Raw genomic sequence first — 57,671 nt, 5'->3', positions numbered from 1 at the left:
GATGCCGCCCAGATCGTGCTCAACACCATCCGCCGTCCGGTCATCATGATCAGCCCGGAGGGGTTCATCACCTTCGCCAACGCCGATGCGGAGGACTTCTTCCGCTCGAGCGCGACGATGCTCGCCCGCAACACGCTGTCAAAGCTCATCCCCTTCGGCAGCCCATTGCTGACACTGGTCGACCAGGTGCGCGAGCGCCGGGCCCCCGTCAACGAGTACCGGGTCGACGTGTCGTCTCCGCGTCTCGGCATCGAGAAGGTGGTCGATCTCTATGTCGCCCCGGTGCCGGAGTTTCCAGGTTCCGTCGTGGTGATGTTCCAGGAACGGTCGATGGCCGACAAGATCGACCGGCAGATGACACATCGCGGCGCGGCGCGCTCGGTGACCGGCCTGGCGGCAATGCTGGCTCACGAGATCAAGAACCCGCTCTCGGGCATCAGGGGCGCTGCCCAGCTGCTTGAACTGTCCGCTTCCGACGAGGATCGCGCGCTGACGCGGCTGATCACCGACGAGACCGACCGCATCGTGTCGCTGGTCGATCGCATGGAGGTGTTTTCCGACGAGCGGCCGATTGACCGCTACCCCGTTAACATCCATGTCGTACTCGACCATGTGAAGGCGATCGCGAAGAACGGTTTCGCAAAAAAAATCAAGATATTGGAGGATTATGATCCTTCATTGCCTCCGGTTTTCGCCAACCGCGACCAGCTCATCCAGGTGTTCCTCAACCTGGTCAAGAACGCCGCCGAGGCGATCGGCGGCGATCCCCAAGGTGAAATCGTCCTGTCGACGGCCTTCCGGCCGGGCATTCGCGTTTCGGTTCCAGGCACTCAGGATCGCGTGTCGCTGCCGCTCGAGTTCTGCGTGCGCGACAACGGTTCCGGCGTCTCGGAGGATATCCTGCCGATCCTGTTCGATCCCTTCATCACCACCAAGCCGAACGGCTCGGGACTGGGCCTCGCGCTGGTGGCCAAGATCGTCGGTGAGCATGGCGGCATCATCGAATGCGAATCGACGCCGCGCGCGACAATGTTCCGCATCCTGATGCCGGCCTGGAAGGAAACGGCGCTCGGTGCCGATGAAGACGCTGAAGGAGACCGCAAATGACCGTTCGCGGCAATATTCTCGTCGCCGACGACGATGCGGCGATCCGTACGGTCCTCAACCAGGCCCTTTCGCGTGTCGGCCACGAGGTGCGCGTGACCTCCAATGCCTCGACGCTGTGGCGCTGGGTGGCGGCGGGCGAGGGAGATCTCGTCATCACCGACGTGGTGATGCCGGACGAGAACGCATTCGACATGCTGCCGCGCATCAAGAAAGCACGGCCGGAGCTGCCCGTCATCGTCATGAGCGCCCAGAATACGTTCATGACGGCGATCCGTGCCTCCGAGACCGGCGCCTACGAATATCTGCCGAAGCCGTTCGACCTCACCGAGCTCCTCAACATCGTCAACCGGGCGCTGTCGGAGCCTCGGCGCCCCAAGATCGACGCGCGGCCGGAAGAGCAGCCCGAGACCATGCCGCTGGTCGGCCGCTCGGCCGCCATGCAGGACATCTATCGCATGCTGGCGCGCATGATGCAGACCGACCTGACGGTGATGATTTCGGGCGAATCGGGCACCGGCAAGGAGCTGGTGGCGCGTGCGCTGCACGAATATGGACGCCGCCGTGGCGGCCCTTTCGTTGCCATCAACATGGCGGCTATCCCGCGCGACCTGATCGAATCGGAACTGTTCGGCCATGAGAAGGGCGCCTTCACCGGTGCGCAGAACCGCTCAACCGGCCGCTTCGAACAGGCCGAAGGTGGTACGCTGTTCCTTGACGAGATCGGCGACATGCCGATGGAAGCGCAGACGCGCCTGCTGCGCGTCCTCCAGCAAGGCGAATACACGACGGTCGGCGGCCGCACGCCGATCAAGACCGACGTGCGCATCGTCGCCGCCACCAACAAGGATTTGCGCACGCTGATCAACCAGGGGCTCTTCCGCGAGGATCTTTTCTATCGCCTCAATGTCGTGCCCCTCAGGCTGCCGGCACTGCGCGAGCGCTCCGAGGACGTGCCGGACCTCGTCCGGCACTTCTTCAAGCTCGGCGAGATGGAGGGTCTCCAGACCAAGCGTATCTCGTCGGGCGGCATCGAATTGATGAAGCGCTATCCCTGGCCGGGCAATGTGCGCGAACTGGAAAACCTGGTCCGCAGGCTCGCCGCGCTCTATTCGCAGGACGAGATTTCCGCCGAGATCATCGAGGCGGAACTCAAGACCGGCGAGCGTCCCGTGGTGCCGGGCGGCGGCAACCTCATTCCCGACGACCTGTCCATCGGCCAGGCGGTCGAGCATTTCCTGCAGCGCTATTTCACCTCGTTTGCCGGCGAATTGCCGCCTGCCGGCCTCTACCAGCGCATTCTCTCGGAGGTCGAGTATCCGCTGGTGCTGGCCTCGATGACCGCGACGCGCGGCAACCAGATCAAAGCCGCGGAACTGCTGGGGCTCAACCGCAACACGCTGCGCAAGAAGATTCGCGAACTGGGCGTCAACGTCTACAAATCGTCACGCCAGGCCTGAGCCGGGATAGAGCCGAAGCGCTTTTCCGGGGGACTGTCAGCGAAAGATTTCCGTCCAGGCCACACTTGTTGCATAATCGCCACAATGCGTTGCATAGATCCGACGCAATCACTGGCTCTAGACGGCGACATGGCTTCGCAGGCTCCGACACCGAACGAACCGCTTTTCAACGACCCCGGCACGCGTGACGGGCGCCGGCTGCTGGCGCTGCCCGGCGTGGTGGCGGTCGTCGGTGCGCTGGTGATGGCGGCCATTTCGTTCGCTATTCTGGTCGGCGCGACGCCCATTGCGCCCGACGCCAGGACAACCTGGGCGCTGATCGCGCTCAACGCCGTCTTCGTCCTGTTGCTGAGCGCACTGATCGGCCGGGAGGTGCATCGCATCGTCATGGCGCGCCGGCATGGTAAGGCAGCCTCGCGGCTGCATGTGCGCATCGTGGCCATGTTCGCGCTCGTCGCCGCCATCCCCGCCATCATGGTGGCGATCATTGCGTCCATCACGCTCGATATCGGTCTCGACCGCTGGTTTGAGATTCGCACCAAGACGATCGTCAATTCGTCGCTTTCCATCGCCGATGCCTATGTGCAGGAAAACGCGCGCAACCTGCAGGGCACGACGCTGTCGATGGCCTATGACCTCGACGCGTCGCGCACGCTTTACGGCCTCGACCGAATTGGCTTCCTCGATCTGATGAGCAAGGAGGCGGTGGGCCGCTCGCTGGCGCATGCCGCGCTGATCAAGCCCGACGGCTCCTTCGTGATGAGCGCCAAGACCGATGCCGACTTCGCCATGCCGGAACCGCCGGAGGGAGCGGTCGCCAGCGCCACCGACGGCAAGCCGGTTCTGATCGAGCCGCGCACGCGCAACATCATGGGCGCCATCGTCAAGCTGCGTGAGATCGAGGGGCTCTACCTCTACACGATCCGGCTGGTCGATCCCGAGGTGATAAAGGCGCGCCAGATCGTCAGATCGAACACCGACGAATATCGCAATCTCGAAGACAACAGGCGCACTTCGCAGGTGGCTTTCGCGTTGCCTTATCTGTCGTTGACTTTGATTATCATCCTGTCGGCAATCTGGACCGGCATTGCCGTGGCCGACCGGCTGGTGCGGCCGATTCGTCAGCTCATCGGCGCTGCCGACGAGGTCGCGACCGGCAATCTCGACGTCGCCGTGCCGGTGCGCCCGTCCGACGGCGACGTTGCCTCGCTCGGCAACACTTTCAACAAGATGCTGCAGGAATTGAAATCGCAGCGCAACGAGATCCTGTCGGCCAAGGATCTGATCGACGAGCGACGGCGCTTTTCGGAAGCGGTGCTGGCCGGTGTCACCGCCGGCGTCATCGGCGTCGATCCTTATGGCATCGTCACCATCGTGAACCGCTCGGCCGAGTCCATGCTGGCCATTTCGGCCAGTGCGGCGCTCGGGCAGAACCTTTCCGCCATTCTCCCGCATGTCGGCCGCGTCTTCGAGATCGGCCGCCAATCGGGCAAGCCCGTCTATCGCGAGCAGGTGACGTTTTTCCGCGCCGGCACGGAGCGGACTTTCAACGTGCAGATCACCATCGAGGCCGGCGATAACGGCACGGAGGAGAAATCCTACGTCGTGACGGTCGATGACATCACCGATCTGGTCCAGGCGCAGCGCTCCTCTGCCTGGGCCGACGTGGCGCGCCGCATAGCCCATGAGATCAAGAACCCGCTGACGCCGATCCAGCTTTCAGCCGAGCGCATCAAGCGCCGCTACGGCAAGGTCATCACCGAGGACCGCGAGGTGTTCGACCAGTGCACTGACACGATCATCCGGCAGGTCGAGGATATCGGTCGCATGGTCGACGAATTCTCCGCTTTCGCGCGCATGCCGAAGCCCGAGATGAAGTCCATAGACCTGCGCGAATCCCTGCGCGAGGCCTCCTTCCTGGTCGAGGTGAGCCGTTCCGACATCACGTTCGAGCGCATATTCGGCAACGAACCGCTCAAGGGTACTTTCGACAGCCGCCTGTTGGCGCAGGCTTTCGGCAACGTGATCAAGAACGCTGCCGAAGCGATCGACGGGCTGGAACAGAAGGACGGTTCGCACGGCATAATCCGGATTCAAGCCGGACGTCAGAATGGCGCGATTCGCATCGATGTCATCGACAATGGCAAAGGCCTGCCGCGGGAGAATCGTCAGCGGCTGCTGGAGCCCTACATGACCACGCGTGAGAAGGGCACGGGCCTTGGTCTCGCCATCGTCAAGAAGATCGTGGAGGACCATGGCGGTAGGCTGGAGCTCCACGATGCGCCTGCGGATTTCCACGGCGGGCGCGGCGCGATGATCAGCATCATCCTGCCACCTGCGGCCGTGGCGCCAGCGCGCGGCGAAAGCAGGACGGAACACGAAAGAGAAACTGAAAAGGTCGGTAATGGCGTCTGATATTCTGATCGTCGATGACGAGGAAGACATCCGTGAGCTCGTCGCAGGCATACTGAGCGACGAAGGTCACGAAACCCGCACGGCATCCGATGCCGACACCGCGCTGGCGGCCATCGCCGACCGAGCCCCGCGGCTGATTTTCCTCGACATCTGGTTGCAGGGTTCGCGCCTGGACGGCCTGGCTTTGCTGGACGAGATCAAGACCATGCACCCCAACCTGCCGGTGGTGATGATTTCGGGCCATGGCAACATCGAAACCGCGGTCTCCGCCATCAGACGCGGCGCTTATGACTTCATCGAGAAGCCCTTCAAGGCGGACAGGCTGATTCTGATTGCCGAGCGTGCGCTGGAAACCTCCAAGCTGAGGCGCGAGGTTTCCGATCTCAAGCTGCGCAGCGGCGAGACCTTCGACCTGATCGGCATGTCGTCGGCGATGAGCCAGTTGCGCCAGACCATCGAGCGCGTCGCGCCGACCAACAGCCGCGTCATGATCATTGGCCCCTCGGGATCTGGCAAGGAGCTGGCCGCGCGCGCCATCCACACGCTGTCGGCGCGCAAGAGCGCGCCTTTCGTGACGCTGAGCGCCGCCAACATCACGCCCGAACGCATGGAGATCGAACTGTTCGGCACCGAATCGAACGGCGTCGAGCGCAAGGTCGGCGCCCTGGAGGAAGCCCATCGCGGCATCCTCTACATCGATGAGGTGGCCGACATGCCGCGCGAGACGCAGAACAAGATCCTGCGTGTGCTGGTCGAACAGCAGTTCGAGCGCGTCGGCGGCACCAAACGGGTCAAGGTCGATGTCCGCATCATCTCCTCGACGTCGCAGAACCTGGAGGCGATGATCGCCGATGGCCGTTTCCGCGAGGATCTTTACCATCGCCTTGCGGTGGTACCGGTGACGGTGCCGGGACTTGCCGAGCGGCGCGAGGACATTCCTTATCTCGTTGACAATTTCATGAAGCAGATCGCCCGTCAGGCCGGAATCAAGCCGCGCCGCATCGGCGATGACGCCATGGCGGTGCTGCAGGCGCACAATTGGCCAGGCAATGTTCGCCAATTGCGCAACAATGTCGAACGGCTGATGATTCTGGCGCGCGGCGACAATGTCGATGCGCCGATCACCGCCGACCTGTTGCCGTCCGAAATCGGCGATGTCATGCCCCGCACGCCGAACCAGTCGGACCAGCACATCATGGCGCTGCCGCTGCGCGAGGCGCGCGAACAATTCGAGAAGGACTATCTGATCGCCCAGATCAACCGGTTCGGCGGCAACATCTCGAAAACGGCCGAGTTCATCGGCATGGAGCGTTCCGCGCTGCACCGCAAGCTGAAGTCGCTCGGCGTCTGACCTGATATCTTGAGCGGTTCGACGTTTGATGCATTGCCGGCCCGGTTCGATACCTTGCTCAAGCAGTTCCGGCCGGAAAATCGTTACACGCTTTCTGGAGTTGCTTCAGTGGCCCACGCGATTATCCATCACTGTTGAGGCGGAATCGCCTAAACAAGCCGAAGCAGATCCCCCGAGGTGACAAATGCCGCGTATTGCCTATGTGAACGGGCGCTACACCGCTCATGCCGATGCCGCTGTGCATATCGAAGACCGTGGCTACCAGTTCGCCGACGGCGTTTACGAGGTCTGCGAAGTGGCGCGCGGCTTCATCGTGGACATGCCGCGTCACCTCGCCCGGCTGAACCGTTCGCTGAGCGAGCTGTCGATCGGCTGGCCGGTCACCCCAGGCGTCCTGCCGCTCATCATGCGCGAAGTGGTCAATCGCAACCATGTCGTCAACGGCCTGGTTTACGTCCAGGTCACACGCGGCGTCGCCAGCCGCGACTTCGCCTTCCCCTCGGCTGATACCAGGCCGTCGCTGGTGATCACCGCCAGGAAGCTGGATCCCGCTGCTGGAGCCAAGCGGGCCGAGACCGGTATCGCCGTCATCACCGTGCCCGAGAATCGCTGGGATCGCGTCGACATCAAGAGCACCGGCCTGCTAGCCAATGTGTTAGCCAAGCAGAAGGCCAAGGAAGCTGGCGCGCAGGAAGCCTGGTTCGTGGATACGGACGGCAACGTCAAGGAAGGCGGGTCGTCGAATGCCTGGATCGTCACCAGGGACGGCGTTCTGGTCACCAGGCCCGCCGAGCACGGTATTCTGCGCGGCATAACCCGCACCACCATGTTTGAAGTGGCGGCCAAGCTCGGACTCAAGATCGAGGAACGCGGTTTTTCCGTCGCCGAGGCCAAGGCGGCGAGGGAGGCTTTCATCAGTTCCGCGACCACGATCGCCATGCCGGTCGTGGCCATAGACGGCGACCCGATCGCCAACGGCCACCCCGGCTCGATAACACTTTCGTTGCGGCAAGCCTTTTTTGACATTGCGGAAAAAAGTCCAGCCTGATAACCGCACAGGTGGAATGAACATCAATATATCTCGTTCTGCTTGTCGTTACTGACGACAAGACGGTGTTTGCGCGCTTGACATGTGCTGGTTAATTTGGCGCATTGGCCTGCAAACCGAAGGGGATCGGCGAAAGACAAGAACAATGGCGGAACGATCGCAAAACCTTCAGGACCTGTTCCTGAACTCTGTTCGCAAGAGCAAGAACCCGCTCACCATCTTTCTCATCAACGGCGTGAAGCTGACCGGCGTCGTCACTTCATTCGACAATTTCTGCGTCCTGCTGCGCCGCGACGGCCACTCCCAGCTCGTCTACAAGCACGCCATTTCCACGATCATGCCGAGCCAGCCGGTTCAGATGTTCGATGGCGAGGAAAGCCAGGGCGCCTGATTGGCACGTGAGAAGGACCCGGACCGCAGCGTTCGCGGAAAATCAGCACATCAGCCGGGGACGGAGGCCGAGGGTCCGACCCGGGCAGTTGTCATCGTGCCGGTGCTTACCCGCCAGCCGCGCGGCGAGGACGACACCAACCGTCCGCGGCTGACGCGCTCAGCCGAGGCCCGTCATGATGAGGCGGTCGGCCTTGCCCGCGCCATCGATCTTGATCTGATCCACACGGCCGTGGTTACCATCAACGATCCACGTCCGGCGACCTTGCTCGGCAGCGGCAAGGTCGAGGAGTTGGCGGAGATCGTCAAGGAAGGGCACGCGGAGGTGGTCATCGTCGATCATCCGCTGACGCCGGTGCAGCAACGCAACCTCGAGAAGGAATTCAACGCCAAGGTGCTGGACCGCACCGGGCTGATCCTCGAGATCTTCGGCGAGCGCGCCCGCACCAAGGAAGGCACGCTGCAGGTCGAGCTTGCCCATCTCAGCTACCAGAAGGGCCGGCTGGTGCGCAGCTGGACCCACCTCGAGCGCCAGCGCGGCGGTGCCGGCTTCCTCGGCGGCCCCGGCGAAACCCAGATCGAATCGGACCGGCGCGTCCTGCAGGACAAGATCGTCAAGCTGAAGCACGAGCTGGAGACGGTGCGCCGCACCCGCGACCTGCATCGTGCCAAGCGCAAGAAGGTGCCGTTTCCGGTGGTGGCCATCGTCGGCTACACCAATGCCGGAAAATCGACGCTATTCAACAAGCTGACCGGGGCAGGGGTGCTGGCGCAGGACATGCTGTTCGCCACGCTCGATCCGACGCTGCGCCGCGTGCGGCTGCCGCACGGCACGCCGATCATCCTCTCGGACACGGTCGGCTTCATCTCGGACCTGCCGACGCATCTCATCGCGGCTTTCCGCGCCACGCTTGAAGAGGTGGTCGAGGCGGATCTCATCATCCATTTGCGCGACATCTCCGATCCTGACACATCCGCCCAGGCCGAGGACGTCGAGCGCATCCTGGCCGATCTCGGCGTCGACGCCGGCGATACCAAGCGGGTCATCGAGGTCTGGAACAAGGTCGACCTGCTCGATGAAGGCAATCGCGCACGGCTGCTTGCCGAGAGTACGGATGCCAAGGCGCCTCCCGTCGCCATATCGGCTGTCACGGGCGAAGGCATCGACGCGCTGAACGCGATCATCGAGACACGCATGTCCGGCGAGCTTGAAGATCTGACGGTGACGATCGGGCCGGCGCAGTTCGGCCTTGTCGACTGGCTTTACCGCAATGGCGATGTCGTTTCGCGAACCGACAATGACGACGGCAGCGCCACCATCTCCCTCAAGGCCACGCAAAGTGCCCGCGAAGAGATCGAAAGCAGATTGCGTCGCAAGAATAACGGTTAACGCCAGTTATTTCGCGCTCTTCGCTTCCTGCCAGAGCGCTTCCATTTCGTCCAGATCAGCCTTTTCCAGCGAACTGCCGGATTTCTCCAGGGCCTGCTCGACATAGTGGAAGCGCGAACGGAATTTCTCGTTGGTGCCGCTTAGCGCTGCTTCCGAATCGAGCTTCAGGTGACGGCCGAGATTCACGACGGCAAACAGCATATCGCCGAATTCATCCTTGATCTCCGCGGTTTGGCCTTTGGCCAGCGCCTCGCGCAATTCGCGGATCTCTTCCTCGATCTTGTCGAGGATGGGGGCTGCCTCGCTCCAGTCGAAACCGACGCGGGCGGCCTTCTCCTGAAGCTTCAATGCCCGCGTCAGTGCGGGCAGGGCGACCGGCACGCTGTCCAGAAACCCCTTGCCGTTGTCTTCCGGGTCGAGTCCGCGCGCGAGACGGGCGCTACGCTTCTCGGCCTTCTCTTGTGCCTTGATCTTCTCCCACATGCCCTTGGCCATGCCGGCACTGCGGGCCTGTTCGTCGCCGAAGACGTGTGGATGGCGGCGGATCATCTTCGTGGTGATGGCCTGGACCACGTCGCCGAAAGCGAACTCGCCGGCTTCCTCAGCCATCCGCGCGTGGTACACGACCTGCAAAAGGAGATCGCCGAGTTCGTCGCGCAGATCGTCGAGATCGCCGCGCGCGATGGCGTCGGCCACCTCATAGGCCTCCTCGATCGTGTAAGGCGCGATGGTCGAGAAATCCTGTTCGATATCCCAGGGACAGCCGGTCTTTGGCGCACGCAGCGCCGCCATGATTTCGATCAGGCGCGAAATGTCTTTCGATGGCTTCATGCGGCGGATGCTATCGCGCGGTCCGCCGCGCGGCCAATGCTGTCGGCGAGCGAAGCGGGCTTGTCCACAGTTGCGCCGAACAAGTCCGGTCAGTCGAGCACGGAAACGATCGCCTTGGCGAGCTTGTCCATGCCGTCTTCCGGCAGGCCGGCGACATTGATGCGGCTGTCGCCGACCATGTAGACGCCATATTCCGCGCGCAGCCGTTCGACCTGCGCTTCCGTGAGCCCAAGCCGGGAAAACATGCCGCGATGGCTGGCGACGAAATCGAAGCGGTCGGAATTGGACTGCCGGCGCAGCGCCTCGGCGAATTGCACCCGAAGCCTGAGCATGCGCAGGCGCATCTCCTCGAGCTCGGCTTCCCAGTCCGCGCGCAAGACCGCGTCCTCGAGCACGATGCGCACTGCCGCTGCGCCGTGGTCCGGCGGCATCGAATACATGGCACGAGCCGCCGACAGCATCTGGCCCAGCGCCACGTCGGCCTGCGCGCTGTCCCTGGCCAGGATCATCGCCGCGCCGACACGGTCGCGGTAGACGGCGAAGTTCTTCGAGCAGCTGGACGCGACGACCATTTCCGGAACTTTTTCGGCCAGCAGCCGCAGTCCGCCGGCATCGGCCTCGAGGCCATCGCCAAAGCCCTGATAGGCAATGTCGACAAACGGCAGCAGGCCGCGCTCGACGACGAGATCGGTGACAGCGGCCCACTGCGCGATGTCCAGATTGGCGCCGGTCGGGTTGTGGCAGCAGCCATGCAGCAGCACCACGTCGCCGCCCTTCGCCGTGCGCAGTGCTGCCAGCATGTCGTCGAAGCGAACGGCGCCCGATGTCGCGTCGAAATAGGGATATTCACGGATTTGCAGCCCGGCGGCGCGCATCACTGGCATGTGGTTCGGCCAGGTGGGATCGGACAACCAGACCGTCGCATCGGCGCGGGTTCGCTTCAAAAGCTCGGCCACCAGCCGCAACGCGCCGGAGCCGCCCGGCGCCTGCGCGGCACGGATCCGCGTCATGTCTGCGTCCGCACCGAAGGCGAGCCTGGCCATCACGGTATTGAACCCGGTGTCGCCGGCGAGGCCGAGATAAGTCTTGGTGTCCTGACCCTGCAGCAGCCGCTTCTCCGCCTCGCGCACGGCCCGCATGACCGGCGTCTTGCCGTCGCGATCCTTGTAGACGCCGACACCGAGGTCGACCTTGTCGGGTCGAGGATCGGCACGATAGAGGCCGATTAGGGCAAGGATCTTGTCGGCGGCAGCCGGCTGAAGGTTTTCAAACATCTGCATGGTTCCGTTGGCGCGGCGGAGTGATACGCAAATCGAACCCCTTGCACCAGCGGTTTTAACTCGCGCCAGCCTGAATCGCATGGCCTGGCATCGCTGCGAGCTACCTCCGCGGCTGCATATCTGCGGCGTTTCGCGAAAAAATCTGCAGGGCCGGGATTAAAACCCCCACATGTTCCGTAAACAGGGCATGAAACGGTCGATGCCACGCTTCGATATCGTCGGACAACTCGGTTCGCTCAGGCGTTACGCGCGCTCGCTGACGCGCGACGGTGCCGATGCCGAGGATCTCGTGCACGACGCTCTTGTGCGCGCCTATGAGCGGCGCGGCACCTTCCGCTCGGGCGGAAATTTGCGCGCCTGGCTGCTGTCCATCGTCCACAACACGTTCGTCGACCGCATGCGCTCGCGACGCTCGGAGGCAGCGCGCCTCGAACAGGCTGGATACCTTGCGGACGGCAGCGCGCCGGCGCCGCAGGAGCATTCGGTGCGCCTGGGCCAGGTGCGCGATGCTTTTTTCAGCCTGCCCGAAGAACAGCGCTCGGCCCTGCATCTCGTCGCCATAGAGGGCCTTTCCTACAGCCAGGCGGCCGATGCCAGCGGCGTGCCACTTGGAACGCTGATGTCGCGCATTGGCAGGGCGCGCGCCGCGCTTCGCGAGATGGAGGAGGGGGCTCCGACGAAGGCGAAAAATCACCTCAGGATTGTTGGAGGCCCGTCATGACAGGAACTATCGACCCCGTGACGGACGCTGATCTCGACGCCTATGTCGACGATCAGCTCGACGTCTCGCGCCGTATCGAAGTCGAGGCCTTCCTCTCCGCCCGGCCGGAAGCGGCCGCGCGTGTGATGTCGGATCTCAGGATGCGGGACGAACTGCGCGTAGCGCTGGCCGGATCAGGCGGCATGGCGAGGCCGACGACGACCGATGCCGCGCGGCGCCTGGAGAGGGGACTTGCCCGGGGGCGCATCTTCGGCGTGTTGCAGCGTGCCGCGGCGGTGGCCGCTTTCGTCGCCGCCGGCTGGCTGGCCAACGGCATTGTCGGGCCGATGTCTGTGACCAGGGTCGTCGCCTCGCCGCAGCCGCCCGCCTATGTCGACGAGGCGGTGCGCGCGCACAGGACGACCCTTGTGCGCGAAAGCATGTCTTCGCAGGCCGAGGCGCCAAATTACAATGCCGGCGAAATCCGCGCGGCGACGGCCATCGTCATGCCGTCCTTGCCCAATGACTGGAAGGTCCGCGACGTGCAGGTCTATCCATCGCGCTTCGGCCCCAGCGTCGAGATGGCGGTCGAGACCAAGGAGATGGGCCTGGTGTCGCTGTTCGCGATACGGCCGGGAACCTTCGACGTGGTCAAGCCGACCGTCGCGCCCTCGGGCGACATTTCCTCGGCCTATTTCCAGATCGGCGAGGTCGCTTATGCGGTGGTCGCGCAAAGCCAGGTCCGCGACCTCGACCGCGCCGCCGAGACGCTTGCGAGAACGCTTTACTGATCCGTTCACAAAGGAGAATGCAAATGAACACGCCCAACCTGGGATACCGCGTCGGCACCGGCGCCCAAAGCGGCGCCCTCTACGACGAGGGCCTGCGCCAGCACATGCTGCGCGTCTACAACTATATGGGCCTCGGCCTCGTGGTCACCGGCCTCATCGCGTTCATGGTGTCGTCGACGCCCGCGCTCTACGTGCCAATCTTTTCCAGCCCGCTGAAATGGGTGGTGATGCTGGCGCCGCTCGCCTTCGTCCTGCTGTTCTCGTTCAAGATGCAGACGATGTCGGCGGCAAACGCGCAGGCGATGTTCTGGGCCTTCTGTGCGGTCATGGGTCTGTCGCTGGCCTCGGTCTTCCTGGTTTTCACCGGAACCAGCATCGCACGCACCTTCTTCATCGCCGCCACCATGTTCGGCGCCACCAGCCTCTACGGCTACACGACCCGGCGTGACCTGACCCAGTTCTCGTCCTTTCTGATCATGGGCCTGATCGGCGTGGTGATTGCCAGCATCGTCAACATCTTTCTCGGCTCGACCGCTTTGCAGTTCGCCATCTCGGTGATCGGCATCGCCGTGTTCATCGGCCTGACTGCCTGGGACACGCAGTCGATCAAGGAACAGTATGCGGAGAACTTCGACGCGGAGTCGCGGCAGAAGCTGGCCGTTTTCGGCGCCTTCTCGCTCTACCTCAACTTCGTCAACATCTTCCAGCTGTTGCTGAACTTCACCGGCGAGCGGGAATAGTCCGAACTGTAGCAGGCAACACCTTGCATCTTGCCGTGGCCGGAGGGAAATCTCCGGCCACTCTTCATTTGAGACGGCGCCTTGCCCGCTTGTGCCATCGCACGTTCATCGTGACTGTGTGAAACGCAATGCAAACCGCCGCCTTGAGTTCACGCCTGGCCATTTGCTAGCCTGCCGGCCAAGCAAAGACAAACCGCGAGAACATATGGCACAGGACAGCCAGACACTTCATGGCGACGACATCTCGGCCGTTATAGTCGGGCAGGGGGCCGAACTGGTCTCGCTGCGGGATGCGGATGGGCTGGAGCTTGTGTGGCAGGCCGGACCGGCCTGGCGCCGTCATTCCCCGGTGTTGTTTCCGATCGTCGGCCGGCTGAAGGGCGACCAACTGCGCCATCGCGGCCAGACCTATCCGATGACGCAGCACGGCTTCGCCCGCGATAAGTCGTTTGCCTGGGCGGAGAGGGGTTCTCGGTCCTGCATGCTGGTGCTCACCGACGACGCGGAGACCCGAACGCACTACCCCTTCGCCTTCCGTCTGGCGGTAACCTACACTCTCGACGGCCGGCAGCTTGGCGTCACGTTCGAGATCACCAACACCGGCGACGAGCCGCTACCGGCGTCGATCGGGGCGCACCCGGCATTCAACTGGCCGCTGCTGCCGGACCTGCCCAAGGAGGCCTACCGCCTGACCTTTGCAAAGCCCGAGCATGCGCCGATCCGCCGTCTCAAGGACGGGTTACTGCTGGCGGCAAGGCAGCCGACGCCCATCGAGGGCAACATTCTCGCTTTGTCGGATCGGCTGTTTGACGAGGATGCCTTGATCCTGGACCAGCCTTCCAGCACCGCTGTGCGTTACGGTGCCGATCGTGGTCCGGCGATCGAGATGCATTGGAACGGATTCCGGGAATTGGGCGTCTGGTCAAAGCCGGGCGGCGCGCCATTCCTCTGCATCGAACCCTGGCACGGCCTCGCCAGCCCGGTGGATTTCGATGGCGAATTCGCCGACAAGCCAGGAGTGATGCTGATCGAGCCGGCCGGAAGGTGCGTGCTCGGCTATCGGATCGAACTTCAACCGCAGACGCATTAGCTGAAAGGCTGGCGTCGCGTTCATGGATGGTGGAGTTGTTCGTAAACATCCAACTCGCTTGATTTGGAGGAATGCAGCATGGACCGATTCACCGGCGGTTGCCTGTGCGGCAACGTCCGAATTGTGGCGACTGGACGCCCATACCGGGTGGGCCTTTGTCACTGTCTCGACTGCCGCAAGCATCATGGGGCGCTTTTTCACGCTTCCGCGATTTTCCCTCAGGATGCGGTGACGATCGATGGCGAAACCCGTGACTACGCCGGGCGGTTCTTCTGTCCCCGTTGCGGCTCGACCATTTTTGGTCGCACCGCCGACGAAATCGAAGTGAACCTGGGATCCCTGGATGCCCCGGACCAACTGACGCCAACGTACGAAAGCTGGATCGTCCGTCGCGAAACCTGGTTGCCGCCGTTTCCGCTCACGAGACGATATGAGCGCGATCGTGACGCCACGGGTCGGTTCGAAGAGTAGGCGGCACGAACGGCGGGAAGGCGCCATGACCAAGGGACCGGCGGCGCTTCAATCCGGAAGGCCGGCCTTGCGGAAGCCATCGACGAAATGGTCGAGCATCGCCGGATCGCGGAAGGGCTCCGTCCAGACCCAATGGCTGGTGGTGAAATGCGGATTGCCGACGAGGAACAGTTCGACTTCCGCGCGCGCCTCGTCGAGCCGGCCGAGCTGCGCGAGGCTGGCCGCCAGGAAGCGGCGTGAGCTGGTGCGGTAAGTCTCGTCCCGGCGCAGTGTCTTGACGGCGGCTTCGTAGTCGCGCGCCGCATATTGCGCCGCGCCGAGCGTCAGATAGTACCAGCTTGCCGGAAACGGGTTGAGCCGGAACGCCTTGCGGATCTGTTCGAGTCCTTCCTCGACCCGCCCGGCCAGCACGGAGATGTCAGACAAAGTCGCCCAGGCATCGGCCTCGTTGGGGTCGAGCTCGAACGTTCTGGCGAACTCGGCATCCGCCTCGGCGAAGTTGCGTTCATAGGCAAGCAGGTTGCCGAGCACCCATCGGCAGCCGGCGTCGTTGGGATCGATCGCCACCGCCTTGCGCGCCAGCTCCAGGGCAATGTGGCGGTTGGGTTCCACCGGTTCGCCCCAATGCACCCATCCCATCCAGTGGTTCATGGCAAGCCAGCGATAGGCTTCGGCATAGTCGGGATCGAGCGCGACCGCGCGCGTCAGCATCAGATGCGCCTCCCGCGCCGTCTGCGGCGAATCGTCGATTAGCTTGCGCGCCCGCACGCACAGATCGTAGGCCTCGAGATTCTTGGGTCGATTGCGCGGCGGCGGCGCGCGCAGCCGGCCAAGCAGCGCCTCCACGATCTTGGCCGTCACCTCGTCCTGAACGGCAAAGATATCGTCCAGCCGGCGATCGAAGCGTTCCGCCCACAGGTGGTCGCCGCTCGCCGCGTCGACCAGCTGGGCGTTGATGCGCACGCGCCCCGCGGCACGTCTTGCGCTGCCCTCCAGGAGGTAACGCACGCCAAGCTCCCGGGCGATCTCGCGCACGTCCATGGCCTTTCCCTTGTAGGCGAACGTCGAGTTGCCCGCGATGACGAACAGACCCGAGGCTCTGGACAGGTCGGTGATCAGGTCTTCGGTCAATCCGTCGGCGAAGGGCTCCTGTTCGGGGTCGTTGCTGAGATTGACGAAGGGCAGCACGGCTATCGACGGCTTGTCGGGCAGCGGCAAAGCTTTTCGCTTCGCGCCATCAAGGGGTTCGACCATCCCCGTGAAGCGGTAGCCGACGCGCGGAACAGTGGTGATCCATTCACCGCCGTCGGCGGACGGACCAAGCAGCTTGCGCAACTGCGCGATCTGGACGGTGAGATTGCCTTCCTCGACGGCAGTACCCGGCCACGCCGCGTCCATCAGCTTGGCCTTATCGAGAATTTCGCCAGGCCGTCCGACGAGCGCCGCCAGCAGCTTCAGCCCGCGGTAGCCGACGGCAACAGGATCATCGTTCCGAAGCAGCGTTCCCGCATCCGGATCAAGCACGAACGGACCGAAGGCAAAGCGCGATCCCTGCATAAGGCGCATCTATAGCCCGTTTGGAACTTTTGAGAACTATTTGGGAGGGCTTAATTACGGCGCTGTTCGCATCCGGCACAATTCAACCTCTTTCAGGTCGAGGTCCCAAGTCGAGGACCCACCCTCAAACCATAGGAGGTTGCCATGAACGATACCCTTGCATCAACGCGGTGTCAGACGGTGCGGCCGAGAATGCCCGTAGTGCTGGCGGAAGCGTCGCGTCGGCACTTGGCGACCCTGCGAAGCATTGTCGCGGCCTGGCACGATCGGACCTGGCGCGAGCGGATACGCTTTCGCTGGGAGCTTGAGCGAATGTCGAAGGACAATCCCCATCTGATCGACGACATCGGATTGACGAGACAACAGGTCGAGGCGGAGCTGGCAAAGCCTTTTTGGCAACGGTAGGCCGAATGCTGCAACCAGAGCGAGCGGAGCTCATTGAAAGTTCTGGGGTAGGGAGGTTGCCTCGAGAAGCCGGGGGCAAACCAGCAGCGCGTCGCCAGATCCAAAGCACGAACTCGCCGAGGTCATCGACCAGGTGTATCCTTACGGCTGCATCATGGCCGGCGAAATGATCTGGTTGAGCGCAAGGACAGGAGTTCCAGACCGCGGCCTCGGCCCAGCTGGCGCCCCTCGTCAACAAAATGGTTGTGGCCCAATGTTTTCTGCGCCGCTACCTATGACTTTATCGCATTGCGAGGCTATTCGGACTTATTGCTATATGCTTGGCGTCTAAATATTCATATCCTAATAAGGCTTCGCGTTGCTCACCCACATTCTTGATTTGTTCCGGGCCACCAAACACAGGCACCGGGAAATGCTCGCTCCCTTCCCGATAAACCCACAGCCGTCCGGCAACCCGGACAAGGCCGGTGAAATCGTGGCGTTCTTTACGATCAACTCCTTCTATGAGACAGAAGCCGCTCGCATGACCGCGTCAGCGTGGCGTCTTGGCCTTTCTGTCCAAGCCCGGCCATTCGCCGACGCTGGATCCTGGGTGCGCAACGCGAGCCTGAAGCCGACATTCCTTGTCAATATGCGTAGGAGGCTTCAGGGACCGCTGCTGTATGTGGACGTCGACACGGTCTTCCATCATGATCCCTGGCCGGAGCTCGCCGGTTTTGATTGCGACATCGCGGTCTATCGCGAAAGTGGCCGGCTGATGGCTGGAACCATCCTCATCAACGATACGCCGGCTGCTCGCGAGATCCTCGCCTTGTGGAAGAAGCGCAGCGATGAAAACCCGGAAGTCTGGGATCAGGTCGTGCTGCAGGAAATCCTCGACGAAGATCAGGCCTCGGCAAGCCCGCGCTATCGCGAAGGCCAGCTCCCGGCGCCGTTCTGCTGGGTGTTCGACCGCCTTGAGAATGGGAAGCCCGATAAGGTGTATATCGAGCAGCTCCAGGCGAGCCGGGAAATCTATGAGCGGCACGCTCGCGGCAAAGCACGCAGAGGTCTCAACCGTCGGCAGGACCGAGTCCGGACCATTGAGCGCATTCTTGACGAACACAGAGAGCGGCTACGCAGGTAGCCGACGACAGCCATTGCTGCAGCTTCGATGCCCTCGCGGGCGGCGACGAAGCGGCTGCCATGTGGCCCGTGATCTGCAAAGCGTTCATTCCAATTCACCAGTTTAGCAGAACGGGCACCAAAAACCGTGTCAGGAGAGTTGAGGTGGGGAGATTGGCTGCGCACAAGCAGGAGCGACATTCCTACCTTGCCGAAAGTCGCATAAGATAGATTATGGAACTAAGCTTCCAGCTCGGGTCTCAGGATCGGCCGTCGGTTGCCGGTCGAATGCGATCTTACGTCCGCCGGTTCCGGTGTGGAGACAGGGTTCACAGACTGAACCCCGTTCAACAGAGCAGCCCGCCTTGGACGGGCTGCGTTGGCATCTTAGGCAGGTCTAGGCAGGTCTACTCGGCGGCGCCGATCGCCTTGAGCCCGGCGGCGGCGCATTTGGCGTCGATATCGCCCGAAGGAGCACCGCCGACGCCAATGCCGGCCACCAAGGCATCGCCGAACTTGACCGGCAAGCCGCCAGCCTGGATCACCATGCGACGATCCATGTCACGCATGCCGTCATTTGCCGGCTTGGAGGCTATGAATTCGGCGAGCCCCGCAGTGTCGCGACCCAAGGCTGCCGCGGTGAAGGCCTTGCCTTCGGCGCTGGATGCGGTGTGTGCGCCGGAATTATCGGCCTTGAGCAGCACTTGCGTCGCGCCGCTCCGCGCCACGATGGCGACGCTGACATTGCTGCCTTCGGCAGCGCAGGCCTCCAGCGCGGCTTGTGCTGCCTTGGTTGCCCGCTCAAGCGGCAAGTAAGGGACGGTTGGCAATTCCTGCGCTGTGGCAGCGATAGGAGCAAGAAGCGTCACTGTAAGTACGAGTTCGCGAATCATCGGGCCTCTCCTTTCCAACTAACGGGCAAAGGTTAGCGCCTCTTGCTCTCAATGTATATTTTAGGAAGCCATCACATAGACTGCCTGTCAGGCCTGCAATGCAGATCGACGAGCATCCACCGGCCTGACAATGCAATCCTCTTTTGGCATTTTGCAATCTTGAAGCGACAGCGAACTGGCGACGGCCGTGTGGCGATCCCAGGTGCAAGATCTCGACATCGGACCTGTATCGGCGGCTCGCTGCCAGGCGATCAGTGCCATCAGCTATGAAGAGAATATTCTATCCGTCTGATCTATAAGGAATTTCAAGCGCCATGCCATCAAATGCCGGCTCGACATTTGCCGGAGTCTCAGCCATCACGGTAGCGTAGTCCAGCGGCCCATGCATATGGGTCAGCACAGCCTGTTTCGGGGCCAGCCGCTCGATCCACTCAAGCGCCTCGCCAAGCGACAGATGGCTCGGGTGCGTCCTGTACTGCAGCGCGTCGATGATCAGGACATCGAGATTACGCAGCCGTTCGGCAGTGGCAGCCGGAAAATCGCTGATGTCGGGGCAATAGGCTAGTCCGCCGATACGGAAGCCGAGCGATATGATGTCGCCATGGACCTGCGGCAGCGGCTCGAGGGTGAGGGCACCGCCCTCGCCTTCGATCACGACGGGCTTTGCGTGATCGATGATATGGGCGTCGACGATCGGCGGATAGGAACTGCCTTGCGGCGTCTCGAAACAGTAGCCGAAGGCCTGGCGCAGCCGCAGCATCGTTGGCTGATCGGCATGGATATCGATCCGCTGCCGCTGGTCGAGCACGAAGCCGCGCAGGTCGTCGATGCCGTGGATGTGGTCGGCATGTGGATGGGTGTAGACGACGGCATCGATGCGTTTGACCGAGGCCATCAGCATCTGCTGGCGGAAATCCGGTCCTGTGTCGATGACGACGGTGGTGCGGGCGCCGCTCTCGGCAATCCGCTCGACAAGGGCTGCCGTGCGCATGCGCCGATTTTTCGGATTTTGCGGATCGCAATTGCCCCAGTCGCCGGTGATGCGCGGCGTGCCCGGTGACGAGCCGCAGCCGAGAATGGTGAGGCGCAGCCGGTCTGTCATCGTTCAGGCGCTTTGCTCTGCGGGGGCGGCATCTTGCCGAACAGCCGGAAGAAATTATCGGTCGTCAAAGCTGCGATTTCACCTTCGCTGACGCCGATCGTCTCGGCCAGAACCCTGGCCGTGTGCGCGACATAAGCGGGTTCGTTGCGCTTGCCGCGAAATGGGATCGGCGCGAGATATGGCGCATCGGTCTCCACCAGCAGCCGGTCGTGCGGCAGGTCGGCGGCTATGGCGCGTATTTCGGCCGAATTCTTGAAGGTCAGGATGCCGGAAAACGAAACATAGCCGCCCAGCGAGACGCCGACCTCGGCCAGCCTGCGTCCCGACGAAAAACAGTGCAGGACGAACGGGAAGGCGCCCTTCCCCGTTTCTTCCTCAAGGATATGAGCCATGTCGTCGTCGGCGTCGCGCGAATGGATGACCAGCGGCAGGCCCGTCTCGCGAGCAGCGGCGATGTGGTTGCGCAAACCCTGCGCCTGCGCATCGCGGGGCGCTTTGTCATAGAAATAGTCGAGCCCGGCTTCGCCGATCGCCACCACCTTGGGATGGGCGGACAGGCGCACGAGATCCGCCGTCGTCACGTCAAGCTCTTCGGCCGCATTGTGCGGATGGGTTCCGACGGAGCAGTATACTTCGTCGAAAGCGTCTGCGATTTCAAGTATTTGCTGAAATCGCTTCACGCGCGTCGAAATCGTCACCATGCGGCCGATCCCGGCGGCCAGGGCGCGAGCGACGATGGACGCCCGCTCCTCTGAGAAGTCCGGAAAATCCAGATGGCAGTGGCTGTCGACGAGCATCAGCCGTTCGCTTCCGGCTGATCGACATAACGCGGAAATACGCCTTCTGGCACAGGCAACGCTCTGCCCGGCACAAGCGCATGGTCGGCGTGGAGATGCACGAAATCGCGCTCGTCTGCCGGCACCGCCAGCAGGTCAAGCAGCTTCGCGGCCGATCCTGGAGTGAAGGGCTGGCACAGAATCGCCACGCGCCGGACCACTTCGGCCGTAGTCCACAATACCGTTTGCATGCGCTCGGGGTTGGTCTTCTTCAGCGCCCAGGGTTCCTGTCCGGCGAAATACCGGTCGGCTTCGGCCACCACGCCGAAGATCGATGCCAGCGCCAGATGGATGCCTTGCTCGGCCATTGCCTTGCGCGCGGCGGCAAGAGCGGCCGCCGCCTGATCGAGGATTGCCTTGTCCGCATCCGTCAGCTCGCCGCGCGTCGGCACCACGCCGCCGCAGTTCTTGGCGATCATCGACAGCGAGCGCTGCGCCAGATTGCCGATGCCGTTGGCAAGGTCGGCATTGGTGCGGTTGACGATCGCTTCGTGGCTGTAGCTGCCGTCCTGGCCGAACGGCACCTCGCGCAGGAAGAAATAGCGCACCTGGTCGAGCCCGTAATGCTCTATCATGGTGAAGGGGTCGATGACGTTGCCGACCGATTTCGACATCTTCTCGCCGCGGTTGAACAGAAAGCCGTGGCCAAAGACGCGCTTCGGCAGCGGAATGCCTGCCGACATCAGGAAGGCCGGCCAGTAGACGGCGTGGAAACGCACGATGTCCTTGCCGATGATGTGCGCATCGGCCGGCCAGAATTTCCAATCATCTGCTTTTTCATCGGGATAGCCGACGCCGGTAATGTAGTTTGTCAGCGCGTCGACCCAGACATACATCACGTGCTTTTCGTCGCCGGGCACCGGCACGCCCCAGTCGAACGTCGTGCGCGAGATCGACAGGTCTTTCAGTCCCGATCTGACGAAGCTCATCACTTCGTTGCGCCGCTCGGCCGGGCCGATGAAATCCGGCTGGCCCTCATAGAGCGCCAGCAGTTTGTCCTGATAGGCCGAAAGCCGGAAGAAATAGCTTTCCTCCTCGACCCATTCGACCGGCGTTCCTTGCGGGCCATAGCGGATATTGTCGGGACGAACCTCGGTTTCCTCCTCGCCGTAATAAGCTTCGTCACGCACCGAGTACCAGCCGGCATAGCCGCCCCTGTAGATGTCTCCATTGGCAGCCATCGCCTTCCAGATCGCCTGAGAGGCCGCGTAGTGCCGCTCTTCGGTGGTGCGGATGAAATCGTCGTTGGAGGCGTTGAGCGCGGTCGCCATGCGCTTGAACTCAGCCGAATTGCGGTCGGCCAGTTCGCGCGCAGAAATGTCTTCCTTCTTCGCCGTCTGCAGCATCTTGATGCCGTGTTCGTCGGTGCCGGTGAGAAAGAAGACCTGCTTGCCGTCGAGCCGCTGAAAGCGGGCCAGCGCATCGGTGGCGATCAATTCGTAGGCATGGCCGATATGCGGCTTGCCATTGGGGTAAGAGATCGCGGTCGTGATGTAGAATGTATCGCGTGACATGAATGAACCGTCATGAATGTCTGAATGGAAGGCGTGGCGGTGGATATCGCATCGGGGTGGCGATTGCCATCCCGAGGGAACCATCACATTCGCATTGCAGACTTCAGGCGGTCGATCATGGTCAAGGCGTGCTGCTTCTTGTCGAGATTGTAGGTATCAGTCTCAGATATAGCGTCCAGCGCCTCATGCCAAGTGTCCGACAGCGTTTTGGCTCGTGCGAGATCGCCGGCCAGCGCCGCCCGGCTCGCCGCATCGGACAACAGATCGAGCGCGCGGCGGTTGAAGATATCGAACTGGATCGCCTGGTCGCGCCCGGCCACGACTTCGGCAAGGCGATAGGCGCCGGCGATGTCGCTCTTGCCGGCGCTCACCAGGGCGTCCAGCGTTTCGGCGATCTCCAGTCCGCCATACTGCGTCAGAAGGATCGCATTGCGGGCGCTGCCGCCTGCCCGCGTGGCCAGCGCTGCCCGCGCGGCCGGATCGCCCGGCGGCGGCGGCTCGGCGGTTTCCAGCACCGCCATCAGTTCGTCGATATCGAGCGGCGACAGCCGCACCAATTGGCAGCGCGAGCGGATCGTCGGCAACAGGCTGCCCGGTGCATGGACGATGAGGATGAACAGCGTTCGCGCCGGCGGCTCCTCAAGATTCTTCAGCAAGGCATTGGCTGCATTGGTGTTCATGTCGTCGGCCGGGTCCACGATCACCACCCGGTAGCTGCCGTCATGCGAAGTCATCGACAGGAAGCGATTGACCTTGCGGATCTCGTCGACGGTGACGACCGTCTTGAAGTTCTTGGTCTTGTCGTTCAGCGGCCGCGTCAGGTGCAGCACGCCGGGATGCGCGCCGGTGGCGATCTGGCGAAACAGCGAGGACGCCGGATCGGGAACGGCGAGCGTCTCCGGCGCCTGCTCGAAGGCCGGATGCTTCAGGAGGTGATGCGCCAGATGGAAGGCGAGCGTCGCCTTGCCGATGCCGAGCGCTCCGGCGAAGATCAGCGCGTGCGGCAGCTTTCCAGCGCGATAGGCGGCGGCGAGCATGGCGGCGGCCTGCCCGTGCCCGACCAGGCGTGGCGTTTCGGACGGTTCGGGGACGCCGTCCAGCGTGTCATGCTGTTCCGGCGCGATGCGTTCGAAGATCATGCGGGTGCGGTCTGTCTGTTGCGCATGGGCGCCCTCGCCTCCAGTGCCGCGAACACCGTGGCGGTGACGACATTTTCTACCGCATCGGGAGCGGCGGATGCGTCGATCACGACGCAGCGCTCCGGCTCGGCCGCCGCGATCGCCAGGAATGCCTCGCGGCGCGCCTCGTGAATGGCAAGTGTTTCCTTTTCGAAGCGGTCGGGGCCGGCGCCGGCGCCGCGACGTACTGTTGCGCGTCTCAGGCCTTCGGTGGGATCGATGTCGAAGATCAGCGTCATGTCGGGCATCATGCCATTGATGGCCACCTGCTCCAGCGTCTCCATGAACACCGGGTCGAGGCCGCCGGTGACGCCCTGGTAGACGCGCGAGGAATCCAGGAAGCGGTCGCATAGGACAATGGAGCCGCGCTCGACCGCCGGGCGGATGACCTGCTCGACATGGTCGGAGCGCGCCGCGGCGAAAAGCAGCGCTTCCATCTTCGGCCCGAACGGCTCGGCGGCGCCCGAAAGCAGCACATGCCGGACCGCTTCCGCGCCCGGCGAGCCGCCGGGCTCGCGGGTGACGAGGACGTCGTATTTCTTGGCGCGCATCTTTCCCGCCAGCCGCTCGATCTGCGTCGACTTGCCTGCTCCTTCGCCGCCTTCGAAGGTGATGAAAAATCCGCGTGCCAATCGAAAGGCCTTTATCCCTTATTTGAATGGATTCTAGCGCTCTAGATAGTCCGCGTTCGGGGAAACGTCCATGCCGCCGGAGTTATCGCAGTCGCTCAAAAGTGAGCTCGGCTTTGAGAGAACGACATGCATAAACAAAGACGCTAAAGCGCATCGCGTGAATCCGGTTCAGCGCGACGCGCTTTAGCGGAGCCAGCCGACGGCCAGTTCCTTGACGGCGTCGAGGGCGCGTTGCGGCAGCGTGCCGATGCCGATCGATTCGGCGGCGAACAGCGGCGTCTCCTGGCTCAGCGTATCGCCGATCCAGACCCGCAGCACGCCTACCGGCTGCCCCTCCTCCACAGGTGCGGCAACCGGTCCGTCATAGACGATGCTCGCCGTCAGTTTGTCGCGGTTGGCTACCGGCAGGAAGATGGCGATCGGCCCTTTCGCCTTCAGCGTCACGCCGGCTTTAATGCCGCCGAAAACCTGAGCTTGGCCCACCACCTCGTCCTTGGCGAAGATTTGCGTCTTCTCGAAGGAACGGGCACCCCATTCGAGCAGCTTGCGCGCCTCCTCGGCGCGTTCCTTGTCGCTGGCGAGCCCGCTCATCGCCGCGATCACCCGCGCGCCATTGTGGCTGACCGAGCCGACTATGCCGAAACCGGACACCTCACTGCTGCCGACCGCCAGGCCGTCGGCGCCGATGTCCATCGCCAGCAGCGGGTTGCGATTCCTCTGTGAAATCTTGTTCCAGGTAAAGTCCTTCAGGCCGTAGTAGCGATAAAGATCCGGATAGTCGCGCCACAGATGCAAAGCCAGCATTGCCAGTTCGCGCACGCTCGTCTGCTGGCCCTCCGCCGGCAACCCGGTCGAATTGACGAAAGTCGATTTGGCCAGGCCGATCTGGCGGGCGCGTTCGGTCATCTGCGCGGCAAAATTGTCCTCGGACCCGGCGATGCCTTCGGCCAGCACGATACAGCCGTCATTGGCCGCCTGCACCGTCACGCCCTGGATCAGGTCCTCGACCCGGACCGCCGATTTGAGCTTGGCAAACATCGTCGACGTTCCCGAAGGGGCGCCGCCCTTGCGCCAGGCGTTTTCACTCACCACGAACGTGTCGTCGAGGGTCAGGCGTCCAGACTTGACGGCGTTGAACACCACTTCCATCGTCATCAGCTTGGCCATCGAGGCCGGCTGTATCGGCTTGTCGGCGTCCTTGGAAAACAACACCGTTCCAGTCTCGGCGTCGATCATGAAGGCCTGGGCTGCCTTGGTCTCGAAAAGCTGCGCGCTGGCGGGTGCGATACAAAACAGCAGCAGGGCCAATCCCAGAAATCCGGCCAAAGGCGGAAAGACGCGCAACTGCATGAAATCTCGACCCGTTTGCCGGTTCTGGCGCGGCTAGGCTATCAGGGTTTTTTCCGCAGGATCAACCGTGCCGGAAAATAGATCAGTTGCGCACGGCCAGAGCGTCCGGCGCACCGTGCGACCAGGCCGCCTGCAGCAGATCGTCGACGCCGCCATGGCCGTCCGGATAGAGGTTCACCGCATACCAGTCCTTGCCGTCGAATTCGGACCGCTGGATCTCGATCCTGCCGAAGGGCTCGAGCGCCGCGGCCACGCGTTTTGCCTCCGTGGCGTCATCAAAGGTGCCGGCCGCGACATAGGCCGGCGATGGCGCCTGGGGATTGGCGCTCTTCCATGAGCGCAGGATGTCGGCGGGCGACATGCCGTCGTCGTCAAGTGCGGCAAAGACATCGCCGCTCCGCACGCGCTCGTCGGCATAGGAGAGCGAGGCCACCGAAAACGGCGATTGCGGCGGCAGGCCGATATCCGGACGCTCCGGCACGATCGGACCGAAGTCGGGCAGCGCCAGGTCACCCAACGCCGGCGATTGTGCCGGCACCTGCCCTTGCTGAACCATATCGGAATTCGTCAGCTGACCCGGAAATGGCACGGCGGCAGCACCCACCGGCAGGCTGGGCGACGGTCCGTTCATGGCCACCATGACGCCGGTCGGCAGGCCGTCCGATGGATCCGGTATCCTGTTGCCTGGATGGTAGGAGGCCATCAGATACTGGTCGTCATTGCCGTCGAGCGGTGCGCGGCCAACATATTCCACCTTCACCTCGGCCGTGCCGACATTGGCATAGTCGAGCATCTGGGCGGCGCGTTCCGAGACATCGATGATGCGGCCCTGGTGGTAGGGACCGCGATCATTGACGCGCACAATGACCGAACTGCCGGTCTTGAGATTGGTGACGCGGGCGTAGCTCGGCAGGGGCATGGTCGGGTGCGCCGCCGTCAGATGGCTCATGTCGTAGACTTCGCCGTTGGCGGTCAGCCGTCCATGAAAGGCATCGCCGTACCACGACGCCAGGCCGACCTTGGCATAGTGCTTGTCTTCCTTCGGATAGTACCACTTGCCGCGAACCTGGTAGGGTTTACCAAGCTGGTCGCGGCCGCCGCCACGCCGCATGAAGGCGACGCGAGGGCTGGCCTTCACGCCATATTCGGTTTCGGCGAAATATTCCTTGGAACGGGTCTTCTTGTGGACCATCCCTTTTGGTTCAGGCTGCGACGCGCAGGCGGCAAGCAAGGCTGCCGACATGGTGAATAGCGCGAAAGCGCAAGCACGGCGTAGACGCGGGCGCGCCGTAGTTTGCATTTCCTGATGTCCCCTACAGTCTCGACCAAAAACGCCGCGGCTTGAACGTCGCAGGAGCCAAAGCTTACCTGACTAAGACCAACGACGCCTCGAACCCCTGTCCTTTGTGCGCAGGAATTGTTTATCACGCTATTAATCGATTGTGGCCGGAACCGGGCAAGATTGTGACGCCACCCTGCCCGGCGTCGGCTGCCGGGAAACATGCGGTCCGCGCATGCCGGTTGACAGATCTTTGCCGGGCACACTAGAGCATCAGCAAGATGGCTCTCTTCATTCGCCGCCAGGCTCGAATATCTGATCGAGTGACGCTGGGCGAAGAGATGTCGCTGGAGGGATGGCCGAGCGGTTTAAGGCACCGGTCTTGAAAACCGGCGTGGGCGCAAGTTCACCGTGGGTTCGAATCCCACTCCCTCCGCCAAACACCGCCGTGTACGGCCCGGAGACATAGGTAACAGAATGTACCTAAGACATGGGTGACAACCTCGTGCCGAACGGGTTGTCGATGGTCTGCAAGGTCCTCTGTTCCAAGTCGATATACCCCAGATCATAGTGCATGAAGGAGACGAGCCAAATGCCGTCGTCGACTTCGCTGATGCCGAGCCTTTGGCCGGCGAGCACGGTGGAGATGTTTATCTTCTTCCTGTGCATGCAGATGCGGCCGCAGGCGGTGACGAGGATGTCCTTGTCATGGAAGGGATATTCCAGCTCGGGTAGACCTTGATAGGCTCTTGAAGAGCCTCTGTAGAGCTCGGCTGGCACCTTCATGCCGATGGCCTCGTGGGGCCTCTCGTCATTGAATTCGCTCATGAAAGCATCGAACCTGGCCTGCTGCTGGAGGGTGTTCATGCCCGGCGGCCGGGTCGTTTCGGCCTTGAGCGTGCGGTGCATGCGCTCATGGCGAGCGTTCTCGTGCGGGTTGCCAGGCCGGATGCGCTCGATGGCGATGCCGAGCCTCAGCCAGAACACCGACAGCCTGGAGAGATTGTAGAGGCTGTTGGGTTTGCGAAAGGAAGGCCATTGTCGCTCTGATCGCTTCCGGCAGGCCGCGTTCCTTGAACAGCCGAGCACAAGCCGAAGCAACTTGTCATTTGGGCCGACTGCTTCTGGTACATTTGCTCTAATCTGAACAATGTACTACAAACCCCATCGGGCGTAGGGGGAACTATGGATAGCTTTTTTTGGTGGACGGGCGCGTTCGTGTGGGCGTCGACGTTAGTCGCTGCAATAGTGAGCGTAACGATAGGATACGTAGTACTTTTTGGAGGAGACGATCTAGAAGAGAGGCCACAGAAGCGGCCCGACAAGCGTGTCCCTCTCGACACGCTGGATATGTAGCGCGACGCATGCCGAGTTTCATCGTCGATTTGATGCGTGACAGCAAAAAGCGGTGGAACGGGCCGAGGTTCGGGCCAAGAACGATGTCGAGGCCGCAAAGAACCGTGGGCCAATAACGATACGGTATGCGGATAGACCCCAGACCGGCGAATGGATCAGGGTAACGCACCCTTACGGCATTACGACTTGGTTTGAGGCGGATCGTTAGCGTTGCGCAGGCCGAGTTAAGCCTGGAACATCTTTCGCCAGTGATCCAGCATCTTTAAAGCAAGCACATTTTCCGAGTGACGGATTTCTGCGGGCCGCTTGCTGCGGCAACGGCGACATCGGCGGCAAAATCGAATGCAGCGGAAATGGCCTGTTTCCCATCTTCCCGCTTTTTCAGCTCGCTCAGCAGGCCGGTCATCACCAACTGAATGGCCATCGATTTCGCTTCCATACTGACCATCTGATCATGGTGCGCGGTGAGCGCAGCCCCGACCCGGTCGTTGTCTGGCGCCTTGCCGCCGCCCTTCATTTCGCTTCCACGGACTTCATGAGGTCCAGATACTCTTCCGCCACTGTCGACCAAGTTCTAGCCGCTTGATCCTCAAACAGCGGGCGCTGCGCATCGAGAAGGGCCTGCCTGTTATCAAGGCCCCATAGGATCTTGCGCAACATGTCTTTCCGATTTCGTGGATCAAAAGTCATAAGGTCGAGCAGGTCTTCGTCTCGAATAACTTCGGTCACCGCCGGGATGCGGCTCATCACAGAAGGCGTGCCCACCGAGTACGCCTCGGAAAACGTAAATGGGAAGCCGCCTTCGAACATGGTTGGCGTCACCGCAAGTGCAGCGAGCCGGTATAACGCTGCCAGGACCTTGTTTGGTACCGAGTAAAGCGAGATTACATCTCTTTGCAAGCCGCGATCATTTATGAAATCCTTGATCCGGTCAGTGTCTTCAATCCCGGCAGTAAGGATGAGTTTGACTGGCCGGTAATGCTCTCTTAGTATCTTCTCGTACGCAACGATCAATCCCTCAATGTTCTTATGAGGTCTGACCTGCGATGAATAGAACAGAAAAGGCACATCATCGAACCGGAAGCCATCCAGATATCGAGGGAGCACATGCCTTTTGCTAAACAAGTACCGATGTAGTACGTCGAGAGCTCCCGCTCTATTCCCGTGGGCTCCCTCGACCTCTCCCATATCGACGATGCCGTGGCGGATGACAGAAACCCTGTCGGGCGGGATACCCTGCCTTTCCACCATGTGATGTTGCTTCACGTGGTCGCTATAGCTGATCAGGTGATCGGCTGCCGCCAGGCTCGCCGTGATGCGCTCCAGGGAACCTTCAAAGTCCTCCCCAGTATATTGGGCAGGGTGCTCATAGAAGACGATATCGGGTGCCGCCATAACCACCTTTCCGTCCAGTGCAGCGACCTCTGGCCAAAACATCGATGGAACATACCAAACGTCCACATCTTTGCGACGGTTGAGCTTCCGTATCAGCCGCGATAGCTCGCTCTCACGAACGCGGTCGACGATGCCCATGGCAACTCTCGCCCTTTTCCTCGTTGCCACGTACTTCCGCTTGATGCGCAATGCGAAAGGTTGCCTCATGGCGCGCCTAATGCCTCGCCTTGCCAGAAAAACAGCCGTCAAGGACAGCGCGACAAACAAGACCGGAACGGCGAGTGCTAAGGCCAAGATGGCGAGAAGAAAGGCGCCGCCAACAAACACGATTGTCGACGATGTCGAGAGCCATGAAACGACGAGGTACAGGATCTTTTTAAGAACGCGCTTGACGCGAAACTGCCGAGCGCGTGGCTTTTTAGCCGGCTTACGAAAGTATTCCGACAGTCTCCAGATGCGAACGATGTACGGCACGCTATTTGTTGTGACGATATTAACACTGCTACGGGCGATCCCGGCATCATCTAAGAGAGCATTAATGTCGCCTCTCAGCCAAGATGGTCCGGCGATGGTAACGGAGATGCCTTTTGACCGAACTGCACCCTTAGCTATAAATCCAATTAGGCGCGAAATGCCTTCATGGGGGGCAAGCTGCTTAGGCGTGAAACCGAGGAAAATGCCAAGTCTCTTCACGCAACAATCCTGTTCAGCATGCCCCAATACTCCGTGGCGTAGTGTTGCCAAGAATGCTTTGAAAGCGTCTCCCTGGTTGGTAGCTTGAGCCGGACTTCGTTGGCTCTGGTTTCCATATCCTTCAAAGCGCCTGCCATTCCTTCGACAGATACGGCGCTGAAAAACTCCATTGGAATAGCAAACCTTTCCCCAATGTATCGCATCTGAGGATAGCCACTTACCAGCGAGGGGCAGCCGCACCAGGCAGCTTCAGCAACGGCAAATGTTCCATTATCGATCAGCGTTGGATGCCATAGAAATGCCGCGCCTGCCAGGGATTCAGCGTAACGCTCGTCTGAAATCTCGCCCTCAAACCGCACCCGATTTCTAAGAACTCTCGACCCTGCAATCTTTGCCCTGGCTTCTAATACGTGATCGTTGCTTGAAAAATATGATTTGTCACCAAATTTTGGGTCAAGCCATCGGCTGTTTGGGCCTAAGATCTTGACGTCCAGGGAGCCCTCCTTCTCCTCATAGTAGCGGATCAGCGCATCAAACGCCCTGGGGTGATTTTTATGTGGAGCAGGATTGGTCGGCCAGACGATGTACGAACGCTTCTGCTCTTGGACAGTCTCCGTTACGGGCAACCATGTTGGGTCAAAATCCATTGGTGCCAAGTGCACCTTCGAAGCAGGAATGCCTGCATAACTGATAGCGTCGAGTCTAGTTTGGGGCGTTGTAGTGATCACGGCGCTGGCTAGCCGAGCCGCCAGCATGAACGAGTGGTCGATGTCGCCCCAACCTGACTTGGGGAAGATGCCTGGGATGTACCGCTGGATATAGTCGGTCGCGAACACGATGTGCGGTTTTACAGGAGCCAGCGGCATTGCAAGACGGTCAGAAACAATTAGCCAGCAATCAGAATCGCTGCAGTTGTCAATTCCGTCGTCTGGAATTTGATACTGATCGAAGTCCAATTCAGCACTTTCGCCTTGGTTGCGCTTGATGGCAGCCACTTCTTTTCGAGATATCGTTCGCCAAGAGAATTCTCGAACCTCGATGTCATCGTTCACGAGGTCCGCAAAGACGGTCTCCAGATCGTATTCGCCCGCCAGCACAGCCACTCTGACACGGCAAGGGGTGCCGTCTTGCTGGCTGCCTTTGCTGATCATGCGCGCAATGGTTTTGGTGACGCGCAGAGAGCCACCCCGATACGGTATCGGTAGGATGATCGTTATGTGCTTGAGCAATGTCTGCCGTCTCGCCCTGAAAGATGTGGCTCTATAGCGCGGGGAAGATTGCACACACAACCTGTATTGCTGTTTGCAATGACACAACGCGCCACACTGGCGGTTGCCAAGCCTGAACTCGCCCTTGAAGTCGGCGCACCATAGATCGTTGGGCCGCATCGCCTGTGACGTGCGGCGACCTGGAGCCCTGCGAGCCGACGTGCCAAACATAACGCTTTATGAACGCATCCGCCGTCAGGAAGTCCTTAGGGTTGTACCACGGGAATGGCGCCCTGGAATACCATTCCATTCAAGCCGACCGACAGCGAAATTGCCACGAGACGAGCGAATCGAATAAGGCATCGGGCGTTTCATCGGTTCAAGCCTGAGCGCCCATGATTCCGTTCTGCATCGGCCGCAATCCCGTCCGTTGCGGATCGCTCACCGCAACGCTATAGAGCCGGTGTCGGAAAAGGCAGACTTGGTTTGGTAAGCCCAAGTCCTTTCGGTAACGAAAGCTCTGGTCTTTGGCCTCCTGCAGGAGATCCCCACGACGAACATCGGACGCTTCTCTCGCGTCCAATCGTTCGTCCGTGGTTCTCAAATCCGAGGAACGCTCCGGTCGAACATCGACAAAGGAGCAGTTCATGCACAACCGCCATCTGGATTCCCATGACGTAATAATTGCTGGTGCAGGCCCTGTCGGCCTGTTCCTCGCTTGTGAGTTGCGCCTCGCCGACCTCTCGGTGCTGGTGCTGGAGCAAGCCGAAGATCCGCACTCCCCGTTGAAGCAGCTTCCGTTCGGGCTGCGCGGCCTCTCGGTGCCCACCATCGAAGCCCTCTACCGTCGCGGTCTGCTGGACGACATCGTCGCTCCACAAAGTGCGAGGGATGGGACGGGCAACGGTGGCGCTGCGACTGGCGCGCACTGGCTGGATCAACCGCGCCGTCCGGGCGGCCATTTCGCAGGTATCCAGTTCTTCCACGATGCCATCGACGCCGCGAAATGGCCCTACCGCCTGCCAGGTTCGGCCACCGCCGCAATCGCGGTCGAAATGGCGCATCTCGAATCAGTCTTGGCCGCGCGCGCAATCGCAATGGGAGTCGAGATCAGGCGCGGCTTCGGTGTCGAGGATTTCGATCAGACGGATGAAGGCGTGACCGTTCGCGCCGGCGGTGAGATTTTTCGGGGATTTTGGCTTGTCGGCTGTGACGGCGGGCGCAGCACGGTGCGCAAGGCCGGCGACTTCGCGTTCGTCGGTACCGATCCGGAATTCACAGGCTATTCCGTTCAGATCGAAATGGCCGAGCCGGACAGGCTCACGCCGGGCCGCCACTACACGCCGACCGGCATGTACACTTATCAAAGACCCGGTACCGTCGCGATGGTCGAGTTCGATGGCGGGGCTTTCCACCGAATCCGGCCAATCACCTGCGACCATGTGCAGGCGGTTTTGCGCCGAGTATCCGGCGCGGACATCACGCTGACGGCCCTCAAACTCGCCGCCACCTGGACGGATCGCGCCTATCAGGCAACGACCTACCGCAAGGGACGAGTGCTGCTTGCCGGCGACGCCGCGCATATCCATTCCCCCTTGGGCGGCCAGGGTCTCAACCTCGGGCTCGGCGACGCGATGAACCTTGGCTGGAAGCTGGCCGCCACCATCCGCGGCGACGCGCCGGACGGTCTGCTCGACAGTTATTTCAGCGAACGCCATCCGGTCGGGGCGCAAATCCTCGACTGGTCGCGCGCCCAGGTCGCGCTCATGCGGCCAAGCCCGGCAACGCGCGCGCTCGAAACCATCATCCGCGACCTGATCGACACGCGCGACGGCGCGACATACTTCGCCGAACGGATATGGGGTATTTCTCTTCGCTACGATCCTGGCGGCGGCCACGGGCTGGTCGGGCGCAGTGTTCCCGATTTCGAGCTGATCGGAGGAAGAAAAATCGGCGAGTTCCTCCGCACGGGCAAGGGCCTGTTCCTTGACTTTGACGCTTGCCCATCGCTTGAAGCGCTTGCAGGCCGCTGGGGCGACCGGATCACCTACGTCGCCGGAAAGGCCAGGGATCAGCTTGGCTTGAGCGCCGTGCTCGTGCGCCCCGACGGCTTCGTGGCCTGGGCTGGCGAGGATGACCCCAACCCGGAGGAAGCCGCTCAAGCCGCATCACGATGGTTCGGCGAACCCCGGAAAGGCATGTAGACCTGCTCCCGAGGCTTTTCGTGCCGAATCGGCTAAGCCTTGGGCCTATGAACGAAACCTCACTCTACGCGCCGGTGAAGCGGTTTCTCGAAAGCCTGGATTTTGCCGTGAAGGGCGAGATCGGCGGCTGCGACATTGTCGCGCTGCGTGAGGGGGAGCCGCCCGTCGTCGTCATTTGCGAGTTGAAGCTGGCGTTCAATCTCGAACTGGTGCTGCAAGGCGTCGACCGCGCGACCGCCTGCGACGAGGTGTGGCTGGCCGCGCGCATGTCGGCCAGGGGCAAGGGACGCGAGAGCGACGCCCGGTTCCGCAATCTTTGCCGCCGGCTTGGCTTCGGCCTGCTCGGCGTAACGGCGAGCGACCGGGTCGAGGTGCTTCTGAGCCCGGTCACCGTCACGCCGCGCAAGAACCCACGGCGCCGCTCGCGGCTGGTCGACGAACATCGTCGGCGCCGCGGCGATCCTGTCGCGGGCGGGGGATCGCGCAATCCCATCATGACAGCATACCGCCAAAGCGCCCTCGCCTGCGCCGCGGCATTGGCCGACGGGCCCAAGCGCCCGCGCGATCTCAAGGCGCTGACGCCGCTTGCGCCGAAAATCCTGCTGCATAATGTCTATGGCTGGTTCGCGCGCGTCGACCGCGGCGTCTACGATCTGACCGACGCCGGCCGTGCCTCGCTGATGCGTTGGCCGCAGCCATCGCACGATGAATCCCGACACGGGATTTTGAACGCGCCGAGTGCCTGAGCGCGGGACAACGCCCGGCCCTTTGGTTGATTTTTCAGACAAAATATGCTGCTTGTCCCGCCCATGAAGACACTCTGCACGACGGTCATGGCGTTCTTGACCCTGGCTTTTCCGGCCAACGCCATGGACAGCGCCTTGCGCGCAGGCCTCCTGAAACTCGACCCGCAAACCCGCCTCGAACAGCGCTGTGATGCTGAAGTCCTCGACCGGATCACCCATGACGACCGCAAGTACAAGGCGGATCGGGTGGTCGCTTACGCCTTTGCCACGCCGGTCATGAGCGACGACGCCATTAAGAGCCCAGGAGCCGCCTTCCGCAGCAAGGGGCAATGGTACCGGCTGAAATTCAAGTGCGAGACGGCGCCGGACCATATGGAGGTTTTACAGCTCCGCTACCGCATCGGCGACGAGATTCCAGAGACCGACTGGGCAAAATACAATCTCTACGATTAGGTTTTTCACTGCCGTTTCGACTCGCTCGGCCGTGATTGTCGAATCCCCTCAATGGCGCCGCTGCAACGAAAGCGGTTTTGCGGCGTTGCCCGAAGCGATGTCTTGACGGCAAGGAACCATGCCTTTAGGGCGGGCTGGGCGATCGACAACGAACACTCGGCGAACAGGCAAGGGCTTCCAGGTCGATGGAAATATTTACTGCCGCAGGCTTATCGGCCCTTTTTCAGGTAATCGCGATCGATCTTGCGCTGGCTGGGGACAACGCCATCGTCATCGGCCTTGCGGCGGCCGGCTTGCCGGCCAGTCAGCGCAAACGGGCCATTCTGGTCGGCATCATCGCGGCCACCGTCCTTCGCATTTTCTTCGCCCTGATCACGCAATGGCTGCTGACAATTGGCCCCATGCTCCTCATCGCCGGCGGCCTGCTGCTGCTTTGGGTATGCTGGAAGATGTGGCGGGAGCTGGGTGTCAGCCACGAGCAGGAGCGCGACGCGACCGAAGCGCTGTCGAATGGCGATTTCGACAAGGATGGGACCATCGCCGGCAAGTCGCCGCGCAAGACCTTCTCGCAGGCCGCGTGGCAGATCGTCATTGCCGACGTCTCGATGTCGCTCGACAATGTCCTGGCCGTCGCGGGTGCGGCCATGAACCATCCGACGGTGCTGATCATCGGCCTCGCTCTGTCGATTGCGCTGATGGGCTTCGCCGCGTCCTTCGTCGCGCGCCTGCTGCACAAATACCGCTGGATCGCCTATATCGGCCTGCTGATCATCCTTTACGTCGCCGTGAAGATGCTTCTCGACGGCGCCGTGCAGCAGTTTCCCGACCAATTCGCTTTCCTGGCGCCGTGGTTCGGGTCGAGCGGCCACTGAGCTGGAGCCCTTGCGCCCGCCGATGTTGGTCAGTTTGAAATTGCAGCATAGTGGTTCATTCTAATTGGAATTGAACCGGTGCCCATCGGCGCGAAGAAGCATGTCCACCTATATCGCTGGTAAGGATCAAACTTCATATGGGGAATGATCGTTCGATAAAACGTCATTAGACGCTCGCAGATGTGGTATCGATCATCGGGCGCAGCCTGGACACGTTCTCTCGGGATAAACCACTCTGCTTCTTGTGGCTCATTCAAGTAGGTAGGGTGCAGCCTGACAAAATAGCCGTCTTTGGTCATCCTGACATCGTTGGAATCGATGGGGCGGCAATCCTTGTTTCCGCAGCAGTCATAGTGAAGAACGGGATCGGTCTTGCCCGTATACCAACCGTGTGCGTCCGCATCGCCGGGCAGCACAAGCCACGCCAATGCAATGTGTCCTAGCAACTGTCTCATGGGACTAGCCCCTCACCATTCTGCCTATAGCATATTAGTGAGTCCTAATCATAGCGCTGAAAGTCGCGTTGACTGGCTGCCATTACCCGACAATTCGCTTTAAGAGCCGCGAACCAACGGCTTTCGGCTTCTTCGCTTCGATCCGCACAACGAGATCGCCGATGTCGGAGAGCTTGCCTGTTTGCCTGATGGGGCAAGCCGTGCTATTGCGCCGCCCGACTTGAGCTCCTGCCAGAGCCGTGCAAACCGTTATATGTCGAGACTTCGAGCCGGATCAGCGTTTCCGGTTCATGTCCATTGGAACCTTGCCCATGTCCGCCCCGCGCGTCAGCTTCGTCAGTCTCGGATGCCCCAAAGCCCTGGTGGATTCCGAACGCATCATCACGCGCCTGCGCGCCGAGGGTTATGAGATCGCCCGCAAGCATGACGGTGCCGATCTCGTCGTGGTCAACACCTGCGGCTTCCTCGATTCCGCCCGTGATGAATCGCTCAACGCCATTGGTTCGGCGCTTTCGGAGAACGGCAGGGTCATCGTCACCGGCTGCCTGGGCGCCGAGCCCGATGTCATTCGCGAGAAGCATCCCAACGTTCTCGCCATCACCGGTCCGCAGGCCTATGAGAGCGTCATGGCGGCCGTGCACGAGGCTGCGCCGCCGAGCCATGATCCCTATATCGATCTGCTGCCGCCTCAAGGCGTCAAGCTCACGCCGCGCCACTATGCCTATCTCAAGATTTCGGAAGGCTGCAACAATCGCTGCACCTTCTGCATCATCCCGGCGCTGCGCGGCGACCTTGTCTCGCGGCCGGCGGCCGATGTGCTGCGTGAAGCCGAGAAACTGGCCAAGGCCGGCGTTAAGGAACTCCTCGTCATCTCGCAGGACACCAGTGCCTACGGCATCGACATCAAATACCAGGCCAGCATGTTCGGTGATCGTGAAGTGCGGGCGAAGTTCCTCGACCTGTCCGAGGAATTGGGCAAGCTCGGCATCTGGGTGCGCATGCACTATGTCTACCCCTACCCGCACGTGGCCGACGTCATCCCGCTGATGGCCGAGGGAAAAATCCTTCCCTACCTCGACATCCCCTTCCAGCATGCGTCGCCGCAGGTGTTGAAGAACATGCGCCGGCCGGCACATGGCGAAAAGACGCTTGAGCGCATTCGCGGCTGGCGCGATGTGTGTCCCGACCTCGCCATCCGCTCGACCTTCATCGTCGGCTTTCCCGGCGAGACCGACGAGGATTTCGAGATGCTGCTCGACTGGCTGGATGAAGCGAAGATCGATCGCGCCGGATGCTTCAAATATGAACCTGTACGGGGCGCGCGCTCCAACGAACTCGGCCTTGAGCAGGTGCCGCAGGAAATCAAGGAGGCGCGCTGGCACCGCTTCATGCAGCGCCAGCAGAAGATCTCGGCGACGCAATTGGCCAAGAAGGTCGGCAAGCGCCTGCCGGTGCTGATCGACGAAGCACATGGCACGTCGGCCAAGGGCCGCACCAAATACGATGCGCCGGAGATCGATGGTTCCGTCCACATCCAGTCGCGACGCCCGCTGCGCGCCGGCGACATCGTCACCGTCAAGGTCGATCGCGCCGACGCCTATGATCTCTACGGTTCGGCCGTCTGAGGGCTGCGATTTACCACATTTCGCGATAGTTCCGGCCATTTACCCTGTGCGGCCGCCGTCTGCCTTATGGTTTCCGGACCGTAAACGCAGGGACTCAGGATGGACCCCAGACCTGTCCGCCAGGATTATATCGCGACGCTCGACCTGTTGAGGCTGGCGGCGGCGCTGGCCGTTGTGCTGTTTCACTATTTCTTCCGCGGCGCGGCTGCCGACGGCTTTCTCACGACGGGCTATCCTCATGCCGCTCCACTCGCTCTGTACGGCTATCTCGGCGTCAATCTTTTCTTTCTGATCAGCGGTTTCGTCATCGCATGGTCGGCGGAAGGCGGCGGCTGGGAAGAATTCGCCGTCGCGCGTTTCGCGCGTCTATATCCGGGCTTTCTGCTCTGCATGACGATAAGCTTCGCGGTTATCGCCTTTTCCGGCACGCCGCTGCTCCCAGCCTCCTTCAGCCAGTATCTCGCCAATCTCACAATGTTCGCGCCGGCCGTCGGCCAACCTTTCATGGACGGCGTCTACTGGTCGGTCGTGCTTGAAGTGGTTTTCTACGGCTGGGTGACGCTGGCCCTGATTGCCGGCGTTTTCCAGCGATGGAAATTGGGGCTGATCCTCGGCTGGCTGGCGATCTCGGCGGTCAATGAACTCTTGCTCGGCAGCGGCGCGGCGCGGCTTCTGTTTCTCACCGAGTTCGGGCCGTTCTTCGCCGCCGGCATGCTGGTCCATCATCTCCACGCGCATGGTCGCTCAGTGCCGGCCTTGCTGCTGCTGGCCGCCGCCTTCGTGCTCTCCAGCTATACGCTGTCTGTCACGCAACAGTGGATGATCGGGCACTACGGCATTGCGGTCTCGTCCGCCCATCTCGTGGCCGCCAACGTGGTGATGCACGCGGCGCTGATCGGCGCTGTCCTGCTGCGCCACCGGATCAGGCCGTCGGCGTTCACGCTGGCTCTCGGCGGGCTGACTTACCCGCTTTATCTCATTCACCAGAATGCCGGCTACCTCTTCATCAACGCCTTGACGCCGCTGGCCGGCAAATGGGTTGCAGCGTGGACCTGCGTGGCGCTCATGGTTTTGGTGTCGTGGGCGATCTGGCGCTATTTCGAGCGGCCGGTGCAGCGTTGGCTCAGGATCCGGCTCAGTCTCGTGGTGGACGCCGGCCTGGTGCGGTTTCGCCATGTCTCGGTGGCCGCGCAAGCCGCCGAATGAGAAAGGGCGCCGCGCGGCGCCCTTCCCTGACGAACGTACGTAGAGCTTATTGCGGCAGCTTGTCGTCGACGCCCTTGACGTAGAAATTCATGCCGAGCAGCGTGCCGTCATCGGCGACCTCGCCGTCCTTCAGCCATGGCGAGCCGTCCTGCTTGGCGATCGGTCCGGTGAAGGGATTCCAGCCGCCGGCAATTTTCTTTTCGGTCGCCTCGGCCATTGCCTTCACGTCGTCGGGCATATTGGTGTAAGGCGCGAGCTTCACCGCGCCGTCCTTGATGCCGAGCCAGACATTGTCGGGCTTCCAGGTGCCGTCGATCGCTGCCTGAACCCGGCTGATGTAATAAGGTCCCCATTCGTCGGTCAGCGAGGTCAACTGCGCGTTCGGCGCGAACTTGATCATGTCGGAGGACTGGCCGAAGCCGTGCAGCTTGCGCTCCTCGGCCACCTGCAGGGCCGCGGTCGAATCCGTGTGCTGGACGATGATATCGGCTCCCTGGTCGAACAGGGCCTTGGCCGCATCGGCTTCCTTGCCCGGATCGAACCAGGAATTCACCCAGACGATCTTGGCCTTGAAATTCGGATTGATCGACTGCGCGCCGAGCATGAAGGAGTTGATGCCCATCACCACTTCCGGGATCGGGAAGGAGACGATGTAGCCGGCGACGCCGGACTTCGATTCCTTGGCCGCGATCTGACCGAGCACATAGCGGCCTTCATAGAAGCGCGCATTGTAGATGCCGAGATTGTCCGCCGTCTTGTAGCCGGTGGCGTGCTCGAACATCACCTTGGGGAACTTCTTGGCGACCTTCACTTCGGCGTCCATGAAGCCGAAGGACGTGCCGAAGATGATCTTGCAGCCTTCGCGCGCCAGCCGCTCGAAAGCACGGTCGGCATCGGGGCCTTCGGAGACGTTTTCAAGATAGGCGGTCTCGACCTTGTCGCCGAGCGCCTTTTCGACTTCGAGGCGGCCCTGGTCGTGCTGGTAGGAATAGCCGAAGTCGCCGATAGGGCCGGTATAGACCCAGCATGCCTTCAGCTTGTCGGCGGCCTCCGCGGACGCGACCAGCGAAAATGCCGCTGTCGTCGTCATCAGGGCAATAAGCAGTTTTTTCATCGTGTTACCTCTCTGAGTTAAGCCTTGGAGCTTCCCGTCTTGTTATTGTTGTCAACGATCCGGAACGAATGGCTGCCCCAAGGAAGCCGGTGTGTTCATCATCGTCAGACGCTTGTTGCGCGAGATTAGAACGAGAACCACGACCGTCGCCAGATAGGGCAACGAAGAAAGCAGTTGCGAAGGCACCGGAATGCCAAAAGCCTGTGCATGAAGCTGGCCGATCCACACCGCGCCGAAGATATAGGCGCCCGCCAGCACCCGCCACGGCCGCCAGGACGCGAACACCACCAACGCAAGCGCGATCCAGCCGCGGCCCGCGCTCATGTTCTCGACCCATTGCGGGGTGTAGACCAGCGAGAGATGGCCGCCGGCAAGACCGGCGCAGGCGCCGCCGAAGATCACCGAGAGATAGCGGTAGCGGATGACCCTGATGCCGAGCGCATGCGCCGAGGCGTGGCTGTCGCCGATCGAGCGCAGCGTCAGCCCGGTGCGCGTCCGGAACAGGAACCACATCACCGCCGCCGTCAGCGCGATCGAGATGTAGAACAACGGATCCTGGCCGAACAGCAGTCTGCCCACCACCGGGATGGAGCTGAGCCCGGGAATATCGAGATTGGGCAACCTGACGCCGGGCTGGCCGACGAAACTGGTTCCCATCATGCCGGAGAGGCCGAGGCCGAGCAGTGTCAGCGACAGGCCGGTCGCCACCTGGTTGGTGGCCAGCGACAGCGTCATGACGGCAAACAGCAGCGAGAACAGCGCGCCCATGGCGATGGCCGCCAAGAGCCCGATCCAGGGCGAGCCGGTCAGATAGCCTGCGCCGAAACCGCCGACGGCGCCCATGATCATCATGCCTTCGACGCCAAGGTTGAGCACGCCGGAGCGTTCGACCACCAGTTCCCCGATCGCCGCAATGAGCAGCGGCGTCGCCGCCGTGGCGATGGTCAGGAGGATGTTGACGGTGATGTCCATCAGCGGGCTTCCTTCAACTTTGGCGCGGCCTCGAGCTTCGCGGCACTCTCCGATTTGGTCAGCGCCAGACCGATCAACCGGATGCGGTAATGGATGAGCGTGTCGCAGCCGAGCACGAAGAACAGCAGCATGCCCTGGAACACGCGCGCCACCTTGTCGGAGATGCCGAGCGCGCTTTGCACCGCCTCGCCGCCGAGATAGGTCAGGGCCAGCACCAGGCCCGCCGCGACGATGCCGAGCGGATTGAGCCGGCCAAGGAACGCCACGATGATGGCGGTGAAGCCGTAGCCGGGCGAAATGACGGGCTGAAGTTGCCCGATGGCGCCGGAAACTTCCGATATCCCGGCAAGCCCGGCCAGGGCGCCCGACAACAGGAAGGCGAAGAAGACCATGCGGTTGAGGCCGAAGCCGGCGAAGCGCCCTGCCCTCGGGCTGGAGCCGAGCACGCGAACCTCGAAACCCTTGAGCATGCGGCTCATCATCAGCCACACCAGCACCGCCGCGACCAGCGCGAACACGAAGCCCCAATTGGCGCGGCCGGCATCCGGCATCAGTTCCGGCAGGATGGCGGAATCGCCGAATTGGATGGTCTGCGGGAAGCCATGGCCCTGCGGGTCGCGCCAGGGTCCGCGCACCAGCCAGTCGAGGAAGAGCTGTGCGACGTAAACCAGCATCAGGCTGGTCAGGATCTCGTTGGTGCTGAAGCGGGTTTTCAGAAATGCGGGGATAGCCGCGTAGGCGGAACCGCCGACCATGCCCAGCAGAAGCATCAGCGGCAGCACCAATGGGCCCTCGAACCCAGGAAACAGCACCGGAACGGCCGAGCCGAAGATGGCGCCGAAGATGAACTGGCCTTCGGCGCCGATGTTCCAGATGTTGGCCTTGTAGCAGACCGACAGGCCGACCGCGATCAGGATCAGCGGCGCCGCCTTGATCGCCAGCTCGTGCAACTGCCAGACCTGGCTGACCGGCTCGATGAAATAGATGTTGAACGCGCTGAACGGGTTGACCCCGAGCAGCGCGAACATGATGCCGCCCGCGATGATCGTCAGCGCGAAGGCGATGAATGGCGACAGCATGGAAAACAGCGCCGAGCGCTGCGGCCGTTTGACGAGTTCGAGGCGCATCATGCCGTCTCCAGCGTGTGTTCGGCGTGGCCTGGTTCGGCGCCGCCCATCAGCAGGCCGATTTTTTCGAAGGTCGCCTCGGCGATCGCCAGCGGCCTGGACAGTTCGCCATTGTGCATCACCGCGATCGCATCCGATATCTCGAACAGCTCGTCGAGATCCTGGCTGATGACCAACACCGCCGATCCGCTGCGGGACAGTTCGATGAGTGCCTGGCGGATATGGGCGGCTGCGCCTGCATCGACACCCCAGGTCGGCTGGTTGACCACCATGACGTCAGGCCTGCGGTCGAGTTCACGGCCGACGATGAATTTCTGCAGATTGCCGCCGGACAGCGCTGCCGCCTCCGGATCGGGCGCGCTCTTGCGCACGTCCATCGCCTCGATGATGCGCTGGGCGGCGGCGTAGACGGTGCCGCTCTTGACCATTCCGCCCGTCCCGACGAAGGTCTTGCCGTCGGTGGCATGGCGCGACAGGAGCAGGTTTTCCGAAAGCCGCATGCGCGGGGCGGCACCATGGCCGAGGCGCTCCTCCGGCACGAAGGCTGCACCCAGCAGCCGGCGCCCGGTGATGCTGAGGCTGCCCGCATCCTTGCCGCGAATGCGCACCGAGGCGGCATCCGGCTGCAGGACTTCACCGGAAACGGATTCGAAGAACTCGCCCTGGCCGTTGCCCGCGACACCGGCGATGCCGATCACCTCGCCGGCGCGGACGGTGAGATTGATATTCTTGAGCGGGATCGAAAACGGCGTCGCCGGCTTGCGGCTGAGGCCGCGGATTTCGAGCAGGGACTGTGCCGTTTCGATGCCCGCGACCGGCGCGCGCACCACGGCCTGCACTTCGTTGCCGACCATCATGCGGGCCAAGGACGCGGCGGTCTCCTCGCGCGGATTGCAGTGGCCGACCACCTTGCCGTGCCGCAGCACGGTGGCGCGGTCGCAGATGCGTTTGACCTCCTCCAGCCGGTGCGAGATGTACAGGATCGATTTGCCTTCCGAGCGCAGACGTTCGAGCGTCTCGAACAGCTTGTCGGCCTCCTGCGGCGTCAGCACCGAAGTCGGCTCGTCGAGGATGATGAGCTGCGGCGTCTGCAGCAGGCAGCGGATGATCTCGATGCGCTGGCGCTCGCCCACCGACAGGTCGCCGACCAGCGATTCCGGATCGAGCGGCAGGCCATAGCTGTAGGAAAGCGCCCTCGCCTTGGCCGCGATGCTGCTGATCGGCGAACCGTCATCCAGGGAAAGCGCGATGTTCTCGGCCGCCGTCAGTGCCTCGAACAGCGAGAAGTGCTGGAATACCATGCCGATGCCGAGCTTTTTCGCGACGCCCGGGCTGGTAATTCGGACGGCCTGGCCATTCCAGAAGATCTCGCCGGAATTGGGTTCCAGCGAGCCGAACAGCATCTTGACCAGCGTCGACTTGCCGGCGCCGTTCTCGCCGAGCAGCGCGTGGATCTCACCCTTGGCGATGTCGAGGTCGACATGATCGCACGCCGTCAGCGTGCCGAAAATCTTGGTAAGGCCGCGAACCTCAAGCAGATTCGCTCCGTTATGATTTGCACTCACAGTGCCTCCCATCCGGGTTCCCGGATATGTTCTGTGTTCCCGCAAGCATCGTATGCGCGGCCAGCTCCCATGCGAAAGCAGCACTCGACTTGAAAGAGCTTCAAGAATTTCAGCGGAAACTCAAGGGCAAAGATCAGTCTTCTTCGCGCAACCACGCGGCGGGCCGGCTTTTCGTGCAAACCTTGCCGGCACCTGCGGCAGAGAGCTGAAAACCAGGGCAGTTTCCGTCAGGGAACCAGTATGGTCGTGCCTGTCGTGCGGCGCCCTTCAAGATCCGCGTGCGCCTTGCCCGCATCCTTGAGTGCATAACGCTGGTTGATCTTGATCTCGACGGCGCCGCTGAGCACGACCTCGAACAAGGCCGCGGCCGAGGCGTCCAGATCCTCGCGTTTTGCATTGTAGACGAACAACGTCGGCCTTGTGGCGAACAAGGATCCTTTCTGCGCCAGCAGCGACATCGAGAATGGCGGGATCGGTCCCGACGACTGGCCGAAGCTGACGAACATGCCGAGCGGCTTCAGGCAGTCGAGCGAGGCCGGGAATGTGTCGTTGCCGACGGAGTCGTAGACGACGTCGCATTTTTTGCCGCCGGTGATGGCCGCGACGCCGGCAACGAAATCCTGTTCCTTGTAGTTGATGACATGGTCGAAGCCGTGTGCCTTTGCGAGTTCGATCTTGTCGCTCGAACTTGCCGTGCCGATGACGGTCGCGCCCAGATGCTTCGCCCATTGGCCGAGAATGAGCCCGACGCCGCCGGCTGCCGCATGGAACAGGATGGTGTCGCCTGCCTTGACCTTGAAAGTCCGGCGCAAGAGATATTCGGCGGTCATGCCTTTCAGCATCATTGCTGCCGCCTGCTCGTCGCTGATGCCGTCCGGCACCTTGACGACCTTGCTGGCATCGATGACGCGCTCCTGCGCATAGGCGCCTGTGGTGACGGCATAGGCGATCCGGTCGCCGGGCTTCAGCCAGTCAACGCCCTCGCCCACAGTCAGGACCAAACCGGCGGCCTCGCTGCCGGGAATAAGCGGAAACCCGCCGGGCGGCGGATAGAGACCGGAGCGATGATAGACGTCGATGAAATTGAGGCCGATTGCCGTGTGCCTGACCAGGATCTGCCCTGATCCCGGTTGGCCGGGATCGGTGTCCTCATAGGTCAGGACTTCCGGACCGCCATGGGCGTGGATGCGGACTGCTTTGGGCATGGTGGGCTTCCTTGAGAAATTTGCCGATCAGGCTTTTTTGGCACCGAGATTTGGAAAGAACTGCATGATGCCGCCGATACAGGCGAGATAGAGCCCGGTAACGGTAATGCCAATCTTTATGAAGGTGCTGACCTGCGCGCCCAGCACGCCGATCTGGTCATAGAAGGCGGCGAGTGCCGCTTGCGCAAGCGCAAGCGCGCCGAAAGCGCACCACAAAAGAGTCATTGCGAGATTGATGCGCCGCAGCCGCACCACCCTAACCGGATGGATGAAGTTGATCGGAACGAATGTCAGGATGCCCGCCACCACGACCACCGCGAACGAGACCCATTGTCCCGGCTCGATGACGAAGAGCGTGAACACCACCATGTTCCAGACAACGGGGAATCCCTTGAAGAAATTCTCCTTCGTCTTCATGCCGGTGTCTGCATAGTAGATCGCGCTGGACACCACGATGATGGCCGCCGACAGGAACGACAGGCCCTCGCCCATGAAGCCGCGCTGATAGAGCGCGAAGGCCGGGATCAGCACATAGGTGACATAGTCGATGATGTTGTCGAGGAGCTCTCCCGACCATGTTGGCAGGATCTCCTTGACCTCGAGCTTGCGCGCGATCGGCCCGTCTATGCCGTCGACGAACAGCGCCAGCCCCAGCCACCAGAACATGGCCGTCCAGCGCTCCTCGCTCGCCGCCACCAGCGACAGGAAGGCCAGGAACGAACCGGAGGCGGTCAGGAGATGCACCGAAAAGGCGCGCGCCTGCGGCCAGGTGACTTTCTTCTTCGGCCGCGGAATCCGGTCGGCGATTTTCTTGGCGGCTTTCCTGGCCGTTGTGTTCTTGCTCACGGGCCCTGCCAGTCCAGCTTGCAGATTTCGGCTGAACGGCCGCCGAAATTCCAGTTGCGACCAAAGGCTCGCATCTTGCTCTTGTCGGACTTGGCCACGATGATCTCCGGCGCGATCCAATATTCCGAATTGCTGATCACCGTGTCCTTGTCGCGGTCCTTGCCGACAATTGGCGTGACCGCCCCATCGATGATCTTCGGTATCTGGAAGATACGCGTCTTGTCGCGTGTCTCATAGGTAATCGGCACTTGTTCGACACCGAGGAATTTGCCGACGAGGATCGAAAGCAGCGACGTCGTCCCGCCCGCCTTGCCGGTGAAAATCTTCGTCAACGCCTTGACCGCGTAGATCGAGGCTCTGACGTCGATGAACAGGCCGGCGGTCCAGTTGCCGCGGCTCATATAGCCGGGGATTTCCATGATCAGCCCGAGATTAAGCCCTGACAGGTCGACCTCTCCGAAATGACCGGCATCGATACGGAAACCCGCCCAGGTCTGGCAATAGCCTTCGGTCGGAGGATGGCTGCCCAGCGACAGCACGCAAGGGCAAAAAACCGTGCAATTGCAGGAGAGTACGAGCTCCCCCTTCATTGCCCAGCTCGGATCCGTCATCGAGTTTCCCCCACTCATAGCGAGACTACTAGCAGCGCGGCTGCCCAGACAAGCAGTATCGCACCGGCCAGCCGGGTTGGAAGCCTGCCCGCGGCTTGTTTTTCGATCAGGGTGAACAGGCCGATCAGCGCCATCCAGAAGACGTTCATCACGCCCACGGCGAACATCACCAGCATCAGTGCCCAGCAACAGCCAAGGCACCAGATGCCTTGCGCGACGCCGAGCCGGAAAATGGCTGCAGGCCGCGCGCTCCAGTTGGAAAACAGGATCGCGAAGGGGTTCCTGCATTTCTTCAGGCAGGCCTCCTTCAGACCACTGAACTGGTAGAGGCCGGCGACCAGCAAGGCGACAGCGCCGGCAATGCCCAGAACCGGATCGAACATCTGGCCTGACGAGGCGAGCGCATCGATGGCGAGCGTCAGCGCCGCAAACCCAGCCGACGCGGCCAGCCATGTCGAGAGATAGCCGGCGACCAGCACCAGCGGATGGACGACCGGCTCATGCCTGATCCTGGCCGTATCGGCGATCTCGCAATAGGTTCGGATCATCGGTGCCGCCGAGGGCAGCATCGTCGCGGTCGCCATCAGGAACCACATTGCCGTCAGCGCACCGGCGCGCGGGCCGATATCTCCGTCCAGGGGCGCGGCCGAGAGGCAGAGGGCGAAGAACCGGGCACGGAATCGGGCAACGGCAGCTGCGGCAGGGTTTTCAACAAGGCGTCGCCGGGCGCGCCGATACCCGCGGCGCGTCCCTCCGCGGCGCGGACCGCCATTGCGGCCAGGGACAGCCAGGCAAGCAGGATGCCGGCGCCGACAACGAGGTTCACCGTCAAACGCGGGTTGCGTGCGATATCGGCCGTCGCACGGCCTGCGCTGTCGAGATGGCTGAAGTCGTCCTGGCGGCCGGTCATGACCTTCGAATGGGCCGAATCGCCCCGTTGATCAAGCCGTATGACCTGACCTATATGCTCATCGAGTGGCGGGGCGCGTGCGCTGCCCCGCATCGCAAGCCGGAAGCCGATCTTGGAGCATCAGAAAACAACACGGATACTCATCGCCGGCACGGGGCCGGCAGGGCTGATCGCCGCGCTCGGTTTCGCCGATGCCGGCTTTCCGGTGACGCTCGTCGGGCCGGAGGCATCCGCTCCCGATGGCCGCACGACGGCACTGATGAACCCTGCCTTGAAGGTGCTTGAGCGGCTGGGCGTCCTCGCCGACATCAAGCCGCAGGCCGCGCCCCTCAAGGTGATGCGCATCGTCGACGCGACCAACCGATTGATCCGCAGTCCGGTCGTCACCTTCCGCGCCAGCGAGATCGACGAGGATCAGTTCGGGCTCAACCTGCCCAATAGCGTCCTCATTCCCGCGCTCGCCGGCAGGGTTGCCGCGCATTCCGGGATCGCGTGGCTGACATCCATGGTCGATGCCTGGCATCTCGGCGCCGATAAGGCTCGCGCGGCCCTTGCCGACGGCAGCGTGATCGAAGCATCCCTGGCGGTTGCCGCCGACGGACGCCTGTCGCCGGCGCGCCAGGCGGCGGGCATCTCGACCGCCGCCCGGACTTATCCCCAGGCAGCGCTGGTGCTCAACTTCTCCCACGGCCGCGATCATGCCTTCACCTCGACCGAACTCCATACCGAAACCGGTCCGTTCACGCAGGTTCCGCTGCCCGGCAACCGCTCGAGCCTGGTCTGGGTGGTCAAGCCGGAAACCGCCACGGAACTTGCCGCGCTGGACGATGCGACGTTGTCGCTGCGGGTCGAACAGCGGATGCAGTCCATGCTGGGCCGGGTGACGGTCGAGCCAGGCCGGCAGGTCTATCCGCTTGCAACGGCGACGCCGCTGCGTTTTGCGCGCGACCGGGTGGCGCTTGTCGGCGAAGCCGCCCACGTATTTCCGCCGATCGGCGCGCAAGGGCTCAATCTTGGCATCAGGGATATCGACGATCTTATTGGAATCGCGAATGAAAATTATGAGGACCCAGGGGCCGCGAAAGCCCTCGCCATCTATGACTTCAAGCGCCGGCCCGATATTCTGGCGCGCAGCAGCGCGGTCAATCTACTGAACATGTCGCTGCTTTCCGACCTGCTGCCGGCGCAGATGGCGCGCGGTGCCGGGCTCGGCGTGCTTGGTGGTTTTGCACCGCTTCGCGCTTTCTTCATGCGCGAAGGGCTTCGTCCCGGCAGCGGGTTTGCGGCGCTTGGCGGTGGCTTGGGAAAGCAAGCGCGCCAGCAGTGAGCTTGCGAACACATTTGCTGCCGGCAGGCATCGATGGCCGGCAACTCGCCCACAATCTTTGCTACGTATCACACGCAGCTTGAGGACGCTCAAAGCTTCGGGATTGAATTGATTCGGAGTCTGCGCCAAATAAAGCTAAGGAATTCAGTGGTGAGTACGATGAGAACAGCCAAATTCGCGATCGGACAGGTGGTTCGCCATCGGCTGTTTCCGTTCCGGGGCATCATTTTCGATGTCGATCCGCAATTCGCCAATACGGAGGAATGGTACGAGGCGATCCCCGTCGACGTGCGCCCGCGCAAGGACCAGCCGTTCTACCATCTGCTCGCCGAGAATTCGGAAACCGAGTACATCGCCTATGTGTCCGAGCAGAATCTGCTCGAGGACCAATCGGGAGAACCGGTCCGCCACCCGCAGATCAAGGAAATGTTCGACAAAAAGCCGGACGGACGCTACGAACCGAAACGGCAGTCCAGGCATTGATCACCTCAGGCACTGATCAGTGAGTCAGGTGCAGAAGCAAAAAAGCGGGGCATGACCCCGCTTTTTTGTGGCTTTGAGAATGCCCGAACCGATCAGTTCGCGGTCTTCGCCTTGTCCTGCTCTTCCTTGAGCTTCTTGGCGAAGTCCTGGTTGTTCTTGGCGACGAAATCCTGGAGCTTCTTCTGCCGGTCCTCGATGTCCGACTGCTGCAGCGGCGGGCCGTCATAGGCGCCGCTGAAGCCCTGCAGCGCGACCTTGATCGGATTGGGCTGGTTCTGGAAATTGATCGAGGTCAAGGTGAGCGCCTGGCCCTTCTTGAAGGAGGCGACGAGCTGGTCGGTCAGCGGCACTTCCGCCACGCAGCGGTCGGGGAAGCAGACCACATATTCAAGCTTCTGCGTTTTGCCGGTATCGATCTGGAGGCCAATGCCGGCACCAACCAGACGACCGGTCGGAACCGTCACCTGGAAGACCTTGCGGTTCACCTTGCCTTTCAGCTCGATCAGGCTCACGCCGGTGACCAACTGGCCGTTGCCGGCGGTGGTGATGTTCTGCACGTTGCAGATGTCGACGTCTTCCTGCTTTGTGCAAGCCTTGAACCAGCCCTGCGGGATCTGTTGTTGCTGCTGTGCGGAAGCAACGGGAATTGCCGCGCCCAGAAAGCCGATCACGCCAGCGGCCATGACCGACAGGCGGTACGCATTGCTGTTCAGGCTCGTCATGTCGTGCACTTCCTCTCAAATGATCCCGGGGACCCGCTTCTTCGCGCCGTGTGGTCCAGCTACCTGTTGCCGAAATGAGGCAACAGAATGACTTCGGACGGCGTGTTACACTGCAAGCGGTGCCGAATCCAGCCCGCAATCTGCGATTCTTGGCAACGAACATTGGCGGTGCCCCATGCTAGTGTGCGCACCGAATCATCAAGCCGACCCGGTAAGGAGACGGTCATGGGCCGCGTTCTCGTTTGGCTGATCACCGCGACATCATTTTTCGCCCTTTCGCCCCTGCCGGCGGCGTCGGAACCCAAATATGCAATTGCCATGCAGGGTGAGCCGGCCCTGCCGCCCGACTATGCGCATTTCGACTACGTCAATCCCGACGCGCCGAAGGGCGGCAGCATCACCTATTGCGTCGTCGGCAGTTTCGACAATCTCAACCCCTTCATCCTGAAGAGCCTGCGCACCACGGCGCGCGGCATGATGGACACGATCTTCGGCAATCTGGTCTTCGAGCCGCTGATGCAGCGCAATGCCGACGAGGCCTTCACGCTCTATGGCTTGCTTGCCGAGTCGGCTGACATGGATCCCGAGCGCAAGAGCATCGAATTCCATCTCAACCCGAATGCCAAATGGTCGGACGGCCAGCCGGTGACGCCGGAGGACGTGCTGTTCACCTATGATGCCTACACCCAGAAAGGCCGTCCGCCCTACAGCGACCGCATGGCCAGGATTGCCAAGCTTGAGAAGACCGGCGACCACAGCGTGCGGTTCACCTTCAACGACAAGGCCGATCGCGAATTTCCGCTGATCATCGCGCTGACGCCGATCATCCCCAAGCACGCCTTCGACATCGAGACTTTCGACAGGACGACGCTGAAGCCGTTGATCGGCAGCGGCCCCTACAGGATCGCACAGGTGACGCCCGGCCAGCGCATCGTTTTCAAGCGCAACCCGGACTATTGGGGCAAGGATATTCCGGCCAAGCGCGGCTTCGACAATTACGACCAGATCACCATCGAATATTTCCTCAACGCCAATGCCAAGCTCGAGGCGTTCAAGAAAGGCCTTTGCGCCATCGACGACGACAGCGATCCGGTGAAGCGCGAACGCGATCTGGATTTTCCCGCTTTCCATAGGGGAGAGGTGGTTGCCGAAACTTTCGACACCGGTATTCCACCCGTCGTGACCGGTTTCCTGTTCAACACGAGGCTGCCGAAATTCTCGAACCCCGTGGTGCGTCAGGCGCTCGGCATGCTCTACGACTTCGAATGGGCCAACAAGAACCTGTTTGGCGGCAAATACGCGCGAACGATGAGCTACTGGCAGAATTCCGAGCTTTCGGCGCTCGGCCATCCGGCCGACGACAGGGAAAAAGCGTTGCTGGCGCCCTACCCCGGCCGCGTGCCGGCCGACGTCATGGACGGAACCTGGCGGCCGCCGGTGACCGATGGCTCGGGCCAGGACCGAAAGGTGCTGAAAGCGGCTTTCGATCTCCTGAAAAGCATCGGCTACCACCTGCAGGGCGGCACGATGCTCGACCCCGAGGGCAAGCCCTTCGGCTTCGAGATCCTGACCGCCTCGCAGGACGAGGAGCGTCTCGCCGGCATCTACCAGCGCACGCTGGAAAAGATCGGCATCGATGTCTCCATCCGCAGCCTCGACGGCGACCAGATACAGTCGCGCAAGCAGCGTTTCGATTTCGAGGTGCTGATCGGCTCGAGCGGCTTCAACAATTCGCTCTCGCCCGGCATCGAGCAGATCGGGCGTTGGTCATCCTCCGCCGCCAAGGCTGAAGGTTCGTTCAACCTCGCCGGCGTCGCCGATCCCGCGGTGGACGCTGCGATCGAGGCCATGTTGCGCGCCCGCACCAAGGAGGATTACGTCGCCGCCGTGCGCGTTCTCGACCGGTTGCTGATCTCCGGCAACTACATGGTGCCGATGCAGCACAACACGCAGCAATGGATCGCTTACTGGAATTATCTGGACCATCCGCAAAAGACGCCCATATTCGGTTACCAGTTGCCGACCTGGTGGCGAAAGCCGAACTGAGCATAGGCCCAGGAGTGGAAGCCCGGTAAGTGCACGGCGCCCGAACGTTCAGGAGATCGAGATGAGCCAAGCGAATACGATCACCATAGACGTGGTGTCCGACGTCGTGTGCCCATGGTGCTTCATCGGCCAGAAGCGGCTGGATAAGGCGGTCGCCGCCGCCGGCGAGGTGGATGTGCATATACGCTGGCGGCCGTTCCAGCTCGATCCGACCATTCCGCCGGAAGGCAAGGATCGCCGCGAGTATATGCTGGCCAAGTTCGGCAGCGACGAACACATTCGCCAGATCCACGCCCGTATCGAGCCGCTCGGTGAAGCCGAAGGCATTTCCTTCGCTTTCGGCGCCATCAAGGTCGCGCCCAACACGCTTGATGCCCATCGCGTCATTCGCTGGGCCGGTGCGGCCGGCGAAGACGTGCAGAACCGGCTGGTGCGCCGCCTGTTCCAGCTGAACTTCGAAGAAGGCGCCAACATCGGCGATCACGCCGTGCTGGTCGAGGCGGCGCGCGAGACCGGAATGGACGCATCCGTTGTCGAGACGCTCTTGCCGACCGATGCCGATGTCGAGGCGGTTCGCACCGAGATCGCCACCGCGTCGCGCATGGGCATATCAGGCGTGCCATGCTTCCTGCTGGAGGGCAAATACGCGGTGATGGGCGCGCAGGACGTCGACACGCTCGCCGACGCCATCCGCCAGGTAGCCGCCGCCAAGGCGCGTGGCGAACTGGAAAAAGTCGACTGAACCCGATCTTCAACGCAGGATTTTCAAGCAGCCCTCCCCGGGCGTGAGGCAACGCCTGGCCCCGGTGGGTTCCGCGATCATTGGCTTTGCCGGCGTCGCGGCCTGCCTTGATGCCGCCGGTCCGGTCGATCGCTGGCTTGCCCAGCGTCTCAGGTCATTTCCGGACTTCCGGCGGGGACATGCCGGCGAGGAATCAGGCGTCCAGGGCGACGTGTTTTCCGGAATTTTGATTAGCCTGCAATGAAAAGCCGGCTTGCCGGGCAGCCCAAGCGGGTCACAAATTCGTGCGAACGCCTTCCCTAGGGGAAGGTAGAAACGTCGCGCTCTGATGCCGCGTAATTACCTGACATCACTAGCTTAAACCGGCTTTTCGTCGGCTTTGGCGCGACGCTCGGGAAGCCGAACCTGTTGCCCTGCAGCCACGGCATCCACCTCAATCCCGCTGCCCCCCTATAAAAATTAATGGAAAATGATCAATTGGTGTTACCATCCGTAACAATACAAAAAAGGTTTGGGCGGGATTGTGATTCGGGTCGACAGACCACCGCAACTGTCAGGAACAGATGGACTACACAGCGATGCCGCAAGGCGGTCGCTTCTGACCCCGGTTTCCTCGATGCGCAGCTTCTGGGGCCTGATGCGGGCCTACTGGGTCTCGGACCGGTGGAAGGAGGCCTGGACGCTGACGCTGGTGATCGCGCTGCTCACCGCTCTGTCCAGCAAGGCCGGCGTCTGGTTCGCAGAAGCATCCGGGGAACTGGTCAACTCGATCGCCTTCTTCCACGACGCCGCCAACACCACCCCTCTCCAGACGCTTTTGGCCAATGCCGGTATTTTGGTGCTGCTGGTCGTGCTCAAGGACGCCGGCTTCACGGGCATCCGCAATCTTGTCTCGGCAACCTTGCACCGCAAATGGCGCGGCTGGCTCGACAGCCGTTTCAACGAGGCGCTGCTGGACGGCAACCACACCCATTTCCACGCCCAGCATGCCTCGACCGGCAATGGCGCGCCGGCCCCCGACAACATCGACCAGCGCGTCCAGGAATCGATCAAGGACATGACCGGCGGCGCCATCGGCCTGGCCATGGGCGTGCTGGGTGTCGCCACCTCGCTCTATTTCGTCGGCCAGAAGCTGCTCGAGACCTCCGTCGAGGTAAAGGGGCTCGAATTCCTCGGCAGCTATGGCAGCGCCATCCTCGCCCTCCTTGCCGTCGCCATCTATGTGCCGCTCAACACTTGGATCGCGGTAAAGCTCGGTGGCATGCTCGAGCGTCTCAATGTCAGGATGCAGCAGGCCGAAGGCAGTTACCGTGGCGAGCTGACGACATTCCTGCGCCGCAGCTTCCATGTCGCGGCCTCGCGGGGCGAAAGCGTTCAGAGGACCATGCATGGCCGCCTCTATGGCGATATTGACGGCACATGGACGCGGCTCAACATCGTCAACACCGTCTACATGTCGTTCGAGCTGATCTACAATTTCATCGGCGCCCGCATTGTTGCCTATGGACCGGGCCTTGTGCCGTTCATCCACAACGGCTTCGACCTGAAGGGCTACATAACCGGCTCCGAACTGGTCAATTCGCTGATCGGCCAATGTTCGTGGTTCATCCATGTCATGCCCGCCATCGCCACCCTGCGCGCCAACAGCCAGCGTGTCACCGAGTTGGCCAATGCGATCGAGAACGTTCAGCACCCCCAGGAATTCTACAGCCAGAGCGGCCGTTCCGACTTCCGCTACGCCAGCCAGAACCCGGTTTTCGGCTTGACCATCCAGAAGCTCGAACTGGCGCATCAGGGTGAGGACGCAACGCCTTTCCTCGTAGCGGCGAACCTGCGCTTCCGGCGCGGCGAATGGACCTTCCTGAAAGGCGAATCCGGCTGCGGCAAGACCTCGCTGATCAAGGCCATCAACGGCCTGTGGCCCTACGGCCGCGGCACCATCGTCTTCCCCGAAGGGGTAAAGAGTTTCTATGCAGCCCAGGAGGTCAAGCTGCAGCAGGTGACCCTGAAGCAGCTGGTCTGCCTGCCGGGCTCCGAGCACGACCATGGCGACGCGCAGGTCGCGTCCGCGCTGCACAAGGCGGGTCTGGGCGACTTCATCGAGAATATGGGCGACGAAAGCCGCGAAGGCAAAAGCTGGGATCAGGTCCTGTCCGGCGGTCAGAAACAGAAGCTGGTGGTGGCCCGCATCGTGCTCCATCAACCCGGGCTGCTATTCCTGGACGAGGCGACCGGCGCACTCGATCCGGAGGGCAAGGTTGCCTTCCACCAGGCGATCAAGGACAACTGCCCGGATGTAACGGTGATCAGCGTCATGCATGAAGCGGTGGCGCCGCGATCGGTCACCGGCGCCGAGTTCTACCACTCGATCGTCGCGATCGCGGACGGCGTCGCCACCAAGAAGCCGCTGGTGCCGAGCCTGCCTCCCGAGCTCACCACCATTCTCGCACAGCCAGGGCCGGTGCCAAGGCCGGTCGACGACAAATGGCTGCGTTTTCCGCGCCGGCTGAAGCAGAAGTAGCCGGACTCGCCGCGGCATAGGCCGTCCAGCCATTTTACCGTTTCGGCGCGATACGCTTCAGCGATCACAGTCTCGCGACTGGGGCATGTTGCCCGCATTTTCCTCGATCACCTCGATTGACAGGGCAAGGCGAGCTCCTATGTTGCGCCCGCTCGCAGACATCAAACTCGAACCCGCGAGCGGAAAGGTCACCCCGCCATGCCTGGCGACAGTCACAGTCGAACGCAACCGCCGTCCGCCCTGACGTGACCTCGACGGTTCACGTCTTGCCGGACGGCAAGGAGTGAACCATGAACGATTTTTCCCCCGTAGCGGACGACGAGGCCGTCGCCATCGCCCGCATCCTTGCAAACGACCATGTCGCAGACGTGGTCGAAGCGCTCAACCGCGAGTCGCGCGAAACGGCGACCGAGCTGCTTTGCGAAGTGCCGTTCGAACGGCTGGTCGATATCTTCGACCAGCCGGAGCTCGAGGGCGCGCCAGAGCTGGCGGAGGCCTTGCCTCGCGCCAAGGCGGGCAAGCTGCTTACCGCCATGTCGGTCGATCGCGCTGCCGACATCCTGCGCGATCTTGACGAACCCGCCCGTTCCGAGCTGCTCGGCGTGCTGGCGCCGCCGCTGCGCGCAACCCTGCTCTCGATTCTCGGTTACCCCGAAGGCAGTGCCGCTTCGATCATGACGACGGAGTTCGTCAGCGTGCCCTCGGACTGGACCGTCGGCCGCACGCTCGACTACATCCGCAAGGTCGAGCGGACGCGCGAAACCGTCTACGCCATCTACATCGTCGATCCCGAGACGCATCTGCTCATGCGCTCGACCGGCCTGCGCCGGCTCATCACCGGCGAGCCTGGCGATTCGATCCTGTCGGTGGCGCCGGACCGCGTGCCGGTGACCGTCACGCCTTTGACCGATCGCGAAACCCTGGCGCAGACGATCTCCAAATACGATCTGCTCGCCGTTCCCGTCGTCGATCACGGCAAGATCCTCGGCATCGTCACCATCGACGACATCATCGACACGATGATCGAGGAGACGACGGAGGACGTGCATCGCTTCGGCGGCATGGAGGCTCTGGACGAGCCCTACATGAAGATGAGCTTCCTCGCCATGATCCAGAAGCGTGCCGGCTGGCTGTGCGCGCTGTTCATCAGCGAGATGCTGACGGCCAACGCCATGCAAAGCTACGAGAGCGAGCTGGAAAAAGCGATCGTGCTGACGCTCTTCATTCCGCTGATCATGAGTTCCGGCGGCAATTCCGGCTCGCAGGCGACCTCGCTGGTCATACGCGCGCTGGCGTTGCGCGAGATCGGCCTGCGCGACTGGTGGCGGGTGGCGTTGCGCGAATTGCTCACCGGCCTCCTGCTCGGGGCGATACTCGGCGTCGTCGGCATCTGCCGCATCGCGCTCTGGCAGTATTTCGACTTCTACAACTACGGCCCGCACTGGCCGTTGATCGCCGCGACGGTCGGAGCGGCATTGGTCGGCATCGTCACCTTCGGCTCGCTGTCGGGTTCGATGTTGCCGTTCGCCTTGAAACGCGTCGGCTTCGACCCGGCCAGCGCGTCGGCGCCGTTTGTCGCCACGCTGGTCGATGTCACCGGGCTTGTCATCTATTTCTCGGTGGCGCAGGTGATCCTGCGCGGCACGTTGCTGTAGCAGCTCTCCTAGCTGCGTCGCGGCAAGCACCTTGCCGCGGCGCGTTTGTCCGTCAGTCTACGCGCTCGCCATCCTTCACTCGGTAAGTCGGCTTGTACATGGTCACAAGCTCTTCCGCGGCCGTCGGATGCACGGCCATGGTGCGGTCGAAATCATCCTTGACCAGCCCGGCCTTCAGCGCAATGGCGAGAAGCTGCGCCATCTCGCCGGCATCCGGCCCCAATATGTGCGCGCCGAGTACCTTCTTAGACGCGCCATCGACCACCAGCTTCATCAGCATCTTTTCGTCGCGGCCGGACAAGGTGTGCCGCATCGGACGGAATGCCGCGCGATAGATCTCGATGTCGGGGAAGCGCTTGACCGCCTCGTCTTCCGACAGGCCGACCGTGCCGATCTCCGGCTGCGAGAACACGGCGGTGGCGATCGTGTCGTGGTCGGGCGCGGTCGGGTTGCCCTTGAAGGCGGTCTCGACGAAGCACATCGCCTCGTGGATCGCCACCGGCGTCAGTTGCACGCGATTGGTGACGTCGCCGATCGCCCAGATGTTTTCGACGTTGGTGCGGGAGTACGCGTCGACCTGGATCGCGCCGGTCGCGGTCATCTCGATGCCGATGCCTTCCAGTCCCATATTCTCGGTGTTGGGGATGCGGCCGATGGCGAGCATCACCTGGTCGACCGTCAGCGTCTGGCCGCCGGTGAGC

The 57,671-nt window shown here is 62.1% G+C and carries 51 protein-coding genes, 1 tRNA gene and 2 pseudogenes (2 of these 54 running past the window's edge); 28 read left to right on the top strand and 26 right to left on the bottom strand.

Annotated elements, in window-relative coordinates; translation table 11 throughout:
* The 7 genes from LB541_RS14000 to hflX all read left to right on the top strand — a co-directional run.
* Positions 1 to 1,107: the 3' portion of a two-component system sensor histidine kinase NtrB gene (locus LB541_RS14000; RefSeq protein ID WP_224618660.1), read on the top strand. The gene continues 36 nt to the left of window position 1, outside the view; only the last 1,107 of its 1,143 coding nucleotides appear in the window; its start codon lies off the left edge, out of view; its stop codon occupies positions 1,105 to 1,107.
* A complete protein-coding gene (gene ntrC, locus LB541_RS13995) occupies positions 1,104 to 2,564 on the top strand; it encodes a nitrogen regulation protein NR(I) (protein WP_140515418.1) in 1,461 nt (486 codons plus the stop codon). The genes LB541_RS14000 and ntrC overlap by 4 nt, the downstream gene beginning before the upstream one ends.
* A 129-nt stretch (positions 2,565 to 2,693) precedes the next feature.
* Positions 2,694 to 4,979 (top strand): sensor histidine kinase NtrY-like, encoded by a 2,286-nt coding sequence (locus LB541_RS13990; RefSeq protein WP_181171560.1) that lies wholly within the window; start codon positions 2,694 to 2,696, stop codon positions 4,977 to 4,979.
* A complete protein-coding gene (locus LB541_RS13985) occupies positions 4,969 to 6,330 on the top strand; it encodes a sigma-54-dependent transcriptional regulator (protein ID WP_140498569.1) in 1,362 nt (453 codons plus the stop codon). The genes LB541_RS13990 and LB541_RS13985 overlap by 11 nt, the downstream gene beginning before the upstream one ends.
* Positions 6,331 to 6,514: 184 nt before the next feature.
* Positions 6,515 to 7,378 (top strand): D-amino-acid transaminase, encoded by an 864-nt coding sequence (locus LB541_RS13980; RefSeq protein ID WP_140498570.1) that lies wholly within the window; start codon positions 6,515 to 6,517, stop codon positions 7,376 to 7,378.
* Between the two features lie 145 nt (positions 7,379 to 7,523).
* Entirely contained in the window at positions 7,524 to 7,769 is a 246-nt protein-coding gene (gene hfq / locus LB541_RS13975; RefSeq protein ID WP_006202172.1) for an RNA chaperone Hfq, read from the top strand.
* Positions 7,770 to 9,158, top strand: a complete 1,389-nt coding sequence (gene hflX, locus LB541_RS13970) for a GTPase HflX (protein WP_224618659.1) — start codon at positions 7,770 to 7,772, stop codon at positions 9,156 to 9,158.
* 6 nt (positions 9,159 to 9,164) lie between these two features.
* On the opposite strand, the gene mazG is transcribed toward hflX, so the two are convergent.
* Together mazG and LB541_RS13960 are read right to left on the bottom strand one after the other, a co-directional pair.
* Positions 9,165 to 9,989 (bottom strand): nucleoside triphosphate pyrophosphohydrolase, encoded by an 825-nt coding sequence (mazG, locus tag LB541_RS13965; RefSeq protein WP_140564569.1) that lies wholly within the window; start codon positions 9,987 to 9,989, stop codon positions 9,165 to 9,167.
* A gap of 89 nt (positions 9,990 to 10,078) precedes the next feature.
* Entirely contained in the window at positions 10,079 to 11,263 is a 1,185-nt protein-coding gene (locus LB541_RS13960; protein WP_140498574.1) for an aromatic amino acid transaminase, read from the bottom strand.
* A 193-nt stretch (positions 11,264 to 11,456) separates the two neighbouring features.
* Between LB541_RS13960 and LB541_RS13955 the strand changes: the two genes are divergently transcribed.
* The 5 genes from LB541_RS13955 to LB541_RS13935 all read left to right on the top strand — a co-directional run bounded on the left by LB541_RS13955 (position 11,457) and on the right by LB541_RS13935 (position 15,061).
* On the top strand, positions 11,457 to 11,990 hold the full coding sequence (locus LB541_RS13955; RefSeq protein WP_411969785.1) for a sigma-70 family RNA polymerase sigma factor: 534 nt from the start codon (positions 11,457 to 11,459) through the stop codon (positions 11,988 to 11,990).
* Positions 11,987 to 12,760 (top strand): anti-sigma factor family protein, encoded by a 774-nt coding sequence (locus tag LB541_RS13950; RefSeq protein WP_140632734.1) that lies wholly within the window; start codon positions 11,987 to 11,989, stop codon positions 12,758 to 12,760. Before LB541_RS13955 ends, LB541_RS13950 begins: the two co-directional genes overlap by 4 nt.
* 23 nt (positions 12,761 to 12,783) lie before the next feature.
* Positions 12,784 to 13,500 carry a Bax inhibitor-1/YccA family protein gene (locus LB541_RS13945; protein ID WP_140686436.1) on the top strand — a complete coding sequence of 239 codons (717 nt, stop codon included), beginning with the start codon at positions 12,784 to 12,786 and terminating at the stop codon, positions 13,498 to 13,500.
* 205 nt (positions 13,501 to 13,705) lie between these two features.
* Positions 13,706 to 14,590: an aldose 1-epimerase family protein gene (locus LB541_RS13940; RefSeq protein WP_140664471.1), complete on the top strand. Its 885-nt coding sequence runs from the start codon at positions 13,706 to 13,708 to the stop codon at positions 14,588 to 14,590.
* Between the two features lie 78 nt (positions 14,591 to 14,668).
* Positions 14,669 to 15,061, top strand: coding sequence for a GFA family protein (locus LB541_RS13935; RefSeq protein ID WP_140498579.1), 393 nt, complete (start codon positions 14,669 to 14,671; stop codon positions 15,059 to 15,061).
* Between the two features lie 48 nt (positions 15,062 to 15,109).
* Here the strand turns inward: LB541_RS13935 and LB541_RS13930 are convergent, their stop codons facing one another.
* On the bottom strand, positions 15,110 to 16,627 hold the full coding sequence (locus LB541_RS13930) for a winged helix-turn-helix domain-containing tetratricopeptide repeat protein (RefSeq protein ID WP_181165347.1): 1,518 nt from the start codon (positions 16,625 to 16,627) through the stop codon (positions 15,110 to 15,112).
* A gap of 135 nt (positions 16,628 to 16,762) precedes the next feature.
* Between LB541_RS13930 and LB541_RS13925 the strand changes: the two genes are divergently transcribed.
* Complete coding sequence (locus LB541_RS13925) at positions 16,763 to 17,023, top strand: DUF1127 domain-containing protein (RefSeq protein WP_181165346.1); 261 nt, start codon at positions 16,763 to 16,765, stop codon at positions 17,021 to 17,023.
* Between the two features lie 358 nt (positions 17,024 to 17,381).
* Positions 17,382 to 18,149, top strand: coding sequence for a putative nucleotide-diphospho-sugar transferase (locus LB541_RS13920; RefSeq protein ID WP_210239466.1), 768 nt, complete (start codon positions 17,382 to 17,384; stop codon positions 18,147 to 18,149).
* Between the two features lie 385 nt (positions 18,150 to 18,534).
* Here LB541_RS13920 and LB541_RS13915 read toward each other — a convergent pair whose 3' ends face one another.
* The 8 genes from LB541_RS13915 to LB541_RS13880 all read right to left on the bottom strand — a co-directional run bounded on the left by LB541_RS13915 (position 18,535) and on the right by LB541_RS13880 (position 26,932).
* Positions 18,535 to 19,020, bottom strand: a complete 486-nt coding sequence (locus LB541_RS13915) for a GlcG/HbpS family heme-binding protein (RefSeq protein ID WP_140561186.1) — start codon at positions 19,018 to 19,020, stop codon at positions 18,535 to 18,537.
* Positions 19,021 to 19,300: 280 nt separating this feature from the next.
* Positions 19,301 to 20,122 (bottom strand): MBL fold metallo-hydrolase, encoded by an 822-nt coding sequence (locus LB541_RS13910; protein WP_224618658.1) that lies wholly within the window; start codon positions 20,120 to 20,122, stop codon positions 19,301 to 19,303.
* On the bottom strand, positions 20,119 to 20,919 hold the full coding sequence (locus tag LB541_RS13905) for a TatD family hydrolase (protein WP_140632740.1): 801 nt from the start codon (positions 20,917 to 20,919) through the stop codon (positions 20,119 to 20,121). The genes LB541_RS13910 and LB541_RS13905 overlap by 4 nt, the downstream gene beginning before the upstream one ends.
* Positions 20,919 to 22,472: a methionine--tRNA ligase gene (metG, locus tag LB541_RS13900; RefSeq protein WP_224618657.1), complete on the bottom strand. Its 1,554-nt coding sequence runs from the start codon at positions 22,470 to 22,472 to the stop codon at positions 20,919 to 20,921. Before metG ends, LB541_RS13905 begins: the two co-directional genes overlap by 1 nt.
* Positions 22,473 to 22,555: 83 nt before the next feature.
* A complete protein-coding gene (locus LB541_RS13895; protein ID WP_224618656.1) occupies positions 22,556 to 23,611 on the bottom strand; it encodes a DNA polymerase III subunit delta' in 1,056 nt (351 codons plus the stop codon).
* On the bottom strand, positions 23,608 to 24,282 hold the full coding sequence (gene tmk, locus LB541_RS13890) for a dTMP kinase (protein ID WP_140498585.1): 675 nt from the start codon (positions 24,280 to 24,282) through the stop codon (positions 23,608 to 23,610). The genes LB541_RS13895 and tmk overlap by 4 nt, the downstream gene beginning before the upstream one ends.
* A 183-nt stretch (positions 24,283 to 24,465) precedes the next feature.
* Positions 24,466 to 25,632, bottom strand: coding sequence for a D-alanyl-D-alanine carboxypeptidase family protein (locus tag LB541_RS13885; protein ID WP_140761996.1), 1,167 nt, complete (start codon positions 25,630 to 25,632; stop codon positions 24,466 to 24,468).
* An 82-nt stretch (positions 25,633 to 25,714) separates the two neighbouring features.
* On the bottom strand, positions 25,715 to 26,932 hold the full coding sequence (locus LB541_RS13880) for a septal ring lytic transglycosylase RlpA family protein (protein ID WP_140761998.1): 1,218 nt from the start codon (positions 26,930 to 26,932) through the stop codon (positions 25,715 to 25,717).
* Positions 26,933 to 27,260: 328 nt separating this feature from the next.
* On the opposite strand from LB541_RS13880, the gene LB541_RS13875 reads away from it, so the two are divergent.
* A tRNA-Ser gene (locus LB541_RS13875) sits at positions 27,261 to 27,350 on the top strand.
* A 44-nt stretch (positions 27,351 to 27,394) separates the two neighbouring features.
* On the opposite strand, the pseudogene LB541_RS13870 reads toward LB541_RS13875, so the two are convergent.
* The 4 genes and pseudogenes from LB541_RS13870 to LB541_RS13855 form a co-directional block, all read right to left on the bottom strand.
* Positions 27,395 to 28,007: pseudogene (locus LB541_RS13870) on the bottom strand (integrase core domain-containing protein); the annotation flags it as partial.
* A gap of 522 nt (positions 28,008 to 28,529) precedes the next feature.
* The gene (locus LB541_RS13865; protein WP_140762000.1) at positions 28,530 to 28,784 is read right to left on the bottom strand and encodes a hypothetical protein; all 255 of its coding nucleotides are present in this window, start codon (positions 28,782 to 28,784) and stop codon (positions 28,530 to 28,532) included.
* Positions 28,781 to 30,355, bottom strand: a complete 1,575-nt coding sequence (locus LB541_RS13860) for a glycosyltransferase (protein ID WP_140762003.1) — start codon at positions 30,353 to 30,355, stop codon at positions 28,781 to 28,783. The genes LB541_RS13865 and LB541_RS13860 overlap by 4 nt, the downstream gene beginning before the upstream one ends.
* Positions 30,352 to 31,584: a glycosyltransferase family 4 protein gene (locus LB541_RS13855; protein WP_140762125.1), complete on the bottom strand. Its 1,233-nt coding sequence runs from the start codon at positions 31,582 to 31,584 to the stop codon at positions 30,352 to 30,354. The genes LB541_RS13860 and LB541_RS13855 overlap by 4 nt, the downstream gene beginning before the upstream one ends.
* A gap of 626 nt (positions 31,585 to 32,210) precedes the next feature.
* On the opposite strand from LB541_RS13855, the gene LB541_RS13850 reads away from it, so the two are divergent.
* From LB541_RS13850 to LB541_RS13835, 4 genes are all read left to right on the top strand, one after another.
* Complete coding sequence (locus tag LB541_RS13850) at positions 32,211 to 33,767, top strand: FAD-dependent monooxygenase (protein ID WP_140762129.1); 1,557 nt, start codon at positions 32,211 to 32,213, stop codon at positions 33,765 to 33,767.
* A gap of 47 nt (positions 33,768 to 33,814) precedes the next feature.
* Entirely contained in the window at positions 33,815 to 34,513 is a 699-nt protein-coding gene (locus tag LB541_RS13845; RefSeq protein ID WP_140625142.1) for a DUF2161 domain-containing phosphodiesterase, read from the top strand.
* A 45-nt stretch (positions 34,514 to 34,558) separates the two neighbouring features.
* A complete protein-coding gene (locus LB541_RS13840; protein ID WP_140498595.1) occupies positions 34,559 to 34,966 on the top strand; it encodes a DUF930 domain-containing protein in 408 nt (135 codons plus the stop codon).
* Between the two features lie 185 nt (positions 34,967 to 35,151).
* Positions 35,152 to 35,838, top strand: a complete 687-nt coding sequence (locus LB541_RS13835; protein ID WP_140498596.1) for a TerC family protein — start codon at positions 35,152 to 35,154, stop codon at positions 35,836 to 35,838.
* Between the two features lie 29 nt (positions 35,839 to 35,867).
* Here LB541_RS13835 and LB541_RS13830 read toward each other — a convergent pair whose 3' ends face one another.
* Positions 35,868 to 36,293 (bottom strand): hypothetical protein, encoded by a 426-nt coding sequence (locus tag LB541_RS13830; protein WP_140561200.1) that lies wholly within the window; start codon positions 36,291 to 36,293, stop codon positions 35,868 to 35,870.
* A 311-nt stretch (positions 36,294 to 36,604) separates the two neighbouring features.
* Between LB541_RS13830 and rimO the strand changes: the two genes are divergently transcribed.
* Positions 36,605 to 37,918 (top strand): 30S ribosomal protein S12 methylthiotransferase RimO, encoded by a 1,314-nt coding sequence (rimO, locus tag LB541_RS13825; protein ID WP_140498598.1) that lies wholly within the window; start codon positions 36,605 to 36,607, stop codon positions 37,916 to 37,918.
* A 99-nt stretch (positions 37,919 to 38,017) separates the two neighbouring features.
* Positions 38,018 to 39,124: an acyltransferase family protein gene (locus tag LB541_RS13820; RefSeq protein WP_224618655.1), complete on the top strand. Its 1,107-nt coding sequence runs from the start codon at positions 38,018 to 38,020 to the stop codon at positions 39,122 to 39,124.
* A gap of 46 nt (positions 39,125 to 39,170) precedes the next feature.
* Here the strand turns inward: LB541_RS13820 and LB541_RS13815 are convergent, their stop codons facing one another.
* From LB541_RS13815 to LB541_RS13780, 8 genes and pseudogenes are all read right to left on the bottom strand, one after another.
* Positions 39,171 to 40,238: a BMP family ABC transporter substrate-binding protein gene (locus tag LB541_RS13815; protein ID WP_140498600.1), complete on the bottom strand. Its 1,068-nt coding sequence runs from the start codon at positions 40,236 to 40,238 to the stop codon at positions 39,171 to 39,173.
* A 51-nt stretch (positions 40,239 to 40,289) separates the two neighbouring features.
* The gene (locus LB541_RS13810) at positions 40,290 to 41,210 is read right to left on the bottom strand and encodes an ABC transporter permease (protein WP_140498601.1); all 921 of its coding nucleotides are present in this window, start codon (positions 41,208 to 41,210) and stop codon (positions 40,290 to 40,292) included.
* Positions 41,210 to 42,340 carry an ABC transporter permease gene (locus tag LB541_RS13805; protein WP_224618654.1) on the bottom strand — a complete coding sequence of 377 codons (1,131 nt, stop codon included), beginning with the start codon at positions 42,338 to 42,340 and terminating at the stop codon, positions 41,210 to 41,212. The genes LB541_RS13810 and LB541_RS13805 overlap by 1 nt, the downstream gene beginning before the upstream one ends.
* On the bottom strand, positions 42,337 to 43,914 hold the full coding sequence (locus LB541_RS13800; protein WP_181165345.1) for an ABC transporter ATP-binding protein: 1,578 nt from the start codon (positions 43,912 to 43,914) through the stop codon (positions 42,337 to 42,339). The genes LB541_RS13805 and LB541_RS13800 overlap by 4 nt, the downstream gene beginning before the upstream one ends.
* Positions 43,915 to 44,129: 215 nt before the next feature.
* The gene (locus LB541_RS13795) at positions 44,130 to 45,107 is read right to left on the bottom strand and encodes a quinone oxidoreductase family protein (protein WP_140557210.1); all 978 of its coding nucleotides are present in this window, start codon (positions 45,105 to 45,107) and stop codon (positions 44,130 to 44,132) included.
* Between the two features lie 27 nt (positions 45,108 to 45,134).
* Positions 45,135 to 45,953, bottom strand: coding sequence for a phosphatidylcholine synthase (gene pcsA, locus LB541_RS13790; RefSeq protein WP_140498605.1), 819 nt, complete (start codon positions 45,951 to 45,953; stop codon positions 45,135 to 45,137).
* Positions 45,950 to 46,564: a DUF1326 domain-containing protein gene (locus tag LB541_RS13785; RefSeq protein ID WP_140498606.1), complete on the bottom strand. Its 615-nt coding sequence runs from the start codon at positions 46,562 to 46,564 to the stop codon at positions 45,950 to 45,952. Before LB541_RS13785 ends, pcsA begins: the two co-directional genes overlap by 4 nt.
* Before the next feature lie 14 nt (positions 46,565 to 46,578).
* Positions 46,579 to 47,474 (bottom strand): annotated as a pseudogene (locus LB541_RS13780) (DUF2182 domain-containing protein).
* A gap of 112 nt (positions 47,475 to 47,586) precedes the next feature.
* Between LB541_RS13780 and LB541_RS13775 the strand changes: the two are divergent.
* Complete coding sequence (locus LB541_RS13775; RefSeq protein WP_140515398.1) at positions 47,587 to 48,801, top strand: UbiH/UbiF family hydroxylase; 1,215 nt, start codon at positions 47,587 to 47,589, stop codon at positions 48,799 to 48,801.
* 159 nt (positions 48,802 to 48,960) lie between these two features.
* Entirely contained in the window at positions 48,961 to 49,284 is a 324-nt protein-coding gene (hspQ, locus tag LB541_RS13770; RefSeq protein WP_181165343.1) for a heat shock protein HspQ, read from the top strand.
* A gap of 92 nt (positions 49,285 to 49,376) precedes the next feature.
* Here the strand turns inward: hspQ and LB541_RS13765 are convergent, their stop codons facing one another.
* Positions 49,377 to 50,006, bottom strand: coding sequence for an invasion associated locus B family protein (locus tag LB541_RS13765; protein WP_140498608.1), 630 nt, complete (start codon positions 50,004 to 50,006; stop codon positions 49,377 to 49,379).
* Positions 50,007 to 50,231: 225 nt separating this feature from the next.
* Here LB541_RS13765 and LB541_RS13760 point away from each other — a divergent pair, with 225 nt between their 5' ends.
* The 5 genes from LB541_RS13760 to mgtE all read left to right on the top strand — a co-directional run bounded on the left by LB541_RS13760 (position 50,232) and on the right by mgtE (position 56,970).
* On the top strand, positions 50,232 to 52,052 hold the full coding sequence (locus LB541_RS13760) for an extracellular solute-binding protein (protein ID WP_224618653.1): 1,821 nt from the start codon (positions 50,232 to 50,234) through the stop codon (positions 52,050 to 52,052).
* A gap of 61 nt (positions 52,053 to 52,113) precedes the next feature.
* Complete coding sequence (locus LB541_RS13755; protein ID WP_140498610.1) at positions 52,114 to 52,794, top strand: DsbA family oxidoreductase; 681 nt, start codon at positions 52,114 to 52,116, stop codon at positions 52,792 to 52,794.
* Complete coding sequence (locus LB541_RS13750; RefSeq protein ID WP_140498611.1) at positions 52,769 to 53,038, top strand: hypothetical protein; 270 nt, start codon at positions 52,769 to 52,771, stop codon at positions 53,036 to 53,038. Before LB541_RS13755 ends, LB541_RS13750 begins: the two co-directional genes overlap by 26 nt.
* 372 nt (positions 53,039 to 53,410) lie before the next feature.
* Positions 53,411 to 55,315 (top strand): ABC transporter ATP-binding protein/permease, encoded by a 1,905-nt coding sequence (locus LB541_RS13745; protein ID WP_181165342.1) that lies wholly within the window; start codon positions 53,411 to 53,413, stop codon positions 55,313 to 55,315.
* A 290-nt stretch (positions 55,316 to 55,605) separates the two neighbouring features.
* Complete coding sequence (mgtE, locus tag LB541_RS13740) at positions 55,606 to 56,970, top strand: magnesium transporter (RefSeq protein WP_224618651.1); 1,365 nt, start codon at positions 55,606 to 55,608, stop codon at positions 56,968 to 56,970.
* A gap of 52 nt (positions 56,971 to 57,022) precedes the next feature.
* On the opposite strand, the gene gor is transcribed toward mgtE, so the two are convergent.
* Positions 57,023 to 57,671, bottom strand: the end of a protein-coding gene (gor, locus tag LB541_RS13735; RefSeq protein WP_224618648.1) for a glutathione-disulfide reductase. The gene runs 743 nt beyond the window's last position; the window shows 649 of its 1,392 coding nt (coding positions 744–1,392); the start codon falls outside the window, past its right edge; its stop codon occupies positions 57,023 to 57,025.

The sequence above is a fragment of the Mesorhizobium sp. BR1-1-15 genome (assembly GCF_020165475.1).
Lineage (GTDB): Bacteria > Pseudomonadota > Alphaproteobacteria > Rhizobiales > Rhizobiaceae > Mesorhizobium.
The sequence above is the reverse complement of the archived record's forward strand: the minus strand, read 5'-3'. Positions and strand labels throughout refer to the sequence as shown.

Coding starts and splice junctions, on each gene's coding strand:
- LB541_RS13830 (WP_140561200.1), bottom strand. CDS start 36,293: ATGAGACAGTTGCTAGGACACATTGCATTGGCGTGGCTTGTGCTGCCC.
- mazG (WP_140564569.1), bottom strand. CDS start 9,989: ATGAAGCCATCGAAAGACATTTCGCGCCTGATCGAAATCATGGCGGCG.
- LB541_RS13760 (WP_224618653.1), top strand. CDS start 50,232: ATGGGCCGCGTTCTCGTTTGGCTGATCACCGCGACATCATTTTTCGCC.
- LB541_RS13800 (WP_181165345.1), bottom strand. CDS start 43,914: ATGGGAGGCACTGTGAGTGCAAATCATAACGGAGCGAATCTGCTTGAG.
- hspQ (WP_181165343.1), top strand. CDS start 48,961: ATGAGAACAGCCAAATTCGCGATCGGACAGGTGGTTCGCCATCGGCTG.
- LB541_RS13765 (WP_140498608.1), bottom strand. CDS start 50,006: ATGACGAGCCTGAACAGCAATGCGTACCGCCTGTCGGTCATGGCCGCT.
- LB541_RS13850 (WP_140762129.1), top strand. CDS start 32,211: ATGCACAACCGCCATCTGGATTCCCATGACGTAATAATTGCTGGTGCA.
- LB541_RS13745 (WP_181165342.1), top strand. CDS start 53,411: ATGCGCAGCTTCTGGGGCCTGATGCGGGCCTACTGGGTCTCGGACCGG.
- LB541_RS13835 (WP_140498596.1), top strand. CDS start 35,152: ATGGAAATATTTACTGCCGCAGGCTTATCGGCCCTTTTTCAGGTAATC.
- LB541_RS13840 (WP_140498595.1), top strand. CDS start 34,559: ATGCTGCTTGTCCCGCCCATGAAGACACTCTGCACGACGGTCATGGCG.
- LB541_RS13940 (WP_140664471.1), top strand. CDS start 13,706: ATGGCACAGGACAGCCAGACACTTCATGGCGACGACATCTCGGCCGTT.
- LB541_RS13985 (WP_140498569.1), top strand. CDS start 4,969: ATGGCGTCTGATATTCTGATCGTCGATGACGAGGAAGACATCCGTGAG.
- ntrC (WP_140515418.1), top strand. CDS start 1,104: ATGACCGTTCGCGGCAATATTCTCGTCGCCGACGACGATGCGGCGATC.
- rimO (WP_140498598.1), top strand. CDS start 36,605: ATGTCCGCCCCGCGCGTCAGCTTCGTCAGTCTCGGATGCCCCAAAGCC.
- LB541_RS13865 (WP_140762000.1), bottom strand. CDS start 28,784: ATGAAGGGCGGCGGCAAGGCGCCAGACAACGACCGGGTCGGGGCTGCG.
- LB541_RS13815 (WP_140498600.1), bottom strand. CDS start 40,238: ATGAAAAAACTGCTTATTGCCCTGATGACGACGACAGCGGCATTTTCG.
- LB541_RS13785 (WP_140498606.1), bottom strand. CDS start 46,564: ATGACGGATCCGAGCTGGGCAATGAAGGGGGAGCTCGTACTCTCCTGC.
- LB541_RS13955 (WP_411969785.1), top strand. CDS start 11,457: ATGAAACGGTCGATGCCACGCTTCGATATCGTCGGACAACTCGGTTCG.
- LB541_RS13960 (WP_140498574.1), bottom strand. CDS start 11,263: ATGTTTGAAAACCTTCAGCCGGCTGCCGCCGACAAGATCCTTGCCCTA.
- LB541_RS13990 (WP_181171560.1), top strand. CDS start 2,694: ATGGCTTCGCAGGCTCCGACACCGAACGAACCGCTTTTCAACGACCCC.
- LB541_RS13885 (WP_140761996.1), bottom strand. CDS start 25,632: ATGCAGTTGCGCGTCTTTCCGCCTTTGGCCGGATTTCTGGGATTGGCC.
- LB541_RS13905 (WP_140632740.1), bottom strand. CDS start 20,919: ATGCTCGTCGACAGCCACTGCCATCTGGATTTTCCGGACTTCTCAGAG.
- LB541_RS13845 (WP_140625142.1), top strand. CDS start 33,815: ATGAACGAAACCTCACTCTACGCGCCGGTGAAGCGGTTTCTCGAAAGC.
- LB541_RS13910 (WP_224618658.1), bottom strand. CDS start 20,122: ATGACAGACCGGCTGCGCCTCACCATTCTCGGCTGCGGCTCGTCACCG.
- LB541_RS13935 (WP_140498579.1), top strand. CDS start 14,669: ATGGACCGATTCACCGGCGGTTGCCTGTGCGGCAACGTCCGAATTGTG.
- LB541_RS13895 (WP_224618656.1), bottom strand. CDS start 23,611: ATGATCTTCGAACGCATCGCGCCGGAACAGCATGACACGCTGGACGGC.
- LB541_RS13930 (WP_181165347.1), bottom strand. CDS start 16,627: ATGCGCCTTATGCAGGGATCGCGCTTTGCCTTCGGTCCGTTCGTGCTT.
- LB541_RS13880 (WP_140761998.1), bottom strand. CDS start 26,932: ATGCAAACTACGGCGCGCCCGCGTCTACGCCGTGCTTGCGCTTTCGCG.
- hfq (WP_006202172.1), top strand. CDS start 7,524: ATGGCGGAACGATCGCAAAACCTTCAGGACCTGTTCCTGAACTCTGTT.
- LB541_RS13915 (WP_140561186.1), bottom strand. CDS start 19,020: ATGATTCGCGAACTCGTACTTACAGTGACGCTTCTTGCTCCTATCGCT.
- metG (WP_224618657.1), bottom strand. CDS start 22,472: ATGTCACGCGATACATTCTACATCACGACCGCGATCTCTTACCCCAAT.
- LB541_RS13950 (WP_140632734.1), top strand. CDS start 11,987: ATGACAGGAACTATCGACCCCGTGACGGACGCTGATCTCGACGCCTAT.
- LB541_RS13795 (WP_140557210.1), bottom strand. CDS start 45,107: ATGCCCAAAGCAGTCCGCATCCACGCCCATGGCGGTCCGGAAGTCCTG.
- LB541_RS13755 (WP_140498610.1), top strand. CDS start 52,114: ATGAGCCAAGCGAATACGATCACCATAGACGTGGTGTCCGACGTCGTG.
- LB541_RS13810 (WP_140498601.1), bottom strand. CDS start 41,210: ATGGACATCACCGTCAACATCCTCCTGACCATCGCCACGGCGGCGACG.
- LB541_RS13820 (WP_224618655.1), top strand. CDS start 38,018: ATGGACCCCAGACCTGTCCGCCAGGATTATATCGCGACGCTCGACCTG.
- LB541_RS13805 (WP_224618654.1), bottom strand. CDS start 42,340: ATGATGCGCCTCGAACTCGTCAAACGGCCGCAGCGCTCGGCGCTGTTT.
- mgtE (WP_224618651.1), top strand. CDS start 55,606: ATGAACGATTTTTCCCCCGTAGCGGACGACGAGGCCGTCGCCATCGCC.
- LB541_RS13925 (WP_181165346.1), top strand. CDS start 16,763: ATGAACGATACCCTTGCATCAACGCGGTGTCAGACGGTGCGGCCGAGA.
- LB541_RS13980 (WP_140498570.1), top strand. CDS start 6,515: ATGCCGCGTATTGCCTATGTGAACGGGCGCTACACCGCTCATGCCGAT.
- LB541_RS13945 (WP_140686436.1), top strand. CDS start 12,784: ATGAACACGCCCAACCTGGGATACCGCGTCGGCACCGGCGCCCAAAGC.